This is a genomic window from Flavobacteriaceae bacterium (genome assembly GCA_014075215.1).
GTDB lineage: Bacteria > Bacteroidota > Bacteroidia > Flavobacteriales > Flavobacteriaceae > Polaribacter.
Genome location: CP046177.1, coordinates 1,670,172 through 1,727,842 on the forward strand (window position 1 = coordinate 1,670,172; position 57,671 = coordinate 1,727,842).

At 35.0% G+C, this 57,671-nt stretch carries 46 protein-coding genes and 1 tRNA gene (2 of these 47 cut by a window edge); 19 read left to right on the plus strand and 28 right to left on the minus strand.

Annotated elements, in window-relative coordinates; all coding sequences use genetic code 11:
• From GKR88_08330 to GKR88_08350, 5 genes are all read right to left on the minus strand, one after another.
• Nucleotides 1-330, minus strand: the 5' end (the start) of a protein-coding gene (locus GKR88_08330; GenBank protein ID QMU64290.1) for a hypothetical protein. Its footprint begins 876 nt before the window's first position; 330 of the gene's 1,206 nt are visible here — the first part of the coding sequence; it begins with the start codon at nucleotides 328-330; the stop codon falls past the left edge of the window.
• Nucleotides 308-1,303 carry a transposase gene (locus GKR88_08335; GenBank protein QMU64291.1) on the minus strand — a complete coding sequence of 332 codons (996 nt, stop codon included), beginning with the start codon at nucleotides 1,301-1,303 and terminating at the stop codon, nucleotides 308-310. The genes GKR88_08330 and GKR88_08335 overlap by 23 nt, the downstream gene beginning before the upstream one ends.
• A 281-nt stretch (nucleotides 1,304-1,584) precedes the next feature.
• Complete coding sequence (locus GKR88_08340; protein QMU64292.1) at nucleotides 1,585-3,771, minus strand: hypothetical protein; 2,187 nt, start codon at nucleotides 3,769-3,771, stop codon at nucleotides 1,585-1,587.
• Between the two features lie 270 nt (nucleotides 3,772-4,041).
• The gene (locus tag GKR88_08345; GenBank protein QMU64293.1) at nucleotides 4,042-5,646 is read right to left on the minus strand and encodes a RagB/SusD family nutrient uptake outer membrane protein; all 1,605 of its coding nucleotides are present in this window, start codon (nucleotides 5,644-5,646) and stop codon (nucleotides 4,042-4,044) included.
• Between the two features lie 11 nt (nucleotides 5,647-5,657).
• The gene (locus GKR88_08350; protein ID QMU64294.1) at nucleotides 5,658-8,786 is read right to left on the minus strand and encodes a SusC/RagA family TonB-linked outer membrane protein; all 3,129 of its coding nucleotides are present in this window, start codon (nucleotides 8,784-8,786) and stop codon (nucleotides 5,658-5,660) included.
• 668 nt (nucleotides 8,787-9,454) lie between these two features.
• Between GKR88_08350 and GKR88_08355 the strand changes: the two genes are divergently transcribed.
• From GKR88_08355 to GKR88_08380, 6 genes are all read left to right on the plus strand, one after another.
• A complete protein-coding gene (locus GKR88_08355; protein QMU64295.1) occupies nucleotides 9,455-10,471 on the plus strand; it encodes a substrate-binding domain-containing protein in 1,017 nt (338 codons plus the stop codon).
• Nucleotides 10,472-10,585: 114 nt separating this feature from the next.
• Nucleotides 10,586-12,619: a glycoside hydrolase family 65 protein gene (locus GKR88_08360; protein QMU64296.1), complete on the plus strand. Its 2,034-nt coding sequence runs from the start codon at nucleotides 10,586-10,588 to the stop codon at nucleotides 12,617-12,619.
• 17 nt (nucleotides 12,620-12,636) lie between these two features.
• Complete coding sequence (locus GKR88_08365; protein ID QMU66674.1) at nucleotides 12,637-14,148, plus strand: glycoside hydrolase family 32 protein; 1,512 nt, start codon at nucleotides 12,637-12,639, stop codon at nucleotides 14,146-14,148.
• A gap of 50 nt (nucleotides 14,149-14,198) precedes the next feature.
• The gene (locus GKR88_08370) at nucleotides 14,199-15,545 is read left to right on the plus strand and encodes a sugar porter family MFS transporter (GenBank protein ID QMU64297.1); all 1,347 of its coding nucleotides are present in this window, start codon (nucleotides 14,199-14,201) and stop codon (nucleotides 15,543-15,545) included.
• Nucleotides 15,535-16,425 carry a carbohydrate kinase gene (locus GKR88_08375; GenBank protein QMU64298.1) on the plus strand — a complete coding sequence of 297 codons (891 nt, stop codon included), beginning with the start codon at nucleotides 15,535-15,537 and terminating at the stop codon, nucleotides 16,423-16,425. The genes GKR88_08370 and GKR88_08375 overlap by 11 nt, the downstream gene beginning before the upstream one ends.
• A gap of 356 nt (nucleotides 16,426-16,781) precedes the next feature.
• Nucleotides 16,782-17,648, plus strand: a complete 867-nt coding sequence (locus tag GKR88_08380; GenBank protein QMU64299.1) for an IS3 family transposase — start codon at nucleotides 16,782-16,784, stop codon at nucleotides 17,646-17,648.
• A 127-nt stretch (nucleotides 17,649-17,775) separates the two neighbouring features.
• Here the strand turns inward: GKR88_08380 and GKR88_08385 are convergent, their stop codons facing one another.
• The 12 genes from GKR88_08385 to GKR88_08440 form a co-directional block, all read right to left on the minus strand.
• Entirely contained in the window at nucleotides 17,776-18,648 is an 873-nt protein-coding gene (locus GKR88_08385; GenBank protein QMU64300.1) for an N-6 DNA methylase, read from the minus strand.
• A 211-nt stretch (nucleotides 18,649-18,859) separates the two neighbouring features.
• Nucleotides 18,860-19,690 (minus strand): prohibitin family protein, encoded by an 831-nt coding sequence (locus GKR88_08390; protein ID QMU64301.1) that lies wholly within the window; start codon nucleotides 19,688-19,690, stop codon nucleotides 18,860-18,862.
• Between the two features lie 184 nt (nucleotides 19,691-19,874).
• Complete coding sequence (locus GKR88_08395; protein QMU66675.1) at nucleotides 19,875-21,743, minus strand: VWA domain-containing protein; 1,869 nt, start codon at nucleotides 21,741-21,743, stop codon at nucleotides 19,875-19,877.
• A gap of 333 nt (nucleotides 21,744-22,076) precedes the next feature.
• The gene (fabG, locus tag GKR88_08400) at nucleotides 22,077-22,823 is read right to left on the minus strand and encodes a 3-oxoacyl-[acyl-carrier-protein] reductase (GenBank protein ID QMU64302.1); all 747 of its coding nucleotides are present in this window, start codon (nucleotides 22,821-22,823) and stop codon (nucleotides 22,077-22,079) included.
• A 344-nt stretch (nucleotides 22,824-23,167) separates the two neighbouring features.
• Nucleotides 23,168-26,137, minus strand: a complete 2,970-nt coding sequence (locus tag GKR88_08405) for an insulinase family protein (protein ID QMU64303.1) — start codon at nucleotides 26,135-26,137, stop codon at nucleotides 23,168-23,170.
• A gap of 284 nt (nucleotides 26,138-26,421) precedes the next feature.
• Nucleotides 26,422-27,297 (minus strand): succinate--CoA ligase subunit alpha, encoded by an 876-nt coding sequence (sucD, locus tag GKR88_08410; GenBank protein QMU64304.1) that lies wholly within the window; start codon nucleotides 27,295-27,297, stop codon nucleotides 26,422-26,424.
• A 110-nt stretch (nucleotides 27,298-27,407) separates the two neighbouring features.
• Nucleotides 27,408-28,334, minus strand: coding sequence for a UDP-3-O-(3-hydroxymyristoyl)glucosamine N-acyltransferase (locus tag GKR88_08415; protein ID QMU64305.1), 927 nt, complete (start codon nucleotides 28,332-28,334; stop codon nucleotides 27,408-27,410).
• Between the two features lie 2 nt (nucleotides 28,335-28,336).
• The gene (gene efp / locus GKR88_08420) at nucleotides 28,337-28,903 is read right to left on the minus strand and encodes an elongation factor P (GenBank protein ID QMU64306.1); all 567 of its coding nucleotides are present in this window, start codon (nucleotides 28,901-28,903) and stop codon (nucleotides 28,337-28,339) included.
• Between the two features lie 148 nt (nucleotides 28,904-29,051).
• Nucleotides 29,052-29,837: an acyl-ACP--UDP-N-acetylglucosamine O-acyltransferase gene (lpxA, locus tag GKR88_08425; GenBank protein ID QMU64307.1), complete on the minus strand. Its 786-nt coding sequence runs from the start codon at nucleotides 29,835-29,837 to the stop codon at nucleotides 29,052-29,054.
• A gap of 2 nt (nucleotides 29,838-29,839) precedes the next feature.
• On the minus strand, nucleotides 29,840-31,231 hold the full coding sequence (locus GKR88_08430) for a bifunctional UDP-3-O-[3-hydroxymyristoyl] N-acetylglucosamine deacetylase/3-hydroxyacyl-ACP dehydratase (protein ID QMU64308.1): 1,392 nt from the start codon (nucleotides 31,229-31,231) through the stop codon (nucleotides 29,840-29,842).
• Nucleotides 31,228-32,265 (minus strand): UDP-3-O-(3-hydroxymyristoyl)glucosamine N-acyltransferase, encoded by a 1,038-nt coding sequence (lpxD, locus tag GKR88_08435; protein ID QMU64309.1) that lies wholly within the window; start codon nucleotides 32,263-32,265, stop codon nucleotides 31,228-31,230. Before lpxD ends, GKR88_08430 begins: the two co-directional genes overlap by 4 nt.
• Before the next feature lie 186 nt (nucleotides 32,266-32,451).
• Entirely contained in the window at nucleotides 32,452-33,597 is a 1,146-nt protein-coding gene (locus GKR88_08440) for an HD domain-containing protein (protein ID QMU66676.1), read from the minus strand.
• A gap of 685 nt (nucleotides 33,598-34,282) precedes the next feature.
• On the opposite strand from GKR88_08440, the gene GKR88_08445 reads away from it, so the two are divergent.
• From GKR88_08445 to GKR88_08490, 10 genes are all read left to right on the plus strand, one after another.
• Nucleotides 34,283-36,043, plus strand: a complete 1,761-nt coding sequence (locus tag GKR88_08445) for a hypothetical protein (protein ID QMU64310.1) — start codon at nucleotides 34,283-34,285, stop codon at nucleotides 36,041-36,043.
• 10 nt (nucleotides 36,044-36,053) lie between these two features.
• Complete coding sequence (locus GKR88_08450; GenBank protein QMU64311.1) at nucleotides 36,054-36,467, plus strand: hypothetical protein; 414 nt, start codon at nucleotides 36,054-36,056, stop codon at nucleotides 36,465-36,467.
• A 30-nt stretch (nucleotides 36,468-36,497) separates the two neighbouring features.
• Nucleotides 36,498-37,001 carry a hypothetical protein gene (locus tag GKR88_08455; GenBank protein ID QMU64312.1) on the plus strand — a complete coding sequence of 168 codons (504 nt, stop codon included), beginning with the start codon at nucleotides 36,498-36,500 and terminating at the stop codon, nucleotides 36,999-37,001.
• 237 nt (nucleotides 37,002-37,238) lie between these two features.
• Nucleotides 37,239-37,400, plus strand: coding sequence for a 50S ribosomal protein L34 (gene rpmH, locus GKR88_08460; GenBank protein ID QMU64313.1), 162 nt, complete (start codon nucleotides 37,239-37,241; stop codon nucleotides 37,398-37,400).
• A 212-nt stretch (nucleotides 37,401-37,612) separates the two neighbouring features.
• Nucleotides 37,613-40,465, plus strand: coding sequence for a carbamoyl-phosphate synthase large subunit (gene carB, locus GKR88_08465; GenBank protein QMU64314.1), 2,853 nt, complete (start codon nucleotides 37,613-37,615; stop codon nucleotides 40,463-40,465).
• 68 nt (nucleotides 40,466-40,533) lie between these two features.
• Nucleotides 40,534-41,079: an ankyrin repeat domain-containing protein gene (locus GKR88_08470; protein QMU64315.1), complete on the plus strand. Its 546-nt coding sequence runs from the start codon at nucleotides 40,534-40,536 to the stop codon at nucleotides 41,077-41,079.
• A 1-nt stretch (nucleotide 41,080) separates the two neighbouring features.
• Entirely contained in the window at nucleotides 41,081-41,275 is a 195-nt protein-coding gene (locus tag GKR88_08475) for a hypothetical protein (GenBank protein QMU64316.1), read from the plus strand.
• Nucleotides 41,276-41,525: 250 nt separating this feature from the next.
• On the plus strand, nucleotides 41,526-42,521 hold the full coding sequence (locus GKR88_08480; GenBank protein QMU64317.1) for a transposase: 996 nt from the start codon (nucleotides 41,526-41,528) through the stop codon (nucleotides 42,519-42,521).
• Nucleotides 42,522-42,607: 86 nt separating this feature from the next.
• Complete coding sequence (locus GKR88_08485; protein QMU64318.1) at nucleotides 42,608-43,162, plus strand: T9SS type A sorting domain-containing protein; 555 nt, start codon at nucleotides 42,608-42,610, stop codon at nucleotides 43,160-43,162.
• Between the two features lie 302 nt (nucleotides 43,163-43,464).
• A complete protein-coding gene (locus GKR88_08490) occupies nucleotides 43,465-44,646 on the plus strand; it encodes a glucose-1-phosphate thymidylyltransferase (protein QMU64319.1) in 1,182 nt (393 codons plus the stop codon).
• Nucleotides 44,647-44,753: 107 nt separating this feature from the next.
• Here GKR88_08490 and GKR88_08495 read toward each other — a convergent pair whose 3' ends face one another.
• From GKR88_08495 to GKR88_08510, 4 genes are all read right to left on the minus strand, one after another.
• Entirely contained in the window at nucleotides 44,754-45,431 is a 678-nt protein-coding gene (locus tag GKR88_08495) for a ribulose-phosphate 3-epimerase (GenBank protein QMU64320.1), read from the minus strand.
• Nucleotides 45,432-45,665: 234 nt separating this feature from the next.
• Nucleotides 45,666-45,739: transfer RNA gene (locus GKR88_08500), tRNA-Arg, on the minus strand.
• A 1-nt stretch (nucleotide 45,740) separates the two neighbouring features.
• Nucleotides 45,741-46,187 carry a GatB/YqeY domain-containing protein gene (locus tag GKR88_08505; GenBank protein QMU64321.1) on the minus strand — a complete coding sequence of 149 codons (447 nt, stop codon included), beginning with the start codon at nucleotides 46,185-46,187 and terminating at the stop codon, nucleotides 45,741-45,743.
• A gap of 34 nt (nucleotides 46,188-46,221) precedes the next feature.
• Nucleotides 46,222-46,677: an acid protease gene (locus GKR88_08510; GenBank protein QMU64322.1), complete on the minus strand. Its 456-nt coding sequence runs from the start codon at nucleotides 46,675-46,677 to the stop codon at nucleotides 46,222-46,224.
• Nucleotides 46,678-46,722: 45 nt separating this feature from the next.
• Here GKR88_08510 and GKR88_08515 point away from each other — a divergent pair, with 45 nt between their 5' ends.
• The 3 genes from GKR88_08515 to GKR88_08525 all read left to right on the plus strand — a co-directional run bounded on the left by GKR88_08515 (nucleotide 46,723) and on the right by GKR88_08525 (nucleotide 51,479).
• Nucleotides 46,723-47,487, plus strand: coding sequence for a YchF/TatD family DNA exonuclease (locus tag GKR88_08515; protein ID QMU64323.1), 765 nt, complete (start codon nucleotides 46,723-46,725; stop codon nucleotides 47,485-47,487).
• Entirely contained in the window at nucleotides 47,477-47,992 is a 516-nt protein-coding gene (locus GKR88_08520) for a methylated-DNA--[protein]-cysteine S-methyltransferase (GenBank protein QMU64324.1), read from the plus strand. The genes GKR88_08515 and GKR88_08520 overlap by 11 nt, the downstream gene beginning before the upstream one ends.
• Nucleotides 47,993-48,101: 109 nt before the next feature.
• Nucleotides 48,102-51,479, plus strand: coding sequence for a hypothetical protein (locus GKR88_08525; protein ID QMU64325.1), 3,378 nt, complete (start codon nucleotides 48,102-48,104; stop codon nucleotides 51,477-51,479).
• Nucleotides 51,480-51,496: 17 nt separating this feature from the next.
• Here the strand turns inward: GKR88_08525 and GKR88_08530 are convergent, their stop codons facing one another.
• The 7 genes from GKR88_08530 to GKR88_08560 form a co-directional block, all read right to left on the minus strand.
• On the minus strand, nucleotides 51,497-52,024 hold the full coding sequence (locus GKR88_08530; GenBank protein ID QMU64326.1) for a hypothetical protein: 528 nt from the start codon (nucleotides 52,022-52,024) through the stop codon (nucleotides 51,497-51,499).
• 289 nt (nucleotides 52,025-52,313) lie between these two features.
• Nucleotides 52,314-53,663, minus strand: a complete 1,350-nt coding sequence (locus GKR88_08535; GenBank protein ID QMU64327.1) for a hypothetical protein — start codon at nucleotides 53,661-53,663, stop codon at nucleotides 52,314-52,316.
• 93 nt (nucleotides 53,664-53,756) lie between these two features.
• Nucleotides 53,757-53,966: a hypothetical protein gene (locus GKR88_08540; GenBank protein ID QMU64328.1), complete on the minus strand. Its 210-nt coding sequence runs from the start codon at nucleotides 53,964-53,966 to the stop codon at nucleotides 53,757-53,759.
• 19 nt (nucleotides 53,967-53,985) lie between these two features.
• Nucleotides 53,986-54,273: a hypothetical protein gene (locus tag GKR88_08545; GenBank protein QMU64329.1), complete on the minus strand. Its 288-nt coding sequence runs from the start codon at nucleotides 54,271-54,273 to the stop codon at nucleotides 53,986-53,988.
• On the minus strand, nucleotides 54,263-54,748 hold the full coding sequence (locus GKR88_08550) for a hypothetical protein (GenBank protein ID QMU64330.1): 486 nt from the start codon (nucleotides 54,746-54,748) through the stop codon (nucleotides 54,263-54,265). The genes GKR88_08545 and GKR88_08550 overlap by 11 nt, the downstream gene beginning before the upstream one ends.
• Nucleotides 54,749-55,440: 692 nt before the next feature.
• Nucleotides 55,441-56,757, minus strand: coding sequence for an MFS transporter (locus GKR88_08555; protein ID QMU64331.1), 1,317 nt, complete (start codon nucleotides 56,755-56,757; stop codon nucleotides 55,441-55,443).
• A gap of 3 nt (nucleotides 56,758-56,760) precedes the next feature.
• Nucleotides 56,761-57,671, minus strand: the 3' portion of a protein-coding gene (locus GKR88_08560) for a glycosylasparaginase (protein QMU64332.1). 82 nt of this gene lie beyond the right edge of the window; 911 of the gene's 993 nt are visible here — the last part of the coding sequence; its start codon lies beyond the right edge, outside the window — the gene reads right to left on this strand; its stop codon occupies nucleotides 56,761-56,763.

Sequence of the window (57,671 nt, forward strand, 5' to 3'; positions counted from 1 at the left end):
TTTGGTAACATCCCGGAAGTTTCCTGTTCCGTCATTTTCGAAAAGGTATTGTTGAGCGGATTTCCCAAAAACGGTTTTTTCTACATCGGAAGTAATGCAAAGATCCAAATCATTGTCATTGTCAAAATCGATAAACTTTACTTTAGATCCGTTTATTTCAATTTCTTTGAATTGGTCAACATCTCTGACAAATGTGCCTTTGTTATTGGTATACAACCTGGGCCGAAGAGGGGTACCCGATTTAAATTCATTTCCCCCGTATTCTATGATAAAAACAAGTAAAAGTTGAGATATTATTTTTACTAATTTATGCAGCAAATTTAAAAGTATCTACATAGGGTGTTTGTCGTTTGACAACGGCAAACACTCTTGCTATTAATTTGTTTCTAATAATGTTAACGGTACTCATTTTACTTTTGCCTTGTTTTATTCTTTTATGATAGTATAATTTCATTTCTGGGTTATGTTGTATAGCAGAAATAGCGCACATATTAATAATTGCTTTCAATTTTTTATTAGCCAAATGAGAGACTTTTGTACGTCCTTTAATACTAGTTCCAGATTGGTAAGGAAAAGGAGCAACACCACAATAAGAGGCAAACTTTCTCCAGTTTTCAAATTTTGAAAAATTGTCAGTAAACACAATCATCATTATAGCAGTTTGCATTCCTATACCTTTAACACTAGTAACAAGTTTATAGGTTTCTTTTAACATTATATTTTGGTCAATAATAGCTTGCATTTGAGTATTAATCTTGTGTATTTGTTTGGTTAGTTCTGCAATCATTTTTTGTTGAACGTCAAAGATTATTTTATACTCTTTTGCTTTATAAATTCTTTTTTGTTCTTTCAAAGTAACTTTAAAACCAGCTCTTTGTTTGTTAAGTTTTGTCCTTAAAGATAAGAGACTTTTTAGTTGTAATATACTTCTTTTAGGTAGCTTACTGGGTTTAAGTTCTTCTTTTAATCGATACCCATATAGAGCAATGCGTTTGGCATCAATTTGGTCATCCTTTCCACGAGCAATACCAATAGATCTTTTAATTTCTAAACCAGAAGCTATGAAAAAAGATAATTTTTGTTCAGTTAAAGACACAGATAATAAATGAGAGTACATTCCTGTATGTTCAAATACAAACATGGTTTCTTCTTTAGAGAAAGACGAATTTTTAAAACTCCACTTTAGCATTAATTTAAATCCAGATTTACTGTTCTCAAACTGTTGAACAATTTGTTTAGAATAGATACAAACATCAATTAATAATTTACTGACATCGATTCCGATAATTTCATTTGTTTTCATAATTTTGTAATTAGATATTAATAATAGTTACTTAAACTAAGACCTTTAATAAGGGCAGAAACTGAAATTCTATATGGTTCTAAGTAACTTTTAAAAAGAACGGAGACTAATACGGGGGATGGCTCTAAAAAGCTAGCTGGCCGCTAAAGTTCACTCCGTTCTTTTGTGTTTTTGGTTATCAACAAAATAAGAGTTATTAACAAAGAAAAAAAGAAGCAAAAAAAGAAATTTCATCATAACTATTATGTTTTTATTTTAAGTAATTATTTCTATTTGCTAATCTAAAGGCTGACAATAATTAAATCTTTATAACCATCATTATTGATATCACCAAAATCATGAGAGATATCTTCATTAAGAAGGGTTTTAGAAAAAAGTGCTTCTTGATGACGTGTGAATTTTCCTTGCTCATTTTGGATAAACATTGCAGAAGGTTGGCCTTTGGCACCTGATATAAAAAGATCCTCCAGGCGATCATTATTTACATCGGCAATAGAAATATCAGGCCCGCAATTAGACAGTGCATAAGGAATTAAAGGATCTCTGCTAAATTCTACCGGGGTATTATCTTTATGCTTAAAAGCTATCTTTTTGACACGTTTTATATTTTTTTGCCGGTTGGTTTTTCGTTCTTTTTTTGATACACTTTTCGCGTTTAGGTAATCTAAAGTAATGGTATTATTAGCTTCTATTTTTTGTATCACTTCTTCTTTGTCGTTTGGCCAGGTGATACGCAATGAATCTAACAAAATTATTTCGCCCAACCCAAAATGAAGTTGAGGAGGTATGGCTGATAAATACCCGCGAGTGGTATAATTTTCCCGTGTTAGCATTTTATGATTTGCGTATAACGTAACCTTTGATCCTATTCCGTACCTGTTTTTCTCCGGACCTTTAAAATGTACCTTTAGATAATTCGTATTTCCCTGGTTTTCTAATGTATTGTTTTTTAATATATACGCATTTTCATTACTATTGTTGACAACGATATCCAAATCTCCGTCATTATCTAAATCGGCATAGGAAGCTCCATTGCTGTATGAATCTTTATTAAAACGGAGCCAATGGTCGGTTATATTTTCAAATTGCAACCCATTTCGATTTTTAAAAAAATAGTTAGCCGTTTTTTTCTTAGGTATTTTTTCAATGAATTTCAATTCACTTTTTGTTAATCCGGAGGCTATTTTTTTCTGAATTTCTTCATTAGCAATGAAATTGATAAAATCCATGTCATTCGTAGCACCGAGGATTCCATTGGTAATATACATATCATTAAAACCATCATTGTCAAAATCGGCAATCAAAGGACTCCACGACCATTCGGTAGCTGCTATGTTACTTAAATAGGCGGTTTCGGAAAAATTGAATTTTCCCCGGTTTATATGCAGTGTATTTTGCATGAACTGAGGAGCATACCCATTTTTTAAATAATAATGATATATCTGATAATCATATTCTTTTCCTGATCTTTTGTATGTTTTTAAATCTTCAGGCAGCATATCCAATGAAACAATATCCATCAATCCGTCATTATTTATATCGGCAATGCTGTTACCCATTGAAAAATGAGTGGTATGCCCTAATTGTAAAGGGTTTTTATGAATAAGTTCCGTAAAAGTTTTATTTTTATTATTGGAATATAGGTAGTCATTTTCAAAGAAATCATTTCCAATATAGATATCCGGATAGTTATCATTATTCAGATCACTAATTCCTATTCCCAAACCATATCCTATATTTCCCTGAAAAATTCCGGAATTTTCCGAGACATCTGCAAATACCCCATTTTTGTTTTCATAAAGCCTATCACCACTTGCCATATCTTTTACCTGCCTTTTAAATCCTTTCCCATAGTTTCTGTTCGGATATATGGAATGGTTTAATAAAAACAGATCCAAATCATGATCTTTATCATAATCAAAAAAAGCTGCCTGAGTAGAAAAAGCGGCAATATTAAGGCCGTATAATTCCGATTGCTCTTTGAAAGTAGGAATGCCTTCTTCATTTATGCCTTGATTAACATATAGTAAATTATGCCCTTTTACGGACAGATGTTTTCCAACTTTGCAAACATATATATCAAGTAATTTATCATTATTAATGTCTACGGTAGTTACTCCTGTTGTCCAACTTTCACTATTATCGATAGCAGCTATTTCAGTAATATCATTAAAATGAAAGTTCCCCTTATTTAAATACAGTTTATCCGGGCCCTGGTTTGCCGTAAAATATATATCCGGTAAATTATCATTGTTAAAATCAGCAATGGCAACCCCTCCTCCGTTATAGAAATAAAGGTAGTTTAGTATATTAAGTTCTTGCGTATTTTTAATTGAATTTATAAAATGAATACCTGTTTCTGAAGAGGAAAGAAATTCAAATTGATTTCCCGGATTTTGAGGCTGCTCTTTATTGCATGAAAAACACAGCACTAGGCAAAGTTTATAAATGATGTTTCTTTGAAGCATGTACACAATATAAACTACTAAAGTACTAAAGAAGTCATTTATAAAGCAATTTTACAGGTGATTTTAATTTTTGAATTCAAAGTAAAAAAACTCAAAGTCTTTCAAACTATTTTTATCAAAAAGAATACTGTTTTCTTAGTGTTTTAGAAGAGTTAGGTAAATTTTCAACTGTTATAGTACCCAAAAATTAATGCAAAAAAAGAAGCTGCCTTTTTAGACAGCTTCTTTTAAACATCTAATCGCAAGTCATACTATACGAAAAACTTAATTTTAGTATCCGGGATTTTGAGTTAAATTTGGATTCAATATTAGTTGGCTATCCGGAATCGGGAATACATTTTTATTGGTATCACCTACTGCTGCAGGGTCTTTAAACTCCCAGTTTTTGGTATATTGCCCAAAACGTATCATATCATTTCTTCTCCAGAACTCGGCATATAATTCACGTCCTCTTTCGTTGAGTAAATCTTGCTCTGTAACCGAAGCCAGAGAAGAGGCGCCTCTTAGTGTTCTTAATTGATTTACCATAGCGGTTGCATCTCCACCTGAACGCATAGTTGCTTCCGCTTTCATCAAATGAGCATCGGAAAATCTAAAGAAAATTTCGTGATTTGCAAATCCGCCATATCTTGGATTGTATTTCATGACTCTAATACCTGTTCTTTCATTATTATTAATCAGGCTTGCATTTCCGCTATTGTCTAAAAACTCTCTGGTGAAAACTAATGGAGCTCCGGGTCGGTCAGTTAAAGGAGTTCCGTCATAATTATATTGTTGCCCTATAAGAAACCCGAAACCTATATTAGAACCATCGGCAAAACCGTCGCTGTTAGAGTCGGTACCACCGGGAACACTTGCTAAAGGCAATCCGGCATTTGGCACAAACCCTCTACGTTCTTCTTGTGAGCCACCCTGAACATTAGAGTTAGGATCTCCTTCAAATAAGTCGTAGAATTCTGCTAAAGTAGAGAAACCATTCCAGCCTCCTCCTGTAATTTCCGGAGCACTGTTATAATGAAGACCATTCCAGATTCTATTCCCTACAGATGTCGGAATAAACCATATAGTTTCATTATCTAACTGCTCTCTGAATATATCAAAATATCCGCTTACTAACGCATATCCTTCCGAAGCAATTTCATTGACAAGCGAAATTACACGGTTCATATCCGTAGTATTTACAGCAGCACCTGTATAAACGTGTTTGTTCAATAAAACTTTAGCTAACAAATACCTGGCTGCTGCTTTATTAGCTCTGGAATTTCCCGCTCCCGGAACTTCTGCAGATAGGTTGGTGATAGCACTCTCTAAATCACTGACAATAAAATCAACAGCGGCACTTCCTGTAAGTACCTGGGGATTCTGAGAAGAAGGAGCTGTAGTATCTCTAAACGGAACCTGTCCGAAATTATCTAAAATAATAAACATTCCTAGAGCTCTTAAAAAAGATGCGTGGCCCATTTGTTGTGCATTGGCATTACTTCTCGAATCAAGAATTTGTGAACCTTGTAGTTGGGTTTCGTTCCATTGATTCCAGACATTTAAAATATACTGGTGTTGAGATGTCCAGTTGTGTTGATGTAATTGTCTCCAGATACCATTATCTCCCCAGTCAGTACCTCTGGTAGGGATTAAAGCAGCATCCGTAGTTACCTCGCTCAAAGCAAAAAGATTGGCTTGATCTCCTATTTTACCATTTAAACTATTATAAGCATTATCAAGAGCAGCATTTACATCCGCAACTCCGGTAAAGCCACTTGATAATCTTGAATCGGTTTCTTTAATTTCCAGATCAGTGCAAGAAAATAGCAAAGCAACTGAAATTGAGTAAAGAAAAAAACTATGTAGTTTTTTTATTGAATTAAATTTTTTCATTTGTTTATTTTTTAAAAAGTTATATTAATTCCACCGGAAATAATTCTAGGCCTTGGATAAGCAGCATAATCGATTCCTGCAGAAGGGATTCCATCTCCAAAATCGCCTGTATTCGTAGTTACTTCCGGATCTAAGCCTTTATAACCGGTAATTAAGAATAAATTCTGCCCTGTCAGGGTCAATCTTACTGATTTTAAATACGTTTTTTCTTTCAAAGGAAGGTTATATCCAACAGAAAGAGATTGTAATCTGATAAAATCTCCTTTTTCCAGATATCTGGTTGAAACTTCTGCCGAAGTACCGGGGTTCTCACCACTGGTTACAACAGATTGTATTACATTTCTTGAAGTGGTAATAGAACCGGAAGTAAAGAAGGCATTAGCCGTAGCATTATATACATAAAAACCTCCAAACTGACTGGCTAAACTTGCACTCACATCAAAGTTCTTATAGCTGTAAGTCAGAGACAGTCCCGCATTAAAGTCGGGTAAAGCATCTTTTCCCACAAATTTTTTGTCTAAAGCAGGATCTCCTACACCATCTCCGTTTACATCAGCATAGGTTGGCAATCCGTTAACCAAACCTGTAAACTCTGCCATATAAAATGAAAATAATGATTGACCTGCTGCTATTCTTTGTGCAAAAGCATTCGTAAGGCCGGCACCTCTAATGGGGCCAATATCGGCGACTCTATTTGTACCGGTAATTTCATTGTGATTGTATGAGATATTAAATGATGTTGAAAATGAAGAATCTTCGGTATTAAGGAAATCATAATTCAACCCTAATTCAACCCCTTGATTGATTACTTTGCCATCCGATAAGTTCTGGAACACGAAAAACGGAGGTAATGCCGGTGCTGCAGCCCCTGAAAAGAACAAAAGATCTCTGGTCTCTTTTCTATAAATGTCAATACTTCCACTAAATCTGTCATTATCAAAACCAAAATCAAAACCAAAATTTAAATCCAGAGTAGATTCCCATTTTAAATCAGGGTTGTCATTTCCCGCGAAACCTAAGCCCGGAGTATTGATACTTCCGTCATCATTAATTCCGGGTTGCACAAAACGCTGTCTTAAAGCAAAATTACCGTGGCCTAATCCATCCTGATTACCTACAATACCAGCTCCCACTCGTAGTTTTAGAGTAGAAAAAGTATCTCCTATAAAGTCTTCCTGATCCAATTTCCACGCAAATGCGCCTGAAGGGAAGAACCCATATCGGTTGTTCGAACCAAATCTGGAGGAACCGTCAGCTCTTACAGTTGCAGTAAGCAAATATTTTTCTTTAAACGTAAGATTTGCTCTGGCAAAGAACGATTGTAACTCATCAGTAGTATCAAAAGTATCGCTCCAGAAAGAACTTACACCATTTGCACTTGCAACTGAAAGTGTTTCCGTATTGGTAATAGTAGGGAACAGTCTTGTGATAAATGATCCTCCGCTATGGAACCCGAAACTCTGAAAGCTACCCGTAATAGAACTAGCTATAGTTGAACGAGCTTGTCTTAGGTTTGTTGCAATCTGATTCAGATCTGTAGAACCAAATCCCCATCCTTGAGAGTTAAAACCGGAGTTTTGGAAATCCTGATAAGAATATCCGGCAACGGCGTCTAATTTTAGAACTCCAAACTCTTTTACATAGTTAGCTGTCCACTCCAGAAGTTTACTTTCGGTTTCCAATACATTGTAAGAGCCCTGACCATTACCGGAAACTCTGTTAATTCCGTTCACATTTGCATTAAACACACTGGTAGCGGAAGCATCAAATTTATCATATCCCAAATTTACTTTGGTACTAAGTTCATCAATGATCTTATAACCGGCTGAGAAATTGATTAAGTACCTTTCTGCATTTGACCTACTTTGATAACTATTTAACAAGTTAGCAGGGTTTAATGCACCTCCACCTGCATCAAAAGTAGGGTCATCGGGCCATGTAGGGTTAGCAAGATATGCAGCTCCGATTAAATCACCGTTGAATCCAGCTGTAGAACTGATAGGTGCCGCATCATCATTTACTCTTGAAATACTGGCTTGTAAATTCAGTGTCAACTTGTCTTTAAAAAACAGGTGTTGCGCATTGATTCTACCTGTAATACGCTCTTGGCCTGAGTTTTCTATTATCCCTTCCTGATTTCCATAACTAAATGTAGCTCTTACATTTCCTTTCCTGTAACTTCTGGAATAGCTAAAATCGTTTGTTACGGAAAGAGCTCTTCTGCTTATAACATCCTGCCAATCGGTATTACTTCCGAAATTTAGAGCAGCGCTATCTCCTCCAAATTGGGTAATAGCAGCCAAATATTGTGGGCCGTTTAAAAGATCATAAGTTTCTCTGGCTTCTGAAACACTAAAAGTAGAATTAAGTTCAAACTTTCCCTGTCTGCTACCTTTCCCGCTTTTTGTTACGATAATAACTACTCCATTTGCTCCTCTGGATCCATAAATAGCCGTAGCAGAAGCATCTTTAAGGATGTTGATACTTTCTATATCATTTGGGTTGATGAAGTTTAACGGGTTTTTTGCATTACCTCCTCCAAAAGCAATATCTCCGGGAGCAGGTGTCCCTCCACCTGATAAAGGAATGCCGTCTACTACAAATAACGGGTTATTATTAGATCGGATTGAATTGGAACCTCTGATTCTAAATGCGATTCCTGCACCAGGTTCACCGGTTGCTTGCGTAATCTGAACTCCGGCAGTTTTTCCCTGAATCAACTGTTCGGGAGAAGCAACAATACCTTTGTTAAAACTTTCAGAGGTAACAGAACTTACCGATCCTGTTGCGTCTTTGATAGTAGTTTTACCATATCCTATGACTACTATCTCATCTAATTGGGTCGAATCTTCAGCCAGCGTTACATCTATTATTGTTTGCCCGCCGACAGGAACTTCTTGTGTTGTGTATCCCAGATAGCTAAAAACAAGCACAGCATCTGAAGATTGGACCGTGATGGTATAATTACCATCCAAATCTGTTTGAGTCCCTGTAGAAGTACCTTTAACTTGTACGGTAACTCCAGGCAAGGGCCCCGAACTATCAGAAACAGTACCTTTTACAGTTGTTTGACCATAAGCTATACTTCCAATGAGTATAAGAATGGGCAATAAAAAACTTTTACGTAAATTACTTTTCATAATTGAAGTTTAATTGAGTTGAAACATGAATATCTTAAAGAATAAAGATATACATTAATTATTAATTAATTATAGATTAACGTGCAAATTGTGTTTTTTTTTTAATGAAACAAAATAAATAATACTAAAATATAACGAAAAAAACCGAAAACGTTTTCGGTTTTTGAAAAGTAGTTGGCGGCTTGCAATAGTTTTTTTGAGAATTTTTTTGCGAAAAATGTTAGTGTACATAACAAAAAACAATCTAAAAGATGCTGGTTTAACCCGGATTCTGCATTAGAAAACCTATTACAAATTGAAACCGTTTCAAAATATATTGTTTCACTGCATTTTTGAAATGAACCGGTACTACGCTATATTATTGTTTTAACCTCACAGAAAATCAATTTTTGTATGGATATAGTATGAGACCTTTGCCATATTGATTTGGCAGAAAAGTTCGACGTCCGAAGAACATTTTGAACCGGAATAACCTGTTGGTTTTGAGGGTTTAAAACTTGCAAGAAGGAAGAAATTTGAAATCAAATCAATTTAAATGCGGAATATATCACTATTTTTGACAAAGGTCTCAGTATATTATTTAGGAATTAAGTATCTTTCCTTCCGGATTATTAAAGTATGTGTATGTTATACTCATTTTTGATTTATGTGGAAATTATACTAATAGTATGACTCTAAAAAAAATAGCAGATAAGTTGGGGCTCTCCATAGGAACCGTTTCTAAAGCTTTAAAAGATTACCCTGATATTAGTGAGAATACAAAAAAAAGAGTATTGACTCTTGCCGAAGAATTGCATTACAGGCCCAACTCTTTTGCACAGAGTTTACGAAATAATGAATCTAAAGTTGTCGGGCTTATAATTCCGGAGATTACTCATGATTTTTTTGCAAAAGTGATTCACGGAGTTGTAGATGCTGCCAAAGAAAATGGATATGTGATTATTCTTCTTCAATCTGATGATTTTTATGAAAATGAAAAAGAACAGCTCGATTTGCTTTTAGACAAAAATGTAGATGGGATATTAATTTCCCTTTCCAATACTACTACTAACGTAAATCATATAAAAGAAGTCATTGACAGAGGAATTCCGGTGGTTCTATACGATAAGATATTTAAATTGTTAGATTGTTCAAAAGTGATTGTTAATGACAGGAAAGCAGCATACAACGCAACATCACATTTAATTAGGGGAGGATGTAAAAAAATAGCTCATATCAGAGGTAATTTAGATCCTCAAACTACTATTGATCGTTTTTTGGGGTATAAAGCAGCTATTGAAGATAGCGATCTTGAATATGACGAATCACTTGTGTATACAATTGATGGTTTATCTTTTGAAAACGGATATCAAGTAGCCGAACAGATGATGAAAGACCACAAAGACATTGATGGTGTTTTTGCGTTTACGGATATTATTGCTGCCGGAGTATTGATGAGATTAAAAGAATTGCAGATTGCCATACCTTCACAAGTGTCCATTGTTGGTTTTAGTAATTGGTTTCTAACAAATGTAACAACTCCGAAACTAACAACAGTTGACCAGCCGGGCTATGAAATGGGTCGAAAGGCATTTGAATTGTTGCTCAAAGAAATGAAAGCTAAAAAAGAAATGATTTCACATACAAAAGAAATTGTTGAACTGTCCACAAATCTCATTATAAGAGATTCCACCAAAGTAGTTTAAAAGTGTGAAATCGAAAACGTTTTCGCTTGATAAATCTCAGATAATAATCGAATAATTTTTATTTTAGGAACAATAGCAATTAATTTTATTACCAACCAAATTTTTATAACTATTATGAAAAAAACAGTAATCTTTTTTTCGGTGTTTATTTGTTTACAATTGAATGCTCAGCATGATGAATGGAACATCGCTACCAAAACCCCTGAAAATTATACCGGAGTTGTAGTGGCAAATGGAAGGATAGGTATTTTACCTTCGAAAAACCCTTTTGAAATTGAACAAATCATTCTCAATAATGTTTATGATAAAGAAGCTCCTTTGGGAGTCAGTAGAATTTTAAAAGGGATGAATTTTGCCGATCTTGAATTGGAAATAAACGGAGAGAAAATTACACCTGATAATATATCGGACTGGAAACAAACGCTGCATATGAAAAAGGCAGGTTTTACCACTGAATTTAATTTTAAAGACAAAGCGAAAATAAAATATACTTTATATGCTTTACGAAATGTACCTTACTCGGGTTACATAGATATTTCCGTACAAGCCAAAAAGAAAATTTCAATAAAAGCGACTGCTATCATAGACACTCCCGAAGAGTATTTAAACCCATTGAGTACTTTTAGAGTGTTAAGAGATCTGGAAACGACAATGCCTATTTTACAAACAGTAGCAAAAAGCAGGTTAGGAAAGCATACGGTAGCTTCTTCCGGAACGTTTATCTGGGAAGGAATTAATAGTACCAGAGAACACCAACGCCCCGAACTTGTTCATACGAAAGTATCCGAATATAAAAATACAGTGTCATTTGAAAAAGAAATAGCGAGAGGTATGTCTCTGGATTTTGCATGGACAGCTGCACAGTGTACAACGCAAGATTTTGATGATCCGCAAACCGAATCGGAGCGTTTTGTTATTTTTAACTTATTGACACCGAAGAAAGATTTGCTTCAACAACATTTCGATCTTTGGAATGAATTATGGCAAGGGGATATTCGTATTGAAGGAGATTTGCAATCGCAACAGGATATTCGTTTGGGGCTATACCATTTATATTCTTTTTCAAGAGCGGATTCCAATCTGAGTATAGCACCCATGGGATTATCGTCCCAGAATTATAACGGCCATATTTTTTGGGATACGGAATTGTGGATGTATCCACCACTTCTTCTATTGAATCAGGGCATAGCACGTTCTTTAATGAATTATAGATCGGACCGATTGGAAAAAGCAAAACAAAAAGCCAGAAATTTTGGCTATCGCGGAGCCATGTTCCCCTGGGAAAGTGATGATACCGGGGAGGAAGCCACTCCTGCGTGGGCACTTACAGGTATATTTGAGCATCATATTACGGCAGATGTAGCCATTGCTTTTTGGAATTTTTACAGGGTAACACAAAACAGTGATTGGCTGAAAGAGCGCGGTTATCCGCTGTTAAAAGAAGTGGCAGATTACTGGGTAAGCAGGGCGACCCGAAATAACGATGGCATCTATAGTATCAAAAATGTAGTAGGGGCAGATGAGTTTGCTCCAAATGTTACTGACAATGCTTTTACCAATGGTTCGGCTATAAAAGCGTTGGAATATGCTACTTTGGCAGCAAAAAAAATAAATCGTACGCCAAACCCGGAATGGTTAAACGTTGCTAAAAAAATAAGAATCCTTCGATTTGAAGACGGTACCGTCAGAGGACACAGTACATATGACGGGGATAGAATTAAGCAAGCAGATGTCAACCTGCTCACCTACCCGTTGGGAGTTATAAAAGATAAAGAAACCATCCTAAAAAACTTACGATATTACGAACCTAAATTAGCAGAAGAAGGGCCGGCAATGGCACAGGCTGTATTTTCAGTCATATATGCTCGTTTGGGGAATGCGGAAGAAGCTTATCGCCTGTTCAAAAGAGGGTACGAACCAAATAAGCGCCCCCCTTTCGGCGCATTGGCTGAAGCGGCAACGAGCAATAACCCTTATTTTGCTACGGGAGCAGGAGGGATGTTACAGGCTGTTATTTTTGGTTTTGGTGGCCTGTACATTACGGAAGATGGTGTGGTACAAAAGAATCCGATATTACCAAAGCAGTGGAAATCCCTCACCATTACAGGTGTTGGCCCTGACAGGAAAACATTTAAGATTGAAAAGTAATGTGTAAAATATACCGTATGAAGTACTATGCTTTTGCACTGTCTTCCCTATTTTTAATATCGTGCCAAAAAAATAAGCAATCTTCCCCCAAACCCAAAGACATGAAAATTGATAGTAGCTTTGTAAAAACAGGAGAGCAATATAGACCTGCCTTTCATTTTACTCCTGAAAAAAACTGGATGAATGACCCCAATGGTATGGTATATTATCAGGGAGAATATCATCTTTTTTATCAATATTATCCTAAGGATAATGTGTGGGGGCCGATGCACTGGGGACATGCGGTATCTAAAAATTTAATACATTGGGAAAGATTGCCGATAGCTATCTACCCTGATTCCTTAGGATATATTTTTAGCGGTAGCGCAGTCATTGATTGGGATAATACCTCCGGGTTGGGGTCTGAGGAGAATCCTCCTATGGTAGCTATATATACATATCATGACCCTGTTGGAGAAAAATCAGGGATAGATACATTTCAAAGCCAGGCAATAGCGTATAGTCTTGATAAGGGAAGATCGTGGACAAAATATTCAAAAAACCCGGTAATATCCAATCCGGGTATCAGAGATTTTAGAGATCCAAAAGTTTTTTGGTATTCCGAAAAAAAGAAATGGATCATGACTTTGGCTGTAAAAGACCATGTCAATTTTTACAGTTCTGAAAATTTAAAAGACTGGAAGTTAGAGAGTGAGTTCGGACAAAATAACGGAGCTCACGGCGGTGTTTGGGAATGTCCTGATCTTTTTTCTATGTATGATGATGAAGGGAATTTGAAATGGGTGCTGCTGGTGAGTATCAATCCCAATGGACCCCAGGGAGGTTCTGCAATACAGTATTTTGTCGGAGATTTTAACGGAAGTGCTTTTTTACCGGATCATACGGAGATAAAATGGGTTGATTACGGAGCGGATAATTATGCGGGAGTTACCTTTAGCGATATTCCTAAGGAAGACGGCCGAAGAATATTTATAGGCTGGATGAGTAATTGGCAATATGCACAGGTTGTGCCTACCGAGACCTGGAGAAGTGCTATGACATTGCCTCGAAAACTCGCGCTGAAAAACAATAATGGAGTTTATCACTTGCATTCAAAACCCGTTCGGGAAATTGATACCATTTTTGAATCACCTGTTGATGTCGAATCAAATACATATCAATCGGATAGCTCTTCCTATTTTATTGAGATCTGCGGAGAACTGACAAAGGGTACCATAACGCTTTCAAATGGCCTGGGAGAATCTTTTACGATAACTATTGATAAAGGACAACTATTTACAGATAGAACTTATGCGGGAAAAAATTCATTTCACCCGGAATTTGCTAAAATTCACAAGGCACCGATGCTCCACGATACCATATCGAAGCTCCGATTGTTTGTAGATACTTCTTCCGTAGAAATGTTTATTAATGACGGGGAGTTAGTGATGACAGAACTGATGTTTCCTACCGGATCTTTACATACAATCACCACAAAAGGAATTAATAGATTTAGATTTTTTGAACTTAAATCGATTTGGAATCAATAGGGATCTGTTAATACTAAACTTGTTTAAACGAGTTCACTAAGTAAAAAACAATGAATCAAAAGTTAATAAATTGGTCTTTAGTTGTTGCCTTGGCAGGGTTTTTATTTGGGTTTGACACTGTTGTGATTTCCGGAGCCAATCAGCCCATAAAAGAGTTGTGGAATACTTCTCCTTTATTTCACGGTATGTTTATAATGTCTATGGCGCTTTGGGGAACAGTCTTGGGAGCGCTTTTCGGAGGTATTCCTTGTGATAAAATCGGGCGCAAAAAAACCTTATTTTGGATAGGAGTCTTGTATTTAATCTCTGCTTTGGGTTCTGCTTTTGCCCCTGATCCTTATACGTTTTCTTTTTTTAGATTTATGGGCGGTATTGGTGTCGGAGCTTCATCTGTTGCTGCGCCTATTTATATTTCTGAAATCTCTTCGGCAAAGAATCGGGGAAAATTAGTTGCACTATATCAATTCAATATTGTATTCGGTATATTTATTGCATTTATTTCCAACTATTTACTGGAAGGTTTGGGCGGAACTAATGATTGGCGCTGGATGTTGGGTGTAGAAGCCCTTCCTGCATTTTTATATATTTTAATGGTGTTGAAAATACCAAACAGTCCAAGATGGCTGGCTTTGAAAAAGCAAGATGATGTAGGAGCTATTCATGTTTTAACTTTGATATATAATAAAGACAAGGCAGTTGACAAATTAAAGGAAATAAAAGAAGATGTATCAAAAACTATAAAAGGAGAAAAACTCTTTCAAAAGAAATTTAATAAAGTATTATGGTTAGGGTTTTTAATTGCTTTTTTTAATCAACTTTCCGGAATTAACTTCATACTGTATTACGCCCCGGAAATACTGGAACGTTCGGGATTGGCAGGAAAAGAATCGCTATTTAGCTCCATATCCATAGGCTTGATAAATCTTATATTTACTTTTGTTGGTGTGTATTTGATAGATCGGCTTGGGCGCCGTCAACTTATAAAAATCGGATCGGTAGGTTATATAGTCAGTTTAGTAGCGGTTGGCTGGTGTTTTTATAGTTCGGCAAGTTCTGCTGTGTTACTCACATTTATTTTATTATTTGTAGCTTCTCATGCTATTGGCCAGGGTGCCGTAATTTGGGTTTTTATTTCGGAAATATTTCCTAACAATATTAGAGCCAGCGGGCAATCATGGGGAACAGGAACTCACTGGGTTTTTGCTGCAATCATAACTCTGATAACACCTTTGTTTTTAGATAAAGATGAAGGGATTTTTGGTGATAACCCGTGGCCAATTTTTACCTTCTTTGCTTTCATGATGATACTTCAACTACTGTGGTCTGTTTTTAAGATGCCCGAAACCAAAGGTGTCTCTTTGGAAAAATTAGAAAAGCAACTGGTTGATGAAAACTAATTTGAAAATAGCCTGCTTTGGGGAAGTTCTTTGGGATGTTTTCCCCACTTATAAAATGATAGGAGGAGCTCCTTTTAATGTTGCAGCTCGATTGTATTCACTGAGTAATGACGTGTGTTTAGTGAGTAAAATTGGAAAGGATGCTGACGGAGAAGAAATTATGGCGTATATGCAAAGCAAGGGAATCAATACCGAGCATGTTCAGGTAGATGAAAAACTGAAAACAGGTGATGTAACGGTTATGTTAGATGATAAGGGCTCGGCTTCCTACACCATAGCATTTCCCAGAGCATGGGATGCTATAGGATGTACCGATAAAGTTAAAGAAGAGATTGCAAGATCCGATGCTTTTGTATTTGGCAGCCTTTCTGCCAGAAATCACATATCTAAAAATACCCTGTATGAGTTGATAGCTTGTGCTAACTATACTGTTTTTGATGTAAATCTAAGAGCTCCGCACTATACAAAAGAAAGTATTTTAGCGTTAATGAGTAAGGCTGATTTCATTAAATTGAACGATGACGAATTAATGGAAACGATGAAATATATGGGAAAAATACCTGATACATTAGAACAAAATATAATGTACATATCTCAAATGACGAGCACACCTCATATTTGTGTAACTCTTGGAAAAGAAGGAGCTGTTTTACTTTATAATGAGGAATTTTATCACCATAAAGGTTATGAGGTAAAAGTTATTGATACCGTAGGAGCAGGAGATTCTTTTTTAGCCTCACTGATTCATCACCTGCTCAGAAAAGCACCCCCCGGAGAAGCTATTGATTTTGCTTGTGCAGTAGGTGCCCTGGTTGCTCAAAAAAAAGGAGCAAACCCCGATATTACTATGGAAGAGGTTTGCCTGCTTATGAAATCTTAGTGGCCGATATAGAATTATAATTTCCCCCAAAAATCGGACAGTAATTTAAGTTAGATTTTTAATTATAAATTTACTGTATCATGAGTAGAAGAAGATTCACATCAGAGTTTAAATTCAAGGTGTTTTTAGAATCCTTGAGCGAGCGTTATACGATTCAAGAGTTGGGTTCGTAAATATGATATCCATCCAACCCAAATTACCAATTGGAAGGCTCAATTTTTAAAGAATGGTCAAGCTGTATTTGATGATCGTCCGGTAAAGGATTCAAAAACAGAGTCATAAGAGAAAGAAGATCGTTATTTAAAGAAGATCGGTCAGCAAAAGATGGAGATTGATTTTTTAAAGAAAGCCTTGTCATGAATAAGAGTTCAAAACAGCGTAAAGAACAGGTTGACAAGGCAAGTAAGCTGTCTATTGTAAAGCAATGTGATTTATTACAAATTCATCGTAGTAGTGTGTATTACATTCCAAAGGGAGAGAGTTCATTGAATCTGGAGATCATGAGATTGATAGATGAGGAGCATCTGCTTCACCCATGGCTTGGAGTTCCTCGTATAACTACTTGGCTCAATATGGATAAGGGTTATAAGATCAACAAAAAGCGCATAGAACGCCTTTACAGACTCATGGGGTTGTCTGCCGTTGGCCCCAAGCCTAATACTTCCAAAAGAGGTAAAGGGGCTTTGCATAGAATCTATAAGTACCTGTTGAGTAAGTTAAAGATTAGACATTCCAATCAAGTGTGGGCAATGGATATTACCTACATTCCAGTTCAGGGAGGGTATTTGTATTTATGTGCTATTATAGACCTTTACAGTCGTTATGTAGTGGGTTGGTCATTATCCAACACGATGACAAGTAACCGGTGCAGAGAAACCTTACAAGAGGCTATTGAAAAACATGGAAAACCAGAGATTCTCAATACAGATAAGGGGAGTCAGTTTACTGCCTATGAGTTCTGCCATTGGGTAACTCATCCTGATAGAGCCATCAAGCTCAGTATGGATGGTAAAGGAAGAGCTATTGATAATATTTTCATTGAACGATTATGGCGTAGTGTCAAATACGAACATGTATATTTGTTTCCAGCTAGTGACGGTAGAGAATGTTATAGAGGTTTAAAGGAGTATTTCGAGTATTACAATACACAAAGAAGGCATCAAAGTATCGGTAATCAACATCCTCAAACCATTTATCAACAAACCCTAAAAATAGCAGCATGAGATATGATGATACTTTGGGGAGTTATTCACAAAAAATGAGAGTTATCAGTCTCCTCCCGGACCCCCCTCTTTCAACATCATTATCTCATTTAAGTTTTAATAAAATCTGTCCTATCAATGGGGGGAATTATACTACTAAATAGTATTGATTTACTTTTTTTAAGTCAGCGTGAATGTTAATTAAAAAACTAGAAGCAATTCCATTTACCAAATCCGGTGGAATATTTGAAGAAATTCCGGCATTTCCAGCTCTTGTCATTACTATAGTTTTCTCAGAAACTCGATTCTTAATGACATCTTTATGAGTAATTAAATCTTTTCTAATATGCTTTAAATTCTCAAAATTGATACCTTCTTTTGTAATTGATTTTACCAAAATATATGGTACGCCTTCATTTTCTTTTACATATATCGAAGAATCATCAATATTAGCTCCGTTATGAACCGTCTTTATTAAAGAGCCTAACGCAACTATCGGGTATTTACTTTTTTCCAGTTTATTTATATTATCAACATATTTCTGTAAATACCTTTTAGCTATAAAACTATGTTCAAGCATTGATGAGTTAATAAAAAAATTGTTTTCATTCGACTCTTTTGAATGAAAGAACTTTGCAACATTAGGTATATCATCCTGCTTAATTGACCTTCCTTTTTTGTCATGTCCGCAATATTCATTTATCGAAATAAATAGCTCTTTGTTTTTATTTAATTTTCCTTTTTTGATGAAAAGAACACTTGTATTTATTGTAACATTTGGGCTAAAAGTTTCAAACGGTAATTCAACTATAACAAATAAATTACCTTTATTCAGAATGTATTCTCTTAGATAGCTTTCTCTTTCATTTCCTAAAATTCCGCTTGGAAGAACCATAGCCATTTTACCACCATCTTTTAGCAATTCCATGCATCTTTCTATGAAAAGTACTTGAGGTTCCTCTCTTTTCTTAAGTTTTGTTACTTTGTTCCATTTACCACTCCCTTTATCCTTTTGCCATATTTACAACTTCAATTTCACTTGTTCAAGTTACAATTTCCAGCTTCAATTTGTGATTAATTAATTTAACTCGCCTTATACGTACCTGTACTTTTTCCTCCTGGATGCAAATTTAAGTCAGAAATGGTATTAAAGCTAAAAAATAACTCAGTAAATCGCAAAAAAAGACTGCCTCCTCAGACAGTCTCTTAGTTATATAAAAAGAGTATACTTTTTACTGATTTCCTAAAATAAGCGGTATGCCATCTTTTCCGGAACCAATTACAATGACCTTGCTGTTAGGAGACTCCGATAGCTTTAAAGTGGCTTCAATGCCTTTTTCACGTAAAATTTTATCTGTTAAAGATGCACTGAGAATTTTATTGGCTATAGCTTTTCCTTCCGCATCAATTTTTTGACGCTCCGCTTCCTTCTTGGCTTTAGCCAATCTAAACTCATATTCCAAAGATTCTTGTTCTTGTTTGAGTTTGGTTTCGATAGCTGTTCTGATGGTCGGAGGTAATTTTACGTCTTCTACCAATACTCTTTTTACAACCAAATACTGATCTTTTAAAACCTGTTGTACTTCTTCAAGAATTTCATTTTGAATAGCATCTCTTTTACTTGAGTATAGTTGCTCCGGCGTATATCTTCCTACCACGCTCCTAGCCGCCGCATTAATAGCCGGATATAATAATTCTCTTTCGTAGTCTTCTCCTTTTGTTTTAATCAGGCTTCCTAAATTGTTAAATTCAGGTTCATACCAGACGGTTCCACTTACTTTAACTTCCAATCCGTTTACCGAAAGTACATTCATTTCATCGGAAATGGATTGTTGGCGTACTTTGCGAATGATCATTTTGTTCCAGGGGGCTACAATATTAAACCCTTCTCCATACGTTTTTTTCGTATTGATACCATCTCCAAAACGTTCAAAGACTACTCCTCCTTCTCCCGGACCTATGGTCACGGCCGATTTGGAAATAAAAATAATTCCCAGAATGATTACGATGATAGTGATTACCCCTCCTTTTGGGAATTTAAACTCTACTTGATTTCTTGCCATTTTTACTGAATTTTTAAATTTAATCAAATGTACAATTAAAAGTTGAAAAGTTAGTAGGTTGGGAAGTGTAAAAATTTGCTTTAATCTATAAAGTTCCGGGTATTAAGTTTTAAAGTGCTAAGTAGGTTTTCAACTCAACTTTTACACTTTCCAACGTGAAATTTTCTAACTTTAAACTGTATTATTATATTTTTCCGTAATATTTTCTAATAAACCACTCGCCTGATAATAATATCACCAGAAGTACTAACAACCATTCCCAATCAATAAAATGTTTATTTTTTGTTACTGCTTTCTGAGTAGTATAAAATCTTGAATCATCTAACAAATCTTGAATCAGCGAACGCCAGGCTGTTTTATAGTATGATTTCCCTCCTGTTTTGTCGGCTATTTTATATAATTTATCCGTATTGGCATTCGTAAATTGCTCTTCAATTTTAAAAGTCGTTATTTTAAAATTTCCCGATGCGGTTATTTCCTGATCTTTTACCTTGACGGTATAAAGATAATCGCCTGCAGGTAGGTTTTCTATTTGTAACTGATATGAATTTCCTACAACTGAAAATGGTAACCCTCTTTGTATGCTTTGATCCGAATTTGTAATTTCCATACTCAACGACACCCGGCTGTCAAACCTATAATTTTTGTCTAAATAAAGTGCGGTAACAGCTATGGGTGCATTTGCAGGAAACAGGTCATCTACCGTGACGTCCAGTCTTTTTCTAATTTTTGTTGAAGTCACGTATTGTATTAAGTTAGAGATAAAATGATCAAAAACTTCGAAAGTAGTTGAATTCAAATAACTTGCTGCCCTCCATTTCCATATTCCTTCGCCAAAAAGGATCGCGGATTTTTGCTCGCCTTCTTCAATCGTTGCCAATAAAGGGGTATCAAATGCAATTCCTTTAATATTCTGGAACAACAGGGGTTCGTATGCTTTTGAAAATATGTTTTCTCCAAAGGCATCCGTCAACGGAGGGAATTGACTAAAACCAATATCATCTTGAGAAAAAGTTAAAAAATTTGCATTATAACCTGCACTGTAATTTTCTGATTTACTGATGATATTTTTCCGTACTCCCAGTTGTTGTCTATTTAAAAACGACCAATCTGTTTTTGTACCTGTTACTATAAAATAATGAGCTTTATTTTTTTTTATGGCATCAAAAACAGTATTAAATTTAGTATTGGGCTGATATAATAATACTAATTGATAGTTCTCAATATTAAAAGTTTCTTTGCCTATCACTTTTATATCGGCTTTTCTCTGCTTATTAGTTTCTATAGACTTTTTAAGCGCTCCTACATCCGGATGTAAAACCGAAGTGATGATGAGCACCTTGGTTTGTTCGTCTATTACTTCTATGGCAAATGTTTTACTATTATTAGCAGTGTTTTTCTCTCCTTTGATTTTTTGTATAGATGCCGTATAGTAGTTTTTACCTTTTTTTAATGATAGAAGTGATGTTTGTATTGTCGCAGTTCTTTTAGTATCGGAAAAAGTAAGTCTTTTTGAAAAAACTCTTTTTCCGTTTGTACTGATCGTAAAAACACTGGAAACGGTTTCTTCCCCTTCATAATATAACAAACTCTCTATGGGAAACCGATTGTTGAGATAGCTATATCTATTTACATGTAACCGGCTTATTTTTAGATCCGTATGTTTTGTAGTATCTCCAATAACTATTGGGTATATGGGTTTGGGTGAATTTGAAAATTCATAATCGTTTCCATAAGTTTGATTCCCGTCAGTAATGAGTACAACAGCACCAACGGTATCTTCAAAAATAGAGTGAACGGATGTTATAGCTTCATTTATATTAGTTTGAGTCTCCGAATAGGTTATACTGTCTAATTTTTTAAAGCGATTCCCAAAAGAAAAATAAGAAGCAGTAAACTTATTATTTAACTGCGTATGATTCTTAAAATCGTTTAGAATGGTATTCACCTGTTCTTCTTCTTTGAAATAGGCTACAGATTCGGAATTATCTGCCAAAACGGCTAACCGAGGTTTTGTATCTATTATTTCCGTATGCTTAATTGTCGGATTGATAAAAAGCAGTAATAGGAGAAAAATACTAAGTGATCGCAAGCTATACAGAAAATACGTTACACTATTTCTACTTTTTGATCTATAGAAATATTGAAAATAGCCAACTCCCAAACTTAACATAAGGGCAATACCAATAAAAAAACCGGTTTCTAAATTCACATTATTTTAAAAAATATAAATTATAAATAAGCTCTTTTAAAAAGAAAAACCTACCCATATTAGCAAAGCATCAGAGCAAAAATTTCAGATTGAAAATTCTTTCAATTCATTTAGCATCTAAAGAGTCAAACGCTCATTAGCCCTATCAAATTATGTATAGGTTTATTATCTTTTTTAAGTAAGTATTCCGCCGTCAACACTTATTGTTTGACCTGTAACATAGGCACTCATATCCGACGCTAAAAAAACACAGGCATGTGCAATATCTTCCGGAGTTCCTCCTCTTTTCAGAGGAATGGCATCTCTCCACCCCTGCACTACCGCTTCATCTAATTTTGCTGTCATTTCGGTTTCTATAAAACCCGGAGCAATGACATTGCTTCTGATATTCCTAGATCCCAATTCTAAAGCTATGGATTTGGAAAACCCTATAATTCCTGCTTTGGATGCTGCATAATTTGACTGACCTGCATTTCCTTTTAGCCCTATAACGGAACTCATATTGATTATTGAGCCCCCTCTTTGCTTCATCATAGGCCTGATCACTGCTTTTGTAAGGTTAAAAACCGATTTTAAATTTACTTCAATGACATGATCAAAATCTTCTTCGGAAATTCTCATCAACAAATTATCTTTTGTAATTCCTGCATTGTTGACTAAAATAGCAATAGTGCCAAATTCTTCTAAAACTGATTTTACTAACTCCTGAGCGGTATCAAATTCAGCAGCATTAGATTGATATCCTCTGGCTTTTACACCTAGCGAATTTAATTCCGATTCCAATATATCGGCAGCGCTGACTGAAGCGTTATATGTAAAAGCTACATTAGCCCCCTGTTTTGCAAACTCCAGAGCAATTCCTCTACCTATTCCTCTGGTAGCACCCGTAATAATTGCAGTTTTATTTTCTAATAATTTCATTTAATGATCTGATTTAGGCATTCAAATATACTAAATAATACTCGTTTAAAATTTGAAAGCACCAAACGGAAAGCATGGAAATATCTATCAACTCTTTAATATATCGAGACCTTTGCAAAATAGTGATATATTCCGTATTAAAATTGATTTGGCTTCAAATTTCTTCCTTCTCGAAAATTTTAAACCCTCAAAACCAACAGGTTATTCCGGTTCAAATTTTTCTTCGGGCGTCGAACTTTTTTGCCAAATCAATTCTGCAAAGGTCTCATATCTATTTCTTTTTGTCCAATAAAAAATCCGTAAAGCAAGTTTTACGGATTTTTTATTTCTTTATGGTGTTATTTCTATTGCTTTACTTTTTCAGTTTTCACATAGTTAAATAAATAATCTACATCTAGTTCTTTAATTATTCCTAATTTTTTCAGAGAGGCAACATCCAAATCTTTTTTATTGCCAATGACCATTACATTGTAAGATTCTCCTTTAATATTTTTATCAAAGAATACTCTTAAGTCGTTCATAGTCATATTTTTTATGGTATTATACATAACTTCTCTGTGATCGTTGTCAATTCCTAATTTTTTTAATCTTTCATATGACCAGAAAATATTAGATTTTGTTATCCTTTGTGCTGCTAGTTTTTTTAATGTAGATTCTTTTGCTGCATTAAATTGTTTCTCTGCTTCCGGCATATCATTCATCAACTCCATCATGGCATCTACTGCCTGTTCTAATTTATTTGCTTGTGTACCTACATATGCCATTACATAATTCGGTGAATCTTTTTCAGAGGCATTACTGTAAGAAGCAAAAGCTGAATATGCCAAGGATTTGGACTCTCTGATTTCTTGAAATACGATAGATGACAGCCCGCTTCCAAAATACGTATTAAACAGTGTTGAGGCAGCCATATTTTCTGGTTTGAAAGGTGCTCCTTTAGCCAAAAACAGCATTTCTGTTTGCACCATATCATAGTCGGTAAAGAATACATTTCCTCCGGTCTCGGTTTCTTTGTATTCTTTTTTGAACGGGTATTCTTTTAAATCTCCGAAAATTTTGTGTTCCGTATTTAATGAAGCTACGGCAGCATCAATATCTTTGCCATAATAAAAAACTCGTTGCTGATAATTTTTCATGTCTTTAATTAAAGAAACCAAATCTTCCGGATCAATGGCTTTTAACTCATCCATTTGCATAATGTCTCTCAGCGGAGATTCTTCTCCGTATTTGCCATAATTCATCAATCCGTTCCATAGAATATTTCCTTTTTGGGTTTTTCCATCCTGGCGTCCCTTATAGATCTTCTCCACATACTTATCGTAAGCTTCTTTATCCGCTTTGGCGTTATCCCAAAGGTGCTCCAACAGCGCCAGCCCTTGTGACAGGTTTTCTTTTAACCCGTTGATGCCAACATACGTTTTATCTCTTGCAGTACTTACATAATAAGAAATTCCCAGTTTATAAAACTCTTTTTTCAATTCTTCGTTGGTATATTTACCTGTCCCGATGTATTCCAAGTATCCGGCAGCAAGGGATAGTTTTTTATCATGATCACTACCCATATCAAAAATAATATTCATATTGAATAAATCATTGTTCTTATTTTCTACGTAGGAAACGTTAATTCCGTTATCGGTTTTTGTTTCCTTAATTGCTTTTTTGTAGTCAATAAATTTAGGTTGGAGAGGTTCCGATTCTTTTTTATTGAATGTCAATAAATAATCCGAACTTTTATCTCTATTTAAATGTACTGGTGTAATTCCGGGATTCTCCACTTTTACAACAGATGTGTCTTCTCCTTTTCTCTTATAGGTAACCACATAATTATCCTGATAAAAATCATTTGCAAAAGCTACCAGTTCCTGTTTGCTGATACTCTTTAAATCATCTAAAAACTTTACTCTGTCTACCCAATTTTGCTTATAAATAAAAGCGTTCACATAAGCACCTGCCAGTGCCGTATTATTTTCATACTGTCTTGTTTGACTTAATTTTAAATCATTTACTACAGCTTCTATCATCCAATCTTCAAACGATCCTTTTTTAAGTTTTTCTATTTGAGCTAATAGTAACTCTTCGACTTCCTTCAATGTTTGACCAGATTTTGGCGATCCGGTAAACGTGTGATATCCGTAATTATTTAAAAATGTTGGCGAGCAACTGGCTCTTTGCACCAATTGCTTTTGGTTTAAGTTCAAGTCAATAATTCCGGCATTTCCATTTGCCATAATCATATCACAAAGCGTTACTAATTTCTCTTCTTTGGTATTCACTCCTGCTGCTCTATAGGCAATGGAAATGGATTCTGATGTAGGCCCGAAAACTTCATTTTCAATAGGTTTTGTAATTGCTTCTTCTTTTGGTAATGTCGGATGTACCAGTTCTTTCTTTTCAAACTTACCAAAGGTGTCATTTACCTTTTGGATTGTCGATTCAAATTCAAAATCTCCAACCAATACAATTGCCATATTATTGGGCACATAATATTTGTTAAAATAGTTATGAATATCTACCATAGAAGGGTTTTTTAGATGTTCACCCGTACCAATGGTAGTTTGTTGCCCGTATGGATGTTTCGGAAATAAGCCTTTTAACATAGCAGCATAACGTTTTCTAAAATCACTGTCTTGACCTCTGTTAAATTCTTCAAATACTGCTTCTAATTCCGTGTGAAACAGACGTAAAACCAATCTGCTAAAACGCTCGGATTCCAGATCTAGCCATTTATTCAATTCATTTGCGGGAATTTTATTGGTATATACGGTTTGCTCAAACCAAGTATACGCATTGGTTCCCGTAGCTCCTAAGGAAGCTGTCATTTTATCATATTCATTGGCAATTGAATAATTTGAAGCTTCTAAAGAAACGTTATCTATTTCTTTATAGACGGCTTTTTTCTTTTCCGAATCTTTTTCTGCTCTGTGTTTTTCATATAGATCAGAAATTTTATCTAAATATACCTTTTCTTTTTCCCAATCTGTAGTACCGATCTTGTGTGTTCCTTTAAACACCATATGCTCTAAATAATGGGCTAAACCGGTAGATTCTTTCGGATCATAATTAGAACCTGCCTTAACAGCAATATAGGTTTGAATTTTTGGTTCATCAGAATTTTGGCTTAAATATACTTTTAAACCATTATCCAACGTATATAAACGTAATCCCGTAGGATCATTTTCAACGGTTTCATAAGTAAAGCCATTCGTATCTTTTTGCAATGTTACTTCATAGCTTTTTCCGCTATCGGTTTTACAACTAATAAACGCTATAAATAGTACTAAAGCACTCGTAAATAACAACTTAAATTGTCTCATAGTATTGCTTTTGGTTAATAAAAAAATCTGTCAAATTTACAAATTCAACAGGTTTTACAGCGTTATTTTAAAATTTTAACAATCTTTTAATTAATTGGTTGTCCGTTATCACAGCAGATTTTGTGTTTTTACATCAAAAAGAGTATAGTTGAAAAGTTTGAAAGTTTGAAAGGTTCAAGTTCTAAGTTTTTTAATAACACTATAAATTTTATTTATAAGACTATTAAGTAAAATTTATAATAAAAGAACTCATATAAACTTTTTCAATTTCAAACTTTTTAACTTTAACTTGTTAAAACTTTTGCAACCTTTGCACCTATTTTAGCAGGAGAATCTACTACATGGATGCCATTCTTAGCCAGTATTTTCATCTTTGCTTTTGCCGTATCATCAGCACCTCCAACGATGGCTCCCGCATGTCCCATTGTTCTTCCTGCCGGCGCAGTTTGACCAGCTATAAAACCTACTACAGGCTTTCTGTTTCCATCAGCTTTTACCCATTCTGCTGCTTCCGCTTCAAGATTTCCCCCAATTTCACCAATCATGACAATAGCTTCTGTATCATCATCATTCATTAACATTTCTATAGCTTCCTTTGTAGTTGTACCAATGATCGGATCTCCGCCGATACCAATGGCAGTAGTAATACCATACCCTTGTTTTACTACCTGATTTGCAGCCTCATAAGTTAACGTACCTGATTTTGACACGATGCCTACATTTCCTTTCTTAAAGATAAATCCCGGCATAATTCCCACTTTTGCCTCTTCAGGAGTGATAACACCCGGGCAATTGGGACCAACTAAAATGCAATTTTTGTCTTTTAAATACGATTTTACTTTTACCATATCAGCGGTAGGAATACCTTCCGTAATACAGATAATTACTGAAATTCCCGCATTGGCAGATTCCATGATTGCATCGGCAGCAAACGTCGGCGGTACAAATATGATAGCTGTATTTGCATGTACAGCTTGTACAGCATCTTTAACTGTGTTAAAAACAGGTTTGCCCAAATGTTTTTGGCCTCCTTTGCCCGGAGTAACTCCACCAACGATGTTAGTGCCATAATCAATCATTTGCTCTGCATGGAAAGTTCCCTCACTACCTGTAAAACCTTGTACTATTATTCTGGAATCTTTATTTACTAAAACACTCATGGAATTTATTTTCTGTTTATTTTTAGTCAGGCAAAAATAGCTTTTTGACTGCTATCAAAAAAGGGATTGCTGCAATTTATATTATTTTTATTTTTCTCAAAAAAATGCTATTATTTATTGCTAAAACCTTTTACAATTCGTTTAATTGTCGCCAATTCTTTTAGTTTTGATTTGTATTCTTCGGCCGGGTAGCCGAAATATACTTTTCCTCCCTCTAAAGATTTACTGATACCGGACTGCGCTTGTATTACTGCTCTTTTTCCTATAGTAATTCCGCTTGTTATACCTACCTGACCCCAAATAATGACTTCATCTTCTATGATAACACAACCCGCAATTCCTGCTTGTGAAGCAATTAAACATTTTTTACCAATAATAGTGTCATGCCCTACCTGAACCTGATTGTCAATTTTGGTTTCTTCTTTAATGGTGGTACTACCGGTAACTCCCCTATCTATAGTACAAGAAGCTCCCAAATCAACATAGTCTTCTATTACAACATTGCCACATGAGATTAATTTATCATACCCTTCTGTTCTTTTCTTGTAATAAAAGGCATCGGCCCCTAAAACAGTATTTGCATGGATAGTAACATGATTGCCAATGATAGTATTATCGTAGATCGTTACATTGGGATGTATCACACAATTTTCCCCTATTGTAACATTATGGCCAATAAACACATTAGGTTGGATGATAGTATGCTTTCCAATGACGGCAGAGTCGGACACCATTTCTTTTGAGCCGACAAATGAATGAAAATGTTTAATAATTTTATTAAAATCCCGAAAGGGGTCGTCAGAAATTAGAAGAGATTTCCCTTTTGGGCAATCTACCTCTTTGTTGATTAGTATTGTTGTAGCGTTAGAATCTAAGGCTTTATTGTAATATTTTGGGTGATCTACAAAAACAATATCTCCTTTTTCCACTACGTGAATTTCATTGATTCCCGTTATTGAAAAATCAGCTTCACCTATATATTTTGCATTGATAAGTGTTGCTATCTTACAGAGAGTTTGCGGGGCTTGGAATTTCAAAATTATTCTTTAATACGTTCCTGGTAAGTACCTTTGGTTGTTTCTACTCTTATTTTATCTCCTTCATTGATAAATAAAGGCACATGTACTAATGCTCCGGTTTCTACGGTAGCCGGTTTGGTGGCGTTGGTTGCCGTGTTTCCTTTTACTCCGGGTTCTGTGTGTGTGACTTCCAGTACTACATTTGCCGGCATTTCTACTGATAATGGCATTTCATCTTCCGAATTGATAATTACCGTGACGATTTCACCTTCTTTCATTAGTTCCGGAGCGTCTAACACATTTTTTTGCAATGAGATCTGAGAATAATCTTGTTGATGCATAAAATGGTACGTATCACCCTCATTATAAAGATATTGAAATTTGTGAGTTTCTACTCTTACATCCTCAATTCTTCTTCCCGCAGGAAAGGTATTATCTATCACTTTTCCATTGGTAACACTTTTTAGTTTGGTTCTTACAAAAGCAGGGCCTTTTCCGGGTTTTACATGTAAAAATTCTACTATCTTATATATATCGTCATTATAACGAATACACAGTCCATTTCTGATATCTGATGTTGTTGCCATTTATATTAAGTCTAAAAATTAATTTCACAAAAATTAAATTAAATCAGTTACATTGAGGGGATAAAATTATAATTGTGAATTTAAAATTTGTAATTTATTTAAACTATCTTTTGCTTTCTTTTGTAAGTCAGCCATTATTCTTATGTGTTTATCCTCCTCCCCAGTATCCTTTCATAATACCTCTTTGAGAGTTACGAATAAATAAGATAATTTCATCTCTTTCCGAGGTTGCTTCCATTTCTGCTTCTATTTTTTCTACTGCTTGAGAGTTATTGTAGTTCTTCTGATACAGTATTCTGTATATATTTTGAATTTCCCTTATTTTCTTAGTACTAAAACCTCTTCTTCTCAATCCTATAGAATTAATTCCGACATAAGAGAGCGGTTCTTTTGCTGCTTTAGTATATGGAGGCACATCTTTTCTAACTAAAGATCCTCCGGAAACCATGGCATGATCTCCGATATGAATAAACTGATGTACAGCAGCTAACCCTCCTATAATAGCATAATTGCCAATATTGACATGACCTGCCAGTGCTACTCCATTTACAACAATGGCATTATTTCCAATATGACAATCGTGTGCAATATGGGCAGTGGCCATAATCAGGACATTTTTCCCGATTTTTGTTTTACCCGAAGCATTTGTACCTCTGTTTACGGTAACGCACTCTCTTATAGTGGTATTGTCTCCTATGATAGTGAGCGAGTCCTCTCCTTCAAACTTTAAATCTTGTGGGATAGCAGAAATAATGGCTCCGGGGAAAATCCTACAATTTTTACCAATTCTTGCTCCTTCCATAATCGTTACATTTGAACCTATCCATGTTCCCGAACCAATTTGAACATTTCCATGAATTGTTGTAAAGGGTTCAATAACAACATTACGTGCTATTTTTGCCTGAGGGTGAACATACGCCAGCGGTTGATTCATAGTTATTTTCTTTTCGATATTTGTGCCATAAGTTCAGCTTCAACCACTAATTTATTGTTTGAATACCCATATGCTTGCATATGAGCAATTCCTCTTCTTATTGGCGTTAACAATTCGCATTTGAATATCAATGTATCACCGGGTAATACTTTTTGCTTGAATTTAACATTATCAATCTTCATGAAATAAGTCAAATAATTTTCAGGGTCGGGTACGGTGCTCAATACTAAAATCCCTCCGCACTGTGCCATTGCTTCTATTTGTAATACTCCTGGCATTACGGGGGCTCCCGGGAAATGCCCTACAAAGAAATCTTCATTCATAGTCACATTTTTCATTCCAACTACATGTTTTTCAGACAATTCCAAAATGCGATCTACTAGTAGAAATGGCGGTCTATGTGGTAATATATCCATTATCTGGTGGATATTCATAAGCGGCTCGGCTGTTAAATCGTATTGCGGAACTTTATTTCTTTTTTCTGTTTTTATAATTTTTGCTAACTTCTTGGCAAACTGCGTATTTACAAGGTGTCCCGGTTTATTCGCTATTACCTTTCCCTTAATCCGAATACCTGTCAAGGCCAAGTCTCCAATTACGTCCAGCAATTTATGTCTTGCTGCTTCATTGGCCCAATGTAAGTTTAAATTATCTAAAATACCGTTAGGTTTTACTGAAATATTTTCTTTTTTAAATGCTTTTTTTAGTCTTTGCATTGTTTCTTCCGATAATTCTTTATCTACATATACAATTGCATTCTTTAAGTCACCTCCTTTTATGAGATCATTTTCCAGTAGCATTTCTATTTCGTGTAAGAAGCTAAATGTTCTTGCGGCAGCTATTTCTTTTTTAAAATCGGAAATGGTATTTAAAGTAGCATTTTGTGTTCCTAATATTTTTGTGCCAAAATCTACCATTGTTGTTACCTGATACTCGTCCGACGGCATTAATATGATTTCACTCCCTGTAAAATCGTCTCTATAAGAGATAATATCTTTTACAATGTATTCCTCTATCTCTGTTTCCTGTTCACGGACACCGGCTTTTTCCAAAGCTTCTACAAAATATTTTGAAGAACCATCCATAATCGGTGGCTCAGATGCATTTATTTCAATTAAGAGATTGTCTATATCCAAACCAACTGCTGCAGCTAAAACATGTTCTGATGTTTGAATTGGCACACCGTTTTTCTCCAAATTAGTACCTCTTTGTGTGTTGATAACATATTCTGCTTTTGCTTCTATGGTGGGAAGCTCTTCCAAATCAACTCTTACAAAAGCATAGCCATGATTTTCAGGTGCCGGTTTAAAGGTTAGTGTTACATGATTTCCCGTATGCAAACCTACGCCCGATAAACTGATTTCTTTTTGTATTGTTTTCTGTTTCTTACTCATAACTTTTCGTTTTTTAGCTGTAGTTCTTTTTGCATTTTATTAATTGACGCTGCAATTTTAGGTAAATTTCTAAAATAGACATAGGATTTGTTAAAATCCGAATACCCAAATGCGGGTGTTCCCTGGACAATTTCATTGTCTTTTAAATTTTTTGTAATTCCGGATTGTGCTTGTATTCTTATATTATTTCCTAAAGTTAAATGGCCGACAATTCCTACCTGACCGCCGATCATACAGTTGCTTCCAATTTTGGTTGACCCTGCAACTCCTGTTTGAGCGGCTATTATAGTATTTTTCCCAATTTCCACGTTGTGCGCGATTTGAATTTGATTGTCTAGTTTTACACCTTCTCTGATAATGGTAGCACCTAAAGTTGCTCGGTCTATAGTTGACCCGGAGCCAATATCCACATGATCTTCTATAATTACATTTCCTGTTTGTGGGACTGCTTTGTATTCCCCTTTTTCATTGGGTATAAAGCCAAAGCCGTCAGAACCAATCACACAATTTGCATGTATGGTACAATGGTTACCTATTTGAGTTTCCGAATATATTTTTACGCCCGAAAAAATAGTGCAGTTATCACCTATGGTTACATTATCTGCTATATATGTATTTGGATAAATTTTGACATTATCACCAATAGATACATTATCACCTATGTAAGTAAAAGCACCAATATATTCATTGATCCCTATTTTTGTAGATGCTGATAAAAAATACGGTTTTTCTCTTCCGGATTTGTTTTTTTTCACCTCATTATAAAATTCTAATAATTTAGAAAAAGATTCATATGCATTGTCTACTTTAATTAAGGTAGCTGTAACATCTTTTTCTAATTCCATCGATTTATTTATAATGATTACAGAAGCATTTGTACTATATAAATATTGATTGTATTTAGGGTTTGATAAAAAGGTGAGCGTTCCTTTTTCGCCTTCTTCTATTTTGGAAAGTTTCGATACCTCTTCTTCAGGATTACCTACTACTACTCCTTCTAAAATGCCTGCGATCTGTTGAGCTGTAAATTTCATCTATTGCAAAAGTATAAAAAAACTTAAAATTAGGTCAAAGCCTCTTAATCCTATACCAAAAATTGTATTTTCTGTTCTTTTTCCTGCCCTTTTTTCTAAGGTAACTAACTATATTTTTCAAAAACTGCTTTAAGAACCAAAAAATAGTCAAAAAATTTGTAGTTTCCATTCTGTGTTAACAGCGTTTCATAGCATTTTTTTTGGATAGCAAACAAAATACTTAACTACCGGTTCGGTAAGGGCCTGTAGGTTTAACTGATTTGAAGATGTTATGATATCTTCCGGTTTCCCCTTTTCATTTATGATTTTTACAGGTTGTTTTTTATCATAAGCTAAATTTGAGATTTTTCCTGAAAAAACAAAATATTTTGCTTCATCATCACTCATGCCATATGTTTTTTTCAGTACTCTGATTTTTGTATCCAAAACTTCTTTTTTAATGGGATTATTTTTCATCTCTATTTTTAGAAATTTTCTATAAAAAATCATTTTTGATAGTATAGACAATACCCTGTCCGGATGATTCAGCCACATTTTTATTGCAAAAAACACATCCACATCATCTAATTTAGAAAACTCTTGTAGTACTTCCCGTGTAAAGTTTATGGTTGAAATTTTAGTAGTAAGAAAAAAATCTAATGAACTGTAAACTTTTACATGTTCTCCCCTTTCTGTTAATTCTCTCGCTCTTTGAAATAATTTTATGATCATATTTTCTGCTACCAAACTGGTTTTATGCAAATATACCTGCCAGTACATTAATCTTCTGGCGACTATAAATTTTTCTACTGAGTAGATTGCCTTTGCTTCTACTACCAATTCATCATTTACAACATCCATCATAGCAATTATACGATCCGAACTAATATTACCTTCGACAACTCCGGTATAAAAACTATCTCTTTTTAAATAATCCAATCTATCAATATCTAACTGACTTGAAATTAATTGATGTAAAAACGTTCTGTGATACGTATTGATAAAAAGTTGAATGGCTATCTCTAACTTTCCATCAAAAATGGTATTAAATTCTTCCATGAACATTAGGGAAATTTTCTCATGTGAAATCCCGTTAACTATACTTCGTTCTAAAGCATGAGAAAATGGACCATGCCCTATGTCATGAAGCAAAATAGCAATGTACAATGCGTTTTCTTCTTCATCGGAAATTTTAACTCCCTTCACACGTAAAATACTGACAACTTTTTGCATTAAATTTACGCAACCTATTGCGTGGTGAAATCTGGTATGATTTGCTCCCGGATATACCATATTTGATAAACCCATTTGAGTAATTCTCCTTAATCTTTGAAAGTACGGATGTTCTATCATATCAAAAATTAAGGTATTAGGAATTCTGATAAATCCGTAAACAGGATCGTTGAGCAATTTCAATTTATGATACGTATGTGTTTTCAAAAACCGGCTTTTATTGGGATATTGCGCAAACTAAATGTAATTTCATAACAAAACCAAATAATGCTATTTTTAATTTGCATTATTTTGATGGTAAAATGATCTTTTTGATTGAATATTGAAGGATTGAAGGGGTAAAAAGTTTCCTAAATGGAATTAATGATTCTTCTTAATATTAAACCTTTACACTTTTATTTCTTTTTAAAAATAATATTATTTTTAGAGTGTTTAGAGGAGCCTACTCTATAATTTTCCGACTTTGAAAAAAAATATCCTCATATATTTGGATATTAAGAATTATTTTTATAGGTTTGACTTGATAAACGAAATAAAAGGGCTATGGCTTAAAAAAATTGAAAGCAGTTAAATTTTAATAACCCCCATACCTTTTCAGACGTCTTGTTTTGTTGTACGATTTTTAACACCGCCTTTTTTTGAATAAAACAAAAAGGCATAAACCGGGCAGTACATAAATATTTATTGTTCCGGTATGAAACAGAGGCATACTAAGAAATGTCTGTAAAAAAATATCCGGTAGTTGTGGTTTATATGAAACACAGCAAAACCGGTGCGTATTAACTAATTTAAACAATTTTAAATCATGAAAATGAAAAAAACTTCATGTATCAAAATCGGGGTCTTCGTCTTTAGTCTATCTTTGTTCTTATGGAACTGTATCCGAGAAGACTTTATGAATCCTCAAAACACCGTTACCTCTAACAAGCTCAAGTATTCCTTAACGAAAATAACTTACCGGGAACTACTTGCAGACAAGGAAATAAAACCCTCTTTACCTCTGATTGAAAGACGATTTTCTAAGCACTCGCTACAAAGCATCTACAGCAGAAGTGCTACTGAGGTTGCAGCAGGCCTCACCATTTTTACCGATGAGATTAACAGAATTGTCATAGACGATGTCATTACCTGGACATTTCAGACAGAAAGCCCTGTTTTGGAAACTTCTGATTTTGAAAACTTTTTGGTAAAAAAACACAATGGTGTGTTTACCTATTTTTTGGTTTCCTATGAGTTCACTGACCTTACCGATTCCGAAACATTGTATGAAAAAGCCACTTCGTATGTGATTTCCGAAGAATACCTAAGCCTGGAAGGCCTCAACCTGTCTTCCAGAGATGCTTTTGATTGGGTTTTTCCGAATGACGGTGGTGGTACGGGTAGCGGTCCTTGTGACGGTATTTTGGTATATGACCGGTGTAATTTGGGAGGCAATGCGGACGGACACTGGCCGGTTTTGCAAAACGATGGGTTTACCTATTGTAGCGGTAGTCCGCTGTTATATATAGATTTTTCACACTGTGAGAACTACGGTGTTCCGGATCCTCCTGTGGGAGACCCGCCGGGAGGAGATGATGGCTCCGGAGGAGATCAGCTTATTGGAGGTGGAGGTAGCGGAGGAGGAAGCTCCGGTGGTGATGGAGATACAACGCTTACGGCTCCTGTTGAGTTGGCAGACCCCAGATGTCCTGAGGGAAGTGGAAAGGTGATGGTAGACGGTGTTTGTGTATGTCCACCACATACCAATAAAGTGGAAGATTCGGACGGAAATTGTGTATGCCCGGAAGGTAAGATAGAGAATTATCAGGGAGTATGTGTAGACAAATGTGAAACGACCAAAGATGATCTAAAAAAGGTATTTACGGATACCGATGAAGATATTTTAGAAGAAATAGCAGATGCTATTAACAAACACGGAAAAGACTACGGTATTGATACTGATGAAAAACTACAACACTTTCTGGCACAAGCCGGACATGAAAGTAGTTTTGCTCCCGCAGGAAAAGACGAGTTTGAAGCTTTTGAAGAAAACCTGAATTACAGGTGGGCCAAGCTAGGAACTAAGGATTACTGGGAAAAATACTTTAATACTGTTGCCAGTCCTACGGCAGATTCCACAAAAGCAAACCCCAACGATTATAAGCGAGATTCTACATCTATATATGTAAACAAACAAAAATTTGCAAATAGAGTGTATGATGATACTTACAGAAGCGCAAAAACTAAATTAGGAAACGTAAATACCGGAGATGGTTATAAATTCAGGGGACGCGGTATTTTTCAGCTAACAGGAAGGTATAATTACCGGCAGTTTACGACATACTATCAAAGCAGGTATGGTAGCACACTGGATTTTACTACCAATCCGGGCTTGGTTGCTTCTGATAAAGAAATTGCCGTAATTAGTGCTTTATGGTTCTTCAAAAATAAGGTAATGGGCAAAGTTTCTATAAATAATAATACATCGGTAAAAAAAGTTACTTACTATATTAATTCGAAACGTAAAGGATTACCGCATAGAAAAAGCCTATTTAATAAAACAAAAGATTCGATACAATGTAACTAAAATCAAAATCATGAAAACAAAAAAACAAATTTTAAAAATAACGGCAATAGGATTACTTTTTATTAGTACTGCAGGATTTTTATTTTTTCAGCAATCTACTTTAGTACAGGAAGAAAAACAACTAATTATAGGCATTTGGATTGAGGATAGCTCTCCTACAACGAGATTAGAATTTAAAGAGAATGGGGTGTGTTACTGGTATTTTGAAGGGGATCCAGCAGAAGAATATACTTATTCTATTAGTAGTGAATTTGCTCCTAATGGATCTGAACATACTTTTTTAAAATTAATTGCAATAAATAGCGATGTTATAGGGGTAGGAGAAACGGTGGAGTATGCTATAAATAGTCTGGGAGATGATAAAATGACTTTAGAATCAATTGGAGGATTTGGTGATAAGTTGACCTATTTTACCAAACAATAAAATTCAAGGGCAGTACAATTGTAATTAATTATGAAATATACTATGATCATATTATTGTCTTTTTGCGGTAATCTTTTCGGACAAATAAACAAAACAAAAGATACGATAATTCTAAAATTTGATGCAAATCAAAAATTTATGTACAAGCATGTTTTTTTTAACCCTTTGATTGTCAATAAAACAAAAGATAGTGCTTCCATTATTTATAGATATACGAAACCTTTAAAAAAAACAGTATCTAACCCTAAAACAAAAGTTCTTTTTCATTTATCTTTTCTTGTACAAGCTAAAAAAGAGATAGTACATATGAGAAATAAAATGTATCGTTATAAGGTGCTAAAAAAAGATATTACGTATTTAGAAAATAGATTGGTTCTAAATTATAATTTTTTTAAAAATAATGATGAGAAATATATTAGAGATTTTATATTTAGGAAAGAAAGAACTATTCTTATTTATGATATTAGCGAACCAAAAGAAAATGGAAAAATAGTTTTAAGAGAAGTGGGTAGTTTTCCATATGAGGAAATATAAACTGGAAAAAGTTTTATAAAGGTAATAAAAAATATCCTAATTTTTTTAGCCAATATTATCAGGAGATGATTTTTTGATAGTTATTAGCTGCCGGAATATACCTACAGAAAATAATTTTGCTTTTTTAGTATTTGAATTTGTCTAAAATAAAAACAGTTGTATATTTGCATCCGCTTTTAGCAGATAGATTTTCACTGTAAGCAAAAGTATAAAGAAGATATTTAAAGGTATATTGTAATGAGTAAAAGAACCTATCAGCCGTCCAAAAGGAAGAGAAGAAACAAGCATGGTTTTAGAGAAAGAATGGCTTCTGCTAACGGTAGAAAAGTATTGGCTCGCAGAAGAGCAAAAGGCAGAAAAAAAGTATCTGTTTCATCAGAACCAAGACCTAAAAAATAATGATTAACAATTGTTAATAATAAGGGTGTTGCTTTTTTAAGTAACACCTTTTTTTATACCTATGGAGAAATTATTTTTACAAAATCTAAATAAAAGTACTCTTAAACAGAGTTCAAAGTTTGAAAGTTTCAAGTAAAAAGTTTGTTCAACACTCTTATTAAGGCATTGAGAAAATAGCATTCTTTAAAAAAATAAAAGTTAAATAATACAAAATGCCTAAAAAAGAAGATCTAAAATCCATTTTAATAATCGGTTCGGGGCCTATTGTGATTGGTCAAGCCTGCGAATTTGATTATTCCGGCTCACAATCGTTGCGCTCCCTGAGAGAAGACGGAATTGAAACTATTTTAATTAATTCCAATCCTGCAACTATTATGACTGATCCTTCAATGGCAGATCATGTATACTTATTGCCATTGACCACAAAATCAATTATCAAAGTATTAAAAGAACATCCGCAAATTGATGCGGTTTTGCCAACTATGGGAGGCCAGACAGCTTTAAACTTATGTATTGAAGCTGATGAAAAAGGAATTTGGGAAGATTTTAATGTAAAACTGATAGGCGTTGATATCAATGCAATTAATATTACGGAAGATAGAGAACAGTTCCGTGAACTCATGAATACAATTGGAGTTGCTATGGCCCCGCAAGCAACGGCAACCTCTTTTTTGAAAGGAAAAGAAATTGCGCAAGAATTTGGATTTCCATTGTGTATCAGAGCCTCTTATACCTTAGGTGGAGCCGGAGCGGCAATTGTCTATGAAGAAGAAGATTTTAATAAATTATTACGCAGAGGCCTGGAAATTTCTCCGATCCATGAAGTGATGATTGACAAGGCAATGACGGGCTGGAAAGAATATGAATTGGAATTACTGCGTGATAAGAATGACAATGTAGTCATTATTTGTTCTATTGAAAATATGGATCCGATGGGTATCCATACGGGAGACTCTATTACCGTAGCCCCGGCAATGACCCTGTCTGACAAAACATATCAGAAAATGCGCAATATGGCAATAAAAATGATGCGCAGTATTGGAGATTTTGAAGGAGGGTGTAATGTCCAGTTTGCGGTAAGCCCGGATGAAAAAGAAGATATTATCGCTATAGAAATTAACCCGCGTGTGTCCCGTTCGTCGGCATTGGCAAGTAAAGCTACCGGATACCCTATTGCAAAGGTTGCCACAAAATTAGCCATTGGCTATACTTTGGATGAATTAAGCAATCAAATTACGAAATCAACTTCAGCATTGTTTGAGCCGACATTAGACTATGTCATTGTAAAAATTCCACGTTGGAACTTTGATAAATTTGAAGGAGCTGACAGAACATTAGGGCTGCAAATGAAAGCAGTAGGGGAAGTGATGGGTATTGGACGCTCTTTTCAGGAAGCATTGCACAAAGCCACACAATCCCTGGAAATCAAGAGAAACGGACTAGGTGCCGACGGAAAAGGATATAAAGATTACAATCAGATTATAGATAAGCTAACCCATGCTTCCTGGGATCGCGTATTTGTAATTTATGACGCCATTCAGATGGGAATTCCGTTAAGCCAGATTTATGATATCACAAAAATCGATATGTGGTATTTGAAACAATATGAGGAATTGTTCCATTTGGAAAAAGAAATTTCTAAGTATCAGGTAGATACTATTGATAAAGGTTTACTACTTGAAGCAAAGCAAAAAGGGTATGGAGATCGTCAGATAGCTCATATGTTGGGTTGTTTGGAAAGCCAGGTATACAACAAGAGAGAAGAACTAAACATTCAACGTGTGTACAAACTGGTAGACACTTGCGCTGCAGAATTTACAGCAAAAACACCTTATTACTATTCTACCTTTGAAAATGTTATTGAAACCGCGTCGGGAAAAATATATTCGGACAATGAAAGTATTGTAAGCGATAAAAAGAAAATAGTGGTATTAGGCTCCGGGCCTAATAGAATTGGACAGGGAATTGAATTTGATTATTGTTGTGTCCACGGCGTTTTGGCCGCTTCCGAATGTGGCTATGAAACCATCATGATTAACTGTAACCCTGAGACCGTTTCTACGGATTTTGATATCGCAGATAAATTATATTTTGAACCGGTTTTTTGGGAGCATATTTACGATATCATTCGCCATGAAAAACCGGAAGGGGTGATTGTTCAACTGGGAGGGCAGACTGCCCTTAAATTAGCCGAAAAACTAGATCGCTACGGGATTAAGATCATCGGAACCGGCTATCAATCATTGGATTTGGCAGAAGATAGAGGCAATTTTTCAACCTTGCTGAAAGATAACCATATTCCATACCCGGAATTTGGTGTTGCCGAAACGGCAGATCAAGCACTGGAGTTGGCAGATCAGCTAAATTTCCCCATTTTGGTAAGACCTTCTTATGTTTTGGGAGGACAGGGAATGAAAATTGTTATCAATAAAGAAGAGTTGGTGGAGCATGTGGTTGACCTGTTACGAAAAATCCCCAATAATAAATTGCTGTTAGATCATTATCTGGATGGTGCCATTGAAGCGGAAGCAGATGCAATTTGTGATGGCGAAAATGTGCTTATTATTGGAATCATGGAACATATAGAACCCTGCGGGATTCACTCGGGAGATTCCAATGCAACCTTGCCGGCATTCAATCTGGGAGACTTGGTCATACAGCAAATCATAGATCATACCCACACCATTGCAAAAGCACTCCGTACGGTTGGATTGATAAATATTCAGTTTGCCATCAAAGATGAAGTAGTATATATCATTGAAGCCAATCCCAGAGCTTCCAGAACGGTACCTTTTATTGCAAAAGCGTATAAAGAACCTTATGTAAATTACGCCACTAAGATCATGTTGGGAGAGAATAAAGTAGCAGATTTTAATTTCAACCCGCAATTAGAAGGATATGCCATTAAACAACCTGTTTTTTCATTTAATAAATTTCCAAATGTCGATAAAACATTAGGGCCTGAAATGAAAAGCACAGGAGAAAGTATTCTATTTATCGATAGTTTACGTGATGATGAGTTTTATGAGTTATACTCAAAAAGAAAAATGTACCTGAGTAAATAAAAAACCTATATTTGTAGTAATAATGAGTTCCTGATTACGACCAAGCAAGAAGTAACTAAAATAATTAAATGAGACAATATTACTACAAAAAACGTATGGCTCTGATTTTTTGTTTTCTTATCACTTCTTTAGGAGTGCTAAGGTCGCAAGAACTTCCCATTTTTGATATTGCACGTAACGGTACACTCGAAGAATTAAAATCGGCTATTAAAGAAAACCCTAATAGTATAAATACAGAAAATGATACCGGTTATACTCCGTTGGCTTTAGCTTGTTATTATGGTAACAATGAGGTAGCCAAATATTTAATAGATCGTGTTCAGAATATTGATGCTACTAGCAATTATGGAACACCTTTGATGGCAGCAACTATTAAAAACAATAAAGAGTTAGTAACATTGCTCTTAAAAAAGGATGTCAACGTAAATATCTCTGATCCGAACGGAACTACAGCATTGCACTATGCCGTTATATTTAATTTTGAAGAAATAGCCGTATTACTGATAAAAGCACAAGCAGACACTACTCTAAAAGACAACAGAGGAAACTCTGCACTGGATTATGCAAAACTCTCGGGAAGACAAAAAATAATACAATTATTAAAACAGCAATAACATGAAACAAACACTATTTTCACTATTTTTAATTACAAGTACCGCAGTATTTTCTCAAACCTATACTACAGGGACAGTTGCGTTTGATTCAACTTTGTCAATGAATTTGGAGATTAATGGAACAACCGGCACGACTACTTTGACACTAACAGGGCCTTCCTTTAGATTAGCAAATAGAAATAATTACTTAAAATAAAAACATAATAGTTATGATGAAATTTCTTTTTTTGCTTCTTTTTTTCTTTGTTAATAACTCTTATTTTGTTGATAACCAAAAACACAAAAGAACGGAGTGAACTTTAGCGGCCAGCTAGCTTTTTAGAGCCATCCCCCGTATTAGTCTCCGTTCTTTTTAAAAGTTACTTAGAACCATATAGAATTTCAGTTTCTGCCCTTATTAAAGGTCTTAGTTTAAGTAACTATTATTAATATCTAATTACAAAATTATGAAAACAAATGAAATTATCGGAATCGATGTCAGTAAATTATTAATTGATGTTTGTATCTATTCTAAACAAATTGTTCAACAGTTTGAGAACAGTAAATCTGGATTTAAATTAATGCTAAAGTGGAGTTTTAAAAATTCGTCTTTCTCTAAAGAAGAAACCATGTTTGTATTTGAACATACAGGAATGTACTCTCATTTATTATCTGTGTCTTTAACTGAACAAAAATTATCTTTTTTCATAGCTTCTGGTTTAGAAATTAAAAGATCTATTGGTATTGCTCGTGGAAAGGATGACCAAATTGATGCCAAACGCATTGCTCTATATGGGTATCGATTAAAAGAAGAACTTAAACCCAGTAAGCTACCTAAAAGAAGTATATTACAACTAAAAAGTCTCTTATCTTTAAGGACAAAACTTAACAAACAAAGAGCTGGTTTTAAAGTTACTTTGAAAGAACAAAAAAGAATTTATAAAGCAAAAGAGTATAAAATAATCTTTGACGTTCAACAAAAAATGATTGCAGAACTAACCAAACAAATACACAAGATTAATACTCAAATGCAAGCTATTATTGACCAAAATATAATGTTAAAAGAAACCTATAAACTTGTTACTAGTGTTAAAGGTATAGGAATGCAAACTGCTATAATGATGATTGTGTTTACTGACAATTTTTCAAAATTTGAAAACTGGAGAAAGTTTGCCTCTTATTGTGGTGTTGCTCCTTTTCCTTACCAATCTGGAACTAGTATTAAAGGACGTACAAAAGTCTCTCATTTGGCTAATAAAAAATTGAAAGCAATTATTAATATGTGCGCTATTTCTGCTATACAACATAACCCAGAAATGAAATTATACTATCATAAAAGAATAAAACAAGGCAAAAGTAAAATGAGTACCGTTAACATTATTAGAAACAAATTAATAGCAAGAGTGTTTGCCGTTGTCAAACGACAAACACCCTATGTAGATACTTTTAAATTTGCTGCATAAATTAGTAAAAATAATATCTCAACTTTTACTTGTTTTTATCATAGAATACGGGAGGATGGTTTGGAGTTGGATTTGGAGGATTCAACATGTCTTCGGGGGCAGATGTGCTTATGACAGAAGATGGGACATCAGTCATAGATGCAAGAACAATTTCTCAATCAACACCACCGGCAGATGCCAGTCAGGATTGGACTCTGGTATCCAATACCGTTTCGGGAAGTTCAAGAACTATTATAGCAACAAGAGCAAACAATACCGGAGATTCAGATGATTTTGTCTTTAGTCCGACAGCAGGTTCAATAGGTATGATATGGGCTCATGATAACGTAAATAGTTTCAACTACCATAACAACAGAAGAGGAGCTACTACGGTTGGGGTCACCTTAGGAGTTGAAAGTAATAAGCTATTAAGCTTCGATATGTTTCCTAATCCGGCGACTGATGAAGTAACCATTCAATTACCTACCGGAACTGATAAGGCAGATGTTTCGATATATGATTATGTTGGAAGATTGATCCGCTCACGAGCAGCAACATCTTCAAACGCTAAGGTAGATGTTACGTATCTGTCTTCCGGAATGTATATTGTAAGAGTAGTAGCAAATGATAAGATAGGGATACAGCGATTCATTAAGAATTAAAAAATTCATCATACTGATGAAAAACCGATTGTAGCAAGGCGATCGGTTTTTTTATACCAGTTATTTCAAGTGATAAATGGTATTATGCCTTTTTTAAGTTAAATTTGTAATCAGTTTTCTTTTTAAAAGACTTTTGCAGAATTGATTTGGCAAAAAAAGTTCGACGCCCGAAGAAAATTTTCAACCGGAATAACCTATTGGTTTTGAGGATTTAAAATTTTCGAGAAGGAAGAAATTTGAAGCCAAATCAATTTCAATACGAAATATATCACTATTTTGCAAAGCTACTTAAGTTAAAACTCATGAACTATATACTTTTTGACGGTAGTTCCAGAAATTCGCTGTTGCCATTTACATACACCCGGCCTGTTGCGGATATCAGAATCGGAATTTTAACCATTCGTGAAAAATGGGAAAAAATGTTGGGATTCACTACCACCACCATGACGGAAGCGTATTTGGAAGAAAAATACCCCATGGTGGAGATGGAAGAAAATATACTGATCAATGCTTCTTTTTTACCATCAAGAAAACTAGTTGAAAAAGTAAAAAAACTCTCTGAAAATCAGGCTATTTTTAAAGGCGAAGAAGTGATTGCTTTTTTCACTGCCAAGACCCGGGGAAAAGTAGATTTTGACTCGTATGAACAAATTGAGTTTGAAGATGACTTGCTGCAAATAAAAAATACCTGGGATCTGTTTTCTTTAAATGATAAAGCAATTCAGGCGGATTTTGATTTGATTACCAAAGAAAGAACATCACAAGCTATTCGGGAAGGCATACCATGTATAAATAAAGAAAATATTTTTATTGAAGAAGGAGCAACGGTGCTGTTATCTTCTTTAAATGCTTCAAAAGGCCCTATTTATATTGGGAAAAACGCTGAAATTATGGAATCCTGTGCTGTTAGAGGCCCTTTTGCCATGTGTGAACATAGCGTATTAAAAATGGGAGCTAAGATTTACGGAGCGACTACACTCGGACCTTATTGTAAAGTAGGAGGAGAAGTCAATAATTCGATTCTTTTTGGGTTTTCCAGTAAAGGACACGAAGGCTTTCTTGGAAATGCTGTTTTAGGAGAATGGTGTAATATGGGAGCGGATACCAATACATCAAATTTAAAAAATAATTATGCAAAAGTAAAACTCTGGAATTACGAAATAGGAAGGTTTACCGAGACAGGGTTACAATTTTGCGGACTGATGATGGGAGATCATTCAAAATGCGGAATTAATACCATGTTTAATACGGGAACGGTGGTGGGAGTGAGTGCTAATATTTTTGGAAGTGGCTTCCCGAGAAATTTTGTTCCTTCATTTAGCTGGGGAGGAGCTTCCGGTTTTACCACCTATCAATTAAGAAAGACTTTTGAAGTTGCCGAAGCTGCCATGAAACGAAGGAATATTGAATTATCCGAACAAGACAAAAAAATCCTGAAACATGTTTTTGAAGAAACCAAAAAGTATAGAAATGACACCGTTTAAAAGAGCAAGAAACTTGGAACTTTTGTATAAAGGAGCTACTCTTTTCGGGTGGCTTTTTTCTAATACATCATTCAGGTTCAAGTAATAAATGGTATTACATATACAGTTTACGATTGCCGCACCTGCTGAAAAGTAGCAATGGTTTTTAAATTTTTGATAGTTGCTGCCGGATCATCACTATTAAAAACAAAGCTTCCGGCAACTAAAACATCAGCTCCGGCTTTTATTAAATCACCGGCATTTTTATCTGTTATACCGCCGTCAATTTCTATAGATGCATTGGACGACGAAAGCACTATCAAATCTTTTAGCTGACGTATTTTTTTATAGGTGTTCTCTATAAAAAACTGACCTCCAAAACCTGGATTTACACTCATGATACATACCAAATCCAAGTCCGCAATGCTGTCTTCCAAAAGAGAGACAGGAGTATGCGGATTTAAGGCAACTCCGGCTTTCATTCCTGCTTCTTTGATAGCTTGTATGGTTCTATGTATATGTGTGCATGCCTCGTAATGCACTGTTAATATATTTGCTCCTAAATCTGCAAACGTTTGGATATACCTGTCAGGGTCTACAATCATTAAATGTACATCCATTGTTTTTTTTGCATGCCCGGAGATGGCTTTTAGAACAGGCATACCAAAAGAAATATTAGGTACAAAAACACCGTCCATAACGTCTATGTGAAACCAATCGGCAACACTGTGATTTACCATTTCAATATCGCGTTGTAAATTACCAAAATCGGCAGCTAAAACAGAAGGAGCAATTAATTTGTTCATGAGTATTATATTATGTTAACTTTTATTTTCTCAAAAAAAAGAATGCCTTTTCTCAGTGCTTTAAGAGAGTTAAGCGAACTTTAAACTTTGAACTTTCAAACGCTATTATTATATCATTGCTAAAAATAGGTATTGTTTTTCTATGTTGACAGGGCAATATGAATTTTTTTGAAATTATGAAAAGTGATAATTAAAAAAAACCACTGTAAATCAATTTTCTTACAGTGGTTTTTGTGACCCCGGTAGGATTCAAACCTACAACCGCTGGAGCCGAAATCCAGTGCGCTATTCAGTTGCGCCACGAGGCCATTAATTTAATTTTTTTCGCACAATTCCGGAGATGGTTTTTCCATCTGCCCGGCCAGCCAGTTGTTTAGACACTATTCCCATCACTTTCCCCATATCTTTCATGCCTTCCGCTCCGATTTTGGTAATGGTTTCCATCACTACTTTTTCAATTGCTTCTTCAGATAAAGCTTCCGGTAAGAATTGCGCTAATATGGCTGCTTCAACCAGTTCGGAATCTGCCAAATCCTGCCGCCCTTGAGCTACATATATTGCGGCACTATCTTTTCGCTGTTTTACCTGCTTTTGAATGATTTTCATTTCCTGAGCTGCTGTCAATTCTCCTGCACCTGCCTCAGTTTTTGCTAATAAAAATGCCGATTTCAATGCTCTTAATGCCTGCAAAGCAACCGTATCTTTTGATTTCATTGCCACTTTCATCTGTTCCATTACCTGTTGTTGCAAACTCATATGCTCCAAGTTTTAAAGCTCCAAAGATACAACTCTAATTCTTATTTTTTAAACGTTTTAGATATAGGATATTCTTTTTATAATCGATAATCGCTCTTCCTCTCTCTAAAATATCTGCTCCGATAATCCCATGTACTTCTTTTGCTTTTTGCTGGGTCAATGCACTGTTTACATGAAATAAGTCAAACAATACCAAATGACATTTCTTCGCTTTCCAAAAACCAATTTTCAGGAGGTTGTTTTTAGATTGCAAAGTATCCATATCTATAGCTCCGGCCCCGGCAGCTTTGGTTTCACTTTCTTCTGCTTCCAGCTTAAAATATTCAATTAAATCTAATCCTACGCAGGAATTGGAAGCACCCGTATCTAAAATAAATCTTCCTTTTACACCATTTATTTCGGCTTTCAACTCCAGGTGGTTGGTTGCATTTTTCGTCAAGCGGATACCATTATACCCCTTTTTTTCCAATACTTTTTTCAGACTTGCCATTTAGCCGTATGTTTATAGGTAATAAACAACAAAAATACAACTTTCATGATTACGGACACACATACACATTTATATTCGGAACAGTTTGATACTGACCGGAATATCATGATCCAAAAAGCGAAAAAAGCGGGTGTTTCCCGTTTTTTTATTCCTGCAATTGACAGTTCTTATACCCGGAGGATGTTTGATTTGAAACAAAATTATCCTGAAGATGTATACCTGATGATGGGACTGCACCCTACTTCCGTAAAAGAAAACTACCGGGAAGAATTGGCCCATGTAAGCGAATGGATACACAAACGTGATTTTGTTGCTATCGGAGAGATCGGTATCGATTTGTATTGGGATAACACTTTTTTGCCGCAACAGCAGGAAGCATTTAAAATTCAGATACAATGGGCTAAAGAAAAAAAACTACCTGTTGTAATTCATTGCAGAGAGGCATTCGATGAAATTTTTGATGTTCTGGACACTGAAAAAAGCGATGATCTATTCGGAATTTTTCATTGTTTTACAGGGACTTTGGAACAGGCACACAAAGCAATTTTATATCAGATGAAATTAGGCATTGGCGGCGTAGTTACCTACAAAAACGGAAAGATCGATCAATTTTTAAATGAAATAGACATTCAACATATTGTCTTGGAGACCGATGCTCCATATCTGGCACCAACTCCTTACAGGGGAAAGCGGAATGAAAGTTCGTACATCACGGAAATTATACATAAATTAACTACTATTTACGACTTATCTTTCGAAGAAATTTCCGAAATTACTACCCAAAATTCGAAGGACATTTTTGGAACTTAAAATCGCATATTACAAAACACCTATCGGCATTGCAAAAATCGCGGTAGATGAAAATGGCATTCAATCTATTTCCGTTTTGGAAGAAGACTCTTTATCTTCACAACAATTTCAGTTCAATACACCTGAAAACACAAAAGAAAGTTTTCCCAAATGTATACAAGACGGTATACAACAGTTAGCGGAATATTTTGAAGGTACCCGAACAATATTTGATTTAATATTGAACCCTCAAGGGACTGCATTCCAACAACTGGTTTGGAAAGAGCTCCTGACCATCCCTTTTGCAAAAACCAGTACCTATTTAGAGCAAACTAAAAAAATAGGAGACCCTAAAGCCATCAGGGCAGTTGCTGCGGCAAATGGCAAAAATCCTATCTGGATTGTCATTCCATGCCATCGTGTTATTGGTTCTGACGGTTCACTAACAGGCTATGCCGGTGGTTTATGGCGAAAAAAATGGCTGTTAGAGCATGAATCTCCTGTAAAACAACAGGCATTATTTTAAAATAAGCCTTTTATCTGCTTGCATAAAAAACAAAAAATGAGCTAAAAGCTCTGTTCAAAGAAGCATTACCGTTTTTGAACTATTTTAGTAAAAAATTCGTTTGTATGGTATGATCAAAAACAGCTTCTTATGTATCTTTCTTTTTATGGGAGTTCTTATAAATGCTCAAAACAACTCCGAAGATTTTAGATCTGAAAAAATACGTGTTGTCAAAGATACTGTTCAAATAGATTCTGTAAGTATTAACCCGTTAAAATTCAGATTGTTAGATGCAAAACAAAAACCTGTTCATTTTTCCGAATATCAAGTAAACTACACTGAAGCTTTTCTAATCATCGACTCCAAAAAATACAGGGAAATTACCGTTGAATACTACCGGTTTCCAAAATTTTTAACCAAAGTATACAGTCCGTTTGATAAACGTTTAATTGTTCCTAATACCACAAATACAGGTAAATTGTATAGCCTTACTACTAATAAGAAGCCTTCTGATATAAAACTTTTTGATGGCTTAAAAACAAGCGGCTATATCACGCGCGGACTCACTACAGGAAATAATCAAAATGCGGTAACTAATTCGGCAATGGATTTAACTATTGAGGGCAAACTCTCCAAAGATGTGGCTATCAGAGCTAACATTTTTGATACAAATATTCCTTTACAAGAGAACGGTTATTCGCAAAATATTACGGACTTCGACCGTATTTTTATAGAATTATACAGTAAAAATTGGCGGATTAAAGCCGGAGATGTAAATCTTAAAAATGAAGATAGCCATTTTCTGAATTTCGAAAAACAGGTCGCTGGCTTGGAAGTGGCAGCAATCATTGCTGAAAATGCACGAGTGTCGGCTTCGGGAGCTGTTGTAAGAGGGCGTTTTTCGGCATTTAATTTTGTAGGTATCGAAAGCAACCAAGGACCTTATAAAGTAGTAGGCCCTAACAACGAACCTGCCATTGTCATTATAGCCGGAAGCGATCGGGTGTATGTAAACGGCATTCAAATCCGACGTGGAGGAAATAAAGACTATACCATCGATTATAATTTGGCAGAAATTAGTTTTAACACTACTTACCCTATAACAAATGATATGAGAATTCGTATTGAATTTCAGTATTCGGATATAAATTATACTCGTTTTATTACCTATGAAAAAGGACATTACAAAAGCGACATTTTTAGTGTTAAAGGATATTTCTACAGCGAAAATGATGCAAAAAACCAGCCCGTACAGCTAAGTTTAACCGAAGCTCAAAAACAAATCCTGGCCAATGCAGGAAACAATCGGGAATTGATGGTAGCTGAAAGTGCTTTTATAGATGCATTTTCCGAAAATAGGATATTATATAAAAAAGTAACTGTTGGCACAACCGAAATCTTTGAGTACACTACTGATGAAAACGATGAATTGTATACAGTTACATTTACCAATGTAGGGACTAACAATGGCGATTATATATTAGACCGCACCATAGCCATTGGTACAATTTTCAGTTATGTAGGCTCAAATATGGGGAATTACGACCCGATTGTGCAATTATTTGCGCCGACAGCATTGCAAGTTGCTGTGGCAAATGCCCGATACAGCCCCAATGCAAAAACAGTTATAAATGCGGAAGCTGCCGTAAGTAATAATGATTTGAATTTGTTTTCGGATATTGATGATGATCAGAATAAAGGACTGGCAACAAAAATAAGATGGACACAAATTGTATCAGATAAGAAATGGCAGTTGTTGAGTGATGTAAACTATCAGTTTATCCATCGAAATTTTAGGACAGTGCAACGGTTTCAACCGGTGGAATTCAACAGAGATTGGAATTTGGTAAACCCCACAGGGAATCAGCAACAAATTGCTACACAGATTTCTTTACATGATAAAAAAAAGAACACACTTTCTTATAGCTTTAACCACCTTTCTTTTTCTGATAATTTTAATGGAAGCAAACATGAATTTAATTCCAAAATAAAATTGGACAGCACACGGTTTTATATAAATTCCAGTATGTTGAATAATACATCTGACATACGTGATGACCGTTTTATTAGAATAAAAGCAGCAGCAGAACAACATTTTTCAAAAAGTTGGATGGGCGGTTTTTTCAATTTTGAATCAAATGCCGGAAGGAACAGGAATACATCGGATTTTATAAATACCAGCCACCGCTTTAAAGAATATGAAGGGTATTTTGGTTTGGGAGATACTGCTAAAGTATATGCAAAACTCGGATTCAATTACAGAGATAATGACAGTATCAGATCAAATAATTTTACGGAAATAAATCACAGAAAAACATTTTACATAAACAGCAGGATTGTTCAAAATAAAAATGCAACCTTAAATGTATTTGCTAATTACAGAATTACAAAAAATGCATTTGCGGAAGATGAAAAATCATTACATTCAAAATGGATATATCATCAACGCCTATTTGGTAATTTTTTAAACTTTGGGACTGTTTATGAAACTTCTTCGGGAAATATCCCCCGGCAAGACTATATTTATGTGGAAACAGAACCCGGACAGGGATATTATACGTGGAGAGATTATAACAATGACGGAATTAAAGATTTTGACGAATTTGAAATTGCAGAATTTCAGGATCAGGCAAATTATCTTAGAGTTCCGCTGCCAAATCTCCGTTATATTGCTACTCAAAGGGCAAAGTGGAGTCAGTCGTTGACACTAAATGCCGGTAGGAGGAGCACTGCATCCGGATTTAAAAAAATACTATCACATTTTCAAAATCAAACATTTTTAAATGTGGTAAACGAACAGGAAAGAACCGGCAACACATTTCATTTAAATCCTTTTGACTTTAATGATCGTACACTAATCGGTTTGAACTTACATTTCAGAAACAGCTTTTATTTTAATAGAAACCTACGGAAATACAGTACTGTTTACACCTATGGCTCTTCGAGGGCCAAACAGCAATTTTTTATTGGAAATCAGCGTATTAAAACCAAATTGCATCAAATAGAATTTGCTCATAAAATAGGTACTTACTGGCTGTTGGATGTGATGGGAAAAACTTCTGAAAATAATTTGGAAACGGATAATTTTAATACTAGAAATTACGAGATAAAGGCACATGAAGTGCAACCGAAAATAAGTTATTTACATAGCAAAAATCAACGCTTTTCCGTGTATTATCACTATACATATAAACAAAATCAATTGCAGGATTTTGAAGAACTGAAACAACAAAAATTTGGATTGGAATATGTGTTTACAGGTAAAAAGCAGCAACAGTTAAACGCAAATTTTACAGCTTTTTTTAATATATTCAACGGAAACCCAAATTCTCCCGTAGGTTACCAGATGTTGGAAGGCCTGCAGAATGGTAAAAACTATACTTGGGATATTTTATACAATCAAAAATTAAACTCTTTCCTCAATATAAGCTTAAACTATCTGGGCCGTAAAAGTGAAAATTCCGATACCATCCATACGGGAAGTATTCAATTAAGAGCTGTGTTTTAAAAGGGTTGAGTTCAAGCTTATTTTATAGGAAGATAAGTCACTAAAACAGAAGAATAAATTCTTTCAGTCGATCTTTCTTCTTGAGGTGCTTGACAAATTGTAGCACAACCTCCTTGGTCAAGACATTTAGCTATTAACTTTCCACAAGACCATTTCCCATAACAAGATGCACTCCAATTATTACTTCCATCGCCACCTCTATCGTAATCAACTTGATATCCATCAGCTAAATGATTATAATAGCTAGACCTTTCATCAATAGGAAAAAAGCTAACAACCTGTTCATTTTCAATAGAGATTTCATTTGTTTTTAGATTTTTTACAACCTCAAAAGTTATCAATTTATCATCGCTAATTTTTGACGCTTTATCAACTAAAGAAGGTTTATAATTTTCTAGAAGTTTATCAATTTTTTTTGTGTCAATGTCAACTTGAGAAATGTTTTGTTCAGGCGATATTTGTTCATTTTCGCAACTTACAAAAACTAATGAACTTACTGTCAATGTTAAGATTAGTAACAATCCGATTTTTTTTAAATTATTCATAATTTTTTGTTTTAGGGGAAAATTTTTTTTAGATTTTTCCGGGGTTAATAATTTCTACTCTTTCGATTTTCGAACGCTTGGTTTACTTTTTATTTTATTACGGTTTCAACTTTCACATTTCCCGATTTTGGATGGTCAGTCCGTTTTTGACCGTTATGTTTGTTTTAATGTGGCATAACGTTTAGCGTAAAATGCGTTTTAATGCATTTTACGCTTTGTTACCTGTAGTTCTAAAGTAAAATATAATTTCATGGGAAATATACAGTAGTTGGATCAAGTCATCTTTAGGCTATTTATGAGCTTGTGAATATTCCTTGTACATAGCAAAAACGAAATCATTAAAACTAAAATCAGAATCAGGGAAGAATTCACCGGTCTCGTGTTCTTTGGTATCTAAAAAATCGAAGTATTCGTAGTGTAAATCACTATTTTCGGGATAACCGTAGCATTGTATCGTGATACAAGCGTCTACTTTATTTTTGTTTTTTAATTGATGAATTTGGTTCAACCAAGGAGTAATATAAGTAACCTGATTAAGCTGAAACTTACACGTTTTAAAATGCTCAGGTTTGTAAGCCTCATTAGTTGCAAGCAGCACGTTATTGGCATTAGGTGTTACTTTTTTTAAGGTAGCAAACAGCTCAACGTGTATTTCCCCATGGAGTACTTTAATGATGGCTTCGCTACCACCGTGGTTATGTATGGGTGAGTATTTACCACTTGGCCATATTTCCATAACGTAAGGGATTCCGGGAGACTCTCCCTGGTTACCGCCCATGGTTATTCTTAGGTAAACCATATTACTATCTCCAAAGCCAGACAGCGCTTCTTTTTTAGCTTTTTTCTGAATTATATCAAAGCAAATTTTCCCAGGCGTGTCAATACTATATTGAACGGCTTTAGCAAAATCAAAGTCGGCAGGTAAATTGTAATCTTTATTGATTGTTTGCAAATTGAAATTACGCCCTCCTACATTTTCATATAATTTTTGGCACACACTAGGCAGGTTAGCAGGTACGGTTACAACATTGTTGGCTGCATCATACATGGTAATATCGTTCATATCCTTTACTTCCATTGCTACATTTACAGTTATAGGGTCTTTAAAAACAGTAATCAATTTGGCAGATGCAGTAAGTTCCACCCAACTCATTTGCTTTAACCATTTGTATCGGGATATTTGAGGATCATCTTCTTCGGTAGGATGTAAATTTGGTCCAACATTACCTTCAGTTAAAACTCCTGTAGAAAAATTAAAACTAAATAGGGATAATTCTGCTCTTGGCTCTCCATATCCACCTTTTAGTAGTCTATTTTCAAAATCAATACTGAACCAAAAAGGCCCGGTTGGATATTGCTCATACCCCTTAATGCAAGAAAAAAGCTGATCTTCTATCTCTGCATATGGTTTTTTAGACGCGAAAAACACACACCCTACTTCATCTACTCTAAAGCAAAAGTATTGATAGGTATGAGAAACCGCTACTCTATTAGGGGCTGTAAACTCCAATTGTGCAAATTGTTCTTCTGGAGAGAATATAACTACTCCTTGTCCAGTTACGGGAAGTGTAACAATTCCGTTTTTAAATGTTGATTGTTGTGGTTTCGCAAATGAAAACCGATCATCATGATTTGACATATTTTTAAGTTTAAAACAAAGATAGCAGAAAAGTGCAAATTTTGAAACTTGCACTTTTCTGCCTGTTTTTTATATACCGTGTTATGCCACGTTTTAATTATTCAAAGCATCTTTCAGCTTCCCTTTATATAAGTAAAATAAAAGACCATAAAAAATAATTAATTGCCCAATTCCTGCAATCATAAGTACATTTGCAGTTCCTTCTGATGATTTTCCCGATACAAAAAAGAATATGCCAGCAAAAAGGAATAGGATACCAAAAATTAGAAAGCTCCAAAATTTTAATTTAGCGAATGTTTTCATTTGAATGTAATTTAAAAAATTAACAAAATGTATTTGGTCCTGCACCAATACAAGAAACAGCGAAAGCAGCAAGTGTTTCAGGACCGGCAACAACTAAAGCCGCAACACAAATCCAGCTTCTACCACAAGCTTCAACAGTACAATTCATACAAGCACTCCAAGAAGAAGCATGTCTACAACAATCTTCTTTTGCAGAAAAACTTCCTTTAATTTGATGTTTTGCCATATGTAAAGAATAAATGTTATTGCTAAAGACATTTAATTTTTCATTATTTTCAATTTTTATATTTCCAATTCTATCTTTCATTATCAAGTTGAACTGAATAAAACAATTGATTATCAAGAGATTTTAATTTAAAATTCTGCATATTAGTCAAAGAAGAATATTCTGCTAAATTCACTTGATATATATCATCATATTTGTAAATTATAATTTTATTTTCAGAATTTTTGACAGAAACAGAATACATTAATATGTCAGAATTATTAAAGTAAAATTTCTTTACGTCTTTATTGTCAAGAATAAATAGATTAATACCATTATTTTTCACAGTATTGATTATTTCGGTTCTTTCTACGTTGTTTCCAAGTTTCTCAATTAAATAAAAGTGATTGTCATAAAAATTAGGACTTATATCTGTTTTTAAAGCTAAGTCCTCAAAAACGACTTCATTTAAAGAAGTTTCATTAGTAGTTAAGTTGTCACTGTTCTCAGAACAACTATAAATAACAATTGATAGCAGTAATATTGATAATACCGATATACTTAGATATTTTTTCATTTTTAATTCATTTTAGGGGAAAAATCTTTTCCATTTGCTTAGACTTCTCCAAGTTAATAATTTTCTACTCTTTCGATTTTCGTAACTCAGTTTACTTTTTGTTTTATTTCGGTTTCAACTTTCACAATTCCGATTTTGGATGGTCAGTCCTTTTTTTGACCGCTATGTTTCTTTAATGTGGCATAACTTGTTTATATACAGAACTTTCTTCCTCTTATTCTGCCATTATGGTGGTATATGCAGAAGTTTTGATTGTTTTTATGTTTTTTAGCTTTCGTCATAAAAATAAGAGAATTTTAAAATTTACCTGATGTAAAAGTGATACAATTTCGAATACTTGTCAATAACAGAAAACAATGAAATTTTCACCTCAAGGAAAACAGTGATACCATTTTAACATCTAAGGGCCGGCCATATATAATAGTAAACATAAATGATACCGCACAATGTTCGGATGTATCTTCTTTAGGCTTTACGGCAAATATCTTTTTTCGGGTAGTGCTCCGATTATACCAAAATGAATACTAAAGTGGTCTAAAGATGGTGTGAGGAAAATTTCAAAGTTCGAGTTAAAAAACACAGGCTTAGCTACGCCGAGTATTTTTAGTGATGAAATTTGAAATTTTCATAGCGAGATTGGACTATTTTATACCAGTAATTTCAAGTGATAAATGGTATTAGCTATATAAAACCTAAGCAGTCCGGACCCTGGCAGTCCGGTATCCGTAATATCCAATATAACCGTAACAAACGGTGACAAATAAAAATGCCAGTTTAAACCCTATTCCATCTATCAGCGCTCCACAAATTAACGGAATAATTGCCCCTCCTACAATTGCCATACAAAGCAATCCGGAACCTTTGGGTTTTAGATCTTTAATTCCATCAATAGCTAACGTAAAAATAGTTGGGAACATAATAGAGTTAAACAAACCTACAGCTAAAATACTCCACATAGAAACCAGTCCGTTTGTGGTAATAGATACGATAATCAGCAATACTGCCGATGCCGCAAACATGCTCAGTACTTTTCCCGGTTTCATTATTTTGGTCAAATACGACCCGATAAAGCGGCCCACCATTGCTCCCGACCAGTAAAAAATTACAAAAATCCCCAATAAAGCTTTGTCATCTGCTCCATCCAAAGATTTGAAAAATAGAGTAGCCACCGTATCGGCAATTGCCATTAAGGTATTACTCTCTCTAATTAAAGGAACCATTCCGGACTCTTGGAAGTAATTTACCAGAAAACTCCCGATAGAAACCTCAGCACCAACATAAAAGAAAATTCCCAACACCCCTAACATCAAATTTCTTTGAGAAAAAACCTGGGCATAAGTCCCTGCCGATTTTTCGCTAATCAATTTCGGAAGTTTTGCAAATAAAAACACAGCAGCAATCAAAACAATAAAGATCGCCAATCCTAAAAATGGCTTTTGAACCGCCAATGCTTCCGAAGTAAAATACGTTTCTTTTGCTTCGGATGATAAAGAAGCTATTTCTTCTTTATTTTTAATCGTATCACTTAAAATAAATAAAGCACCCACAGCCGGAGCAATTGCTGTTCCCAGCGAATTAAATGCCTGCGATAAGTTCAATCGACTGGACGCCCCTTCTTCCGAGCCCAATACTGCCACATATGGATTTGCTGCCACCTGAAGAATCGTCATTCCTCCTGCTAAAATAAAATAAGCCACTAAAAAGACACCAAAAACACGATAAGATGCCGCAGGGTAAAATAGCAAACATCCTGTCGCCATGGTTAATAATCCCAGTAGAATCCCCCTTTTGTATCCGATTTTGGATAAAATATAACTTGCGGGAACCGACAGTACAAAATAAGCTCCAAAAAATGCAAATTGAACTAAAATAGCTTCTCTGTATGTCAGTGTAAATAGTTCTCTCAATCTCGGCACTAATGAATCTACCAATACAGTAATAAATCCCCATAAAAAGAACAACGAGGTTAATAAGATAAAAGCACTTCTGTACGATTTATTTGTTGACATAATTTATGTTTTATTAAAAAAGTTTGATTTGTAATTTTTATTTTTTCCGTCTTTATATACATTATAACTAAACCATTCGTGAATGGAATAAGCGCCATATGCTCCTTGTTTGTTGACAGCAATATATCCGACCTGAAAATTTGTATAATCGCTATTTGGTTTGCTGACAATTCTCTCTATAGCCTCTTCACAGGCTTCTTGCGGAGTTCTCCCTTGCCGCATTAGTTCAACAATTAAAAAACTCCCCACGGTTTTTAAAACCTCTTCTCCCAGGCCTGTGGCAGTAGCACCCCCTACTTCATTATCTACAAACAATCCGGAACCGATAATAGGAGAATCGCCCACTCTCCCTGCCATTTTATATGCCAGTCCGCTTGTAGTACACGCGCCTGAAATGTTTCCGTCTTTATCAATGGCCAACATTCCAATCGTATCGTGATTTTCTATATTGATAACAGGTTTGTATTCCGATGTTTCTTTCCATTTCTCCCAAGCCTTTTTAGAAGCTTCCGTTAACAAATTCTCTCTTTTAAAGCTCTGAGAAACAGCAAACTGCTCTGCTCCTTTTCCGGCTAACAAAACATGTGGTGTCTCTTCCATCACTTTTCTGGCAACAGAAACGACATGTGTAATATTTTGTACGTAAACTACGGCTCCGTAATTTCCTTGGCCATCCATGATACAGGCATCTAACGTAACATTTCCATCGCTGTCCGGCAAACCTCCCTTTCCTACGGATTGCCCTTTCTCATTGGCTTCTTCTACTCTGCAACCTTGTTCAACAGCATCTAAAGACGTACCTCCTTTTACTAAAACTTCCGAAGCCGCATGTACTGCATCAGGTGTATTCCACGTGGCAATGACGATAGGTCTTACGGGTTTGGAGGCTGCTATTGCTTTGCGTTCCTCTTTTG

Excerpts from the sequence above, each read along its gene's own strand:
- GKR88_08335 (QMU64291.1), bottom strand. The coding sequence starts at position 1,303 with ATGAAAACAAATGAAATTATCGGAATCGATGTCAGTAAATTATTAATT.
- GKR88_08340 (QMU64292.1), bottom strand. The coding sequence starts at position 3,771 with ATGCTTCAAAGAAACATCATTTATAAACTTTGCCTAGTGCTGTGTTTT.
- GKR88_08345 (QMU64293.1), bottom strand. The coding sequence starts at position 5,646 with ATGAAAAAATTTAATTCAATAAAAAAACTACATAGTTTTTTTCTTTAC.
- GKR88_08350 (QMU64294.1), bottom strand. The coding sequence starts at position 8,786 with ATGAAAAGTAATTTACGTAAAAGTTTTTTATTGCCCATTCTTATACTC.
- GKR88_08355 (QMU64295.1), top strand. The coding sequence starts at position 9,455 with ATGACTCTAAAAAAAATAGCAGATAAGTTGGGGCTCTCCATAGGAACC.
- GKR88_08360 (QMU64296.1), top strand. The coding sequence starts at position 10,586 with ATGAAAAAAACAGTAATCTTTTTTTCGGTGTTTATTTGTTTACAATTG.
- GKR88_08365 (QMU66674.1), top strand. The coding sequence starts at position 12,637 with ATGAAGTACTATGCTTTTGCACTGTCTTCCCTATTTTTAATATCGTGC.
- GKR88_08370 (QMU64297.1), top strand. The coding sequence starts at position 14,199 with ATGAATCAAAAGTTAATAAATTGGTCTTTAGTTGTTGCCTTGGCAGGG.
- GKR88_08375 (QMU64298.1), top strand. The coding sequence starts at position 15,535 with ATGAAAACTAATTTGAAAATAGCCTGCTTTGGGGAAGTTCTTTGGGAT.
- GKR88_08380 (QMU64299.1), top strand. The coding sequence starts at position 16,782 with ATGAATAAGAGTTCAAAACAGCGTAAAGAACAGGTTGACAAGGCAAGT.
- GKR88_08390 (QMU64301.1), bottom strand. The coding sequence starts at position 19,690 with ATGGCAAGAAATCAAGTAGAGTTTAAATTCCCAAAAGGAGGGGTAATC.
- fabG (QMU64302.1), bottom strand. The coding sequence starts at position 22,823 with ATGAAATTATTAGAAAATAAAACTGCAATTATTACGGGTGCTACCAGA.
- GKR88_08405 (QMU64303.1), bottom strand. The coding sequence starts at position 26,137 with ATGAGACAATTTAAGTTGTTATTTACGAGTGCTTTAGTACTATTTATA.
- sucD (QMU64304.1), bottom strand. The coding sequence starts at position 27,297 with ATGAGTGTTTTAGTAAATAAAGATTCCAGAATAATAGTACAAGGTTTT.
- efp (QMU64306.1), bottom strand. The coding sequence starts at position 28,903 with ATGGCAACAACATCAGATATCAGAAATGGACTGTGTATTCGTTATAAT.
- lpxA (QMU64307.1), bottom strand. The coding sequence starts at position 29,837 with ATGAATCAACCGCTGGCGTATGTTCACCCTCAGGCAAAAATAGCACGT.
- GKR88_08430 (QMU64308.1), bottom strand. The coding sequence starts at position 31,231 with ATGAGTAAGAAACAGAAAACAATACAAAAAGAAATCAGTTTATCGGGC.
- lpxD (QMU64309.1), bottom strand. The coding sequence starts at position 32,265 with ATGAAATTTACAGCTCAACAGATCGCAGGCATTTTAGAAGGAGTAGTA.
- GKR88_08440 (QMU66676.1), bottom strand. The coding sequence starts at position 33,597 with ATGATAGAACATCCGTACTTTCAAAGATTAAGGAGAATTACTCAAATG.
- GKR88_08445 (QMU64310.1), top strand. The coding sequence starts at position 34,283 with ATGAAAATGAAAAAAACTTCATGTATCAAAATCGGGGTCTTCGTCTTT.
- GKR88_08450 (QMU64311.1), top strand. The coding sequence starts at position 36,054 with ATGAAAACAAAAAAACAAATTTTAAAAATAACGGCAATAGGATTACTT.
- GKR88_08455 (QMU64312.1), top strand. The coding sequence starts at position 36,498 with ATGAAATATACTATGATCATATTATTGTCTTTTTGCGGTAATCTTTTC.
- rpmH (QMU64313.1), top strand. The coding sequence starts at position 37,239 with ATGAGTAAAAGAACCTATCAGCCGTCCAAAAGGAAGAGAAGAAACAAG.
- carB (QMU64314.1), top strand. The coding sequence starts at position 37,613 with ATGCCTAAAAAAGAAGATCTAAAATCCATTTTAATAATCGGTTCGGGG.
- GKR88_08470 (QMU64315.1), top strand. The coding sequence starts at position 40,534 with ATGAGACAATATTACTACAAAAAACGTATGGCTCTGATTTTTTGTTTT.
- GKR88_08475 (QMU64316.1), top strand. The coding sequence starts at position 41,081 with ATGAAACAAACACTATTTTCACTATTTTTAATTACAAGTACCGCAGTA.
- GKR88_08480 (QMU64317.1), top strand. The coding sequence starts at position 41,526 with ATGAAAACAAATGAAATTATCGGAATCGATGTCAGTAAATTATTAATT.
- GKR88_08485 (QMU64318.1), top strand. The coding sequence starts at position 42,608 with ATGTCTTCGGGGGCAGATGTGCTTATGACAGAAGATGGGACATCAGTC.
- GKR88_08490 (QMU64319.1), top strand. The coding sequence starts at position 43,465 with ATGAACTATATACTTTTTGACGGTAGTTCCAGAAATTCGCTGTTGCCA.
- GKR88_08495 (QMU64320.1), bottom strand. The coding sequence starts at position 45,431 with ATGAACAAATTAATTGCTCCTTCTGTTTTAGCTGCCGATTTTGGTAAT.
- GKR88_08505 (QMU64321.1), bottom strand. The coding sequence starts at position 46,187 with ATGAGTTTGCAACAACAGGTAATGGAACAGATGAAAGTGGCAATGAAA.
- GKR88_08510 (QMU64322.1), bottom strand. The coding sequence starts at position 46,677 with ATGGCAAGTCTGAAAAAAGTATTGGAAAAAAAGGGGTATAATGGTATC.
- GKR88_08515 (QMU64323.1), top strand. The coding sequence starts at position 46,723 with ATGATTACGGACACACATACACATTTATATTCGGAACAGTTTGATACT.
- GKR88_08525 (QMU64325.1), top strand. The coding sequence starts at position 48,102 with ATGATCAAAAACAGCTTCTTATGTATCTTTCTTTTTATGGGAGTTCTT.
- GKR88_08530 (QMU64326.1), bottom strand. The coding sequence starts at position 52,024 with ATGAATAATTTAAAAAAAATCGGATTGTTACTAATCTTAACATTGACA.
- GKR88_08535 (QMU64327.1), bottom strand. The coding sequence starts at position 53,663 with ATGTCAAATCATGATGATCGGTTTTCATTTGCGAAACCACAACAATCA.
- GKR88_08540 (QMU64328.1), bottom strand. The coding sequence starts at position 53,966 with ATGAAAACATTCGCTAAATTAAAATTTTGGAGCTTTCTAATTTTTGGT.
- GKR88_08545 (QMU64329.1), bottom strand. The coding sequence starts at position 54,273 with ATGAAAGATAGAATTGGAAATATAAAAATTGAAAATAATGAAAAATTA.
- GKR88_08550 (QMU64330.1), bottom strand. The coding sequence starts at position 54,748 with ATGAAAAAATATCTAAGTATATCGGTATTATCAATATTACTGCTATCA.
- GKR88_08555 (QMU64331.1), bottom strand. The coding sequence starts at position 56,757 with ATGTCAACAAATAAATCGTACAGAAGTGCTTTTATCTTATTAACCTCG.